The sequence below is a fragment of the Flavobacterium micromati genome (genome assembly GCF_900129585.1).
GTDB classification, from domain to species: Bacteria; Bacteroidota; Bacteroidia; order Flavobacteriales; family Flavobacteriaceae; genus Flavobacterium; species Flavobacterium micromati.
On sequence record NZ_FQWF01000003.1, the window covers coordinates 1 to 57,671 of the forward strand.

The following is a 57,671-nucleotide window of genomic DNA, read 5'->3' on the forward strand; positions in this document are numbered from 1 at the left end:
GACTTATTTTCAGGATAATTTTTTAAAAACAACCTGTATATAGGCAATGCCGACTGATATTTAAGGTTTTCTTAAAACTTTCGGATAGCAATGAATTAATATCTAATCTCCATCAGATTATACATTTTTCTGCATGAAAATCTGGATACTAACATTTTGAGTTAAATATAGAAGGTTTGCAGATTTATAAAATTCAAGAGAATGTGGATCACCCATAACGCTTTATATTACTACATTGCACTTGCTAAGTAAATAATTATTTTCTTTACTTTTAAATAATCTGGCTATCATCAATTTAACAAGATTTTTAAATAATATGATATTACTATCCATTTGTACAAGCTAAACTTGAATAACGCCTAAATTAAATTTTTTTTCAATAGGAGATTGGTTAGCTGCTTCAATTCCCATAGATATCCAAGTTCTTGTGTCTAATGGATCAATAATCGCATCAGTCCACAATCGTGATGCAGCATAATAAGGTGAAACTTGTTCGTCGTATCTAGCTTTTATTTTGTCAAATAATTCTTTTTCCTTCATTTCATCCACGAGTTCACCTTTTGCTTTAAGCGAAGAGGCTTCGATTTGTGCCAAAACTTTTGCCGCTTGTGTTCCGCCCATGACGGCTAATTCTGCGCTTGGCCATGCGAAAATTAATCGTGGATCATAGGCCTTTCCGCACATAGCATAATTTCCTGCGCCATAAGAATTGCCAACAATTACAGTAAATTTTGGAACAACTGAATTTGAAACCGCATTAACCATTTTAGCACCATCTTTTATTATTCCACCATGTTCTGATTTTGATCCTACCATAAAGCCGGTAACATCTTGGACAAAAACTAATGGAATTTTTTTCTGGTTACAATTAGCTATAAAACGAGTCGCTTTATCTGCAGAATCAGAATAAATTACGCCTCCAAATTGCATTTCGCCGCTCTTAGTTTTTACTACTTTTCGCTGGTTAGCAACTATGCCTACTGCCCAACCATCAATTCTAGCATAACCAGTGATTATGGTTTGCCCGTATCCATCTTTGTAAGCTTCAAATTCTGAATTGTCAACCAATCTATTGATGATCTCCATCATGTCGTATTGCTCATTTCTTGCCTTTGGCAAAACACCATAGATTTCTTTCTCATCTAATAGTGGTTTTTCAGCTTTAATTCTGCTGTAACCGGCCTTGGTGAAATCACCAATTTTATCCACTATATTTTTTATTCGATCAAGTGCGTCTTTGTCATCTTTGGCCTTGTAATCTGTTACTCCCGAAATTTCGCAGTGAGTTGTTGCTCCTCCCAATACTTCATTATCGATGCTTTCGCCAATAGCTGCTTTTACTAAATAGCTCCCTGCTAAGAAAATACTTCCAGTTTTATCAACTATCATGGCTTCGTCGCTCATTATTGGTAAATAGGCCCCGCCAGCAACACAACTTCCCATTACCGCAGCAATTTGTGTTATTCCCATGGCACTCATGTGAGCATTATTTCTAAATATCCTTCCAAAATGTTCTTTATCAGGAAAAATTTCATCTTGAAGTGGCAAGTAAACCCCTGCACTATCGACTAAATAAATAATTGGCAGTCGGTTTTCCATCGCTATTTCTTGTGCGCGTAAATTCTTCTTTGCTGTTATTGGAAACCATGCCCCAGCTTTCACAGTGGCATCATTTGCCACGACAATACATTGTTTTCCTCTTATATATCCTATCTTCACAACTACTCCACCTGATGGACAGCCACCGTGTTCTTTGTACATTCCTTCACCGACAAAAGCACCAATTTCTATACTTTTAGCTTTTGGATCGAGCAGATAATCAATTCGCTCCCGCGCTGTCATTTTGCCTTCACCATGTAATTTTGCAATGCGTTTTTCACCTCCACCTAATTTAACGATGCTTAATTTTTGTTTTAAAGCTGAAAGTAATAATTTATTGTGGTCTTCGTTTTTGTTGAAGTTTAGATCCATGGAATAATTGATTATAAAATTTGTGCTAAAATACAAAATCAAACCAAATAAATTTTGATATATCAATATATTAGCAAGAAAATTAAATATTTTTTTGATTTATAAACAAAAAAATAGAAGTTTCCTTCTGCTTTTTTGTGAATTTGATAAATTTGATTAGTTATTTGCTTTTAGATTCGTTTACGAGTCTTTTTAAGATAGCCCACTGCTTGAGCGCATCTCGAGCTTCCACGGCTGGATAACCAAGCATAGTTTTTCCTGCAGGAATATCACCCGTTACACCAGAGCCCGCTCCTACAATAGCGCCATCACCAATGGTAGTGTGATCTTTAATGGAAGCGCTTCCGCCAATAATTACTCCGTTTCCTAAAGTTACTGATCCGGCAAGTCCGCTGTTACCTGCCATAATGCAAAACTTTCCTAATTTACTATTGTGGCCTATTTGAACTAAATTGTCAATCTTACAGCCATCACCTAAAATTGTTGAGCTAAATTTTCCTCTATCTACGCATGAGTTTGCTCCAATCTCGACATTATTACCAATGATAACATTTCCAATTTGTGGGATTTTAACCAAACCTTGTTTTGGATCTGGTCTAAAACCAAAACCATCAGCGCCAATAGTTGCATTTGGATGTATAATACAATCGTTTCCAATATGACATCGTTCTCGAATAACGGTTCCAGACCAAATCACTGTGTTTTTTCCTATTGTACATTCATCAAGAATAGTGACATTGGGATAAATTGAAGTGTTATCACCAATGACAACTTTTGGACCAATATAACAACCGGCACCAATTCTGACTCCATTGCAAATGCTTGCAGTTGTATCTATTGTTGCTGTAGGATGTATATCAACAATAAATAATGGAGTAGGCGGGGCAAAAAGTTCTAATACTTGAGACATGGCTAAATCTGCATTTTTAACTTTAATGAAAGCTCTGTTTTCTCCAGGCTCAATCGATATGTCTTCATTTACAATTGCTACGCTCGCTTTAGATTCAGCCCAAAATTTTTCATATTTTTTGTTTCCAATAAAAGAAATTTCAGTTTCGGTGGCGGATTCAAGTTGTTCAGGAGCAGTAATTTGATGGAACGTACCGCCAACAATATCTCCTTTTAAAATTTCATTTATTTCTTGGATGGAATAGGATTTCATTAAGTTTAGGTTGGATTTAATTAGGTTTTACTGTTCAAATAAAACAAATTAGCAGTAAAATTCCAAATATTTTGAGATTCTTTAACACGTTTGTGTGCATAAGTTCTATAAATCCACCATTAATTTATGCAACGTAATTCAAATGGGACAATTAACTTGGATCACTTATTCACCTAGTACATTTTATAAGATTTAATATACTATTATTATTCTATTTTGTTAGTAAGTGAAATAGGTATTCATTAAGTTTCTAATAGTTACAATAAACCTATGACTAATTATTATAAGTTGCAAACTAAAATCGATATTGGAGTTTCGCTACTAGAATGATTGTCTTCTGACCAAAAAAACTTAACTGTTTATTGTTTTAATATTATCCTCTCAAAAATGAAGATTATTAAGTTGAGAGGATTTATATTTTACCAGCTGTTCTTTCAAAACTTTTAAAGTTAAGATCATACGAATAAAACTCTGTTGTTTTGCTTCGATTTATAAAATTTCTACTCTTCCTCTTTTTGTCCCATCATCATAAGGTAAGCTTTAAGAAATTCGTCAATTTCGCCATTCATAACGCCGTCAACGTTACTTGTTTCATAGCCAGTACGAACGTCTTTGACTAGTTTATAAGGTTGCATTACGTAATTGCGTATTTGTGATCCCCATTCTATTTTCATTTTACCAGCTTCAATATCAGCACGTTGTGCTTGTTTCTTTTTTAACTCAATTTCGTATAATTGAGAACGAAGCATTTGCATAGCGCGTTGCCTGTTGTCTTGTTGGGAGCGGGTTTCTGAACACTGTATTTGAATCCCTGTTGGTTTATGAAATAGTTGAACCTTAGTTTCTACTTTATTCACATTTTGTCCTCCAGCGCCGCTAGATCGAGAAGTTGTAATTTCGATATCGGCAGGATTGATATCTATTTCGATGCTGTCATCAACAAGAGGATACACATACACTGAAGCAAATGAAGTATGACGTTTAGCATTGCTATCAAATGGTGAGATACGCACCAAGCGATGGACGCCATTTTCCCCTTTTAGATATCCAAAAGAATAATCGCCCTCAAACTCAAGTGTTACGGTTTTTATTCCGGCAGCTTCTCCTTTTTGAAAGTTTAGCTCTTTAATTTTATAACCGTATTTTTCGCCCCACATCATGTACATGCGCATCAGCATTTCGGCCCAATCACAACTTTCAGTTCCACCAGCACCTGAGGTTATTTGTACCACCGCACTCAATGTATCTCCCTCATCAGAGAGCATGTTCTTGAATTCGATAGCCTCAATATGAATTTGCGTTTCATTGTAATGAACATCCAATTCCTCTGAAGTTAATTCACCTTCTTTATAAAAATCGTATGCGAGTTGCAGTTCATCCGTCATTTCAACGGCCTTATTGTAATCTTCAATCCACTTTTTTTTATTTCGAAGATTTTTTACAATAGCTTCGGCATCTTTTGCGTTATTCCAAAAGTCCGGTGCAAAAGTTTTTTCTTCTTCGTTAGAAATTTCAATTAATTTGGCATCAACGTCAAAGATACCTCCTCAACGCACCAAGGCGCTCTACAATACCTTTAATTTGTTCGGTAGTTGTCATAAATTATGTAATTTTGTGGCACAAAAGTAGATAATTTTTTACATTGGGACAAACTGATAATTCTCTCGATAAAATAATAATATAAATATGGAAATAAATTTAGTTAGCGATACAATTACGAAGCCGTCACGTGAAATGCTGGTATATATGTTAAACGCTGTGGTAGGAGATGATGTCTACAAACAAGATCCTACGGTTATTGAATTAGAGGCGAAAGTTGCCGAGATATTTGGAATGGAAGCAGGACTTTTTTTTCCATCGGGAACTATGGCAAATCAAACGGCTATAAAATTACATACGCAACCAGGAGAACAGTTAATTGCCGATAAATACGCGCATGTTTATCATTACGAAGGTGGAGGAGTTTCTTTTAATAGTGGAGTTTCTTGTTGCTTATTAGATGGAGATCGCGGAATGATAACCGCTGAACAGGTAGCAGAAGCAGTTAATGATCCTGAATTTTATCATAGTGCAAAGACAAGTTTAGTTTGTGTAGAAAATACAACTAATAAAGGCGGCGGTGCTTGTTACGAACTGGAAGATTTACAAAAAATCAAACAGGTTTGTGATGCCAATAATTTGAAATTTCACTTAGATGGCGCCCGAATCTGGAATGCTTTAGTTGCCAAAAATCAAGATCCTAAGGAATTTGGAAAATTATTTGATACGATTTCTGTTTGTTTGTCAAAAGGATTAGGAGCGCCCATTGGTTCTGTTTTACTAGCAGATAAAGCAACAATTCACAGAGCGTTGCGAATTCGTAAAATTTTGGGCGGCGGGATGCGTCAAGTGGGATATTTGGCTGCAGCCGGAATCTATGCTATTGATAATAATGTTGAACGTCTTTCTGAAGATCATCGAAGAGCCAAGGAAATTGCAGAAGTATTAAAAAAAGTGAGTTGGGTAGCATCAGTAGAACCTGTAGAAACAAATATTCTCATCTTTAAACTTGTCCCAAATTGCATTGAGAAGAACTTGATTGAATTATTAAAACAAAAAAATATTTCAATAAGTTCTATGGGTCATGGAAAACTTAGAATGGTAACGCATCTTGATTACAGAGAAGTCATGCACACTTATGTGTTAGAAACATTGTTGAAATTATAGCTTCTGTTTAAAAAATAGTTATGAATTATGAGTTTAGTGAAGTTAAACTCATAATTCATAATTATTTATTATTTGAATAAATTATCCATTCCTGGAATCATTGGCATGTCCATTTTTGCGACAGCGTCTAGCTCTGCTTCATTAGTCTTTGTAGCTTTTTCAATAGCATTATTCAATACTAAAATCATATAATCTTCGAGTTGCTCTTTATCTTCGAGCAATGTGTCATTTATAGTTATAGATTTAATAGCTCTATTTGCTGTAAGTGTAACTTTTAATAGACCGTCTGCACTTTGCTCATTAATAAGAACCGTATCTAAGCGTTTTTTTGTATCTTCTATCTTTTGTTGGGTCTCTTTTAGTTTGCCCATCATTCCCATTAAATCCATAGTTGTATTTTTTAAATTAAATTCAAATACAAAATTACTATATTGCGTAGTGAAAATCAATAAAATATCATGAAAAATAAGATCGTCTTAAGTTGTCTTTGTATTATTTTTGCAGCTTCGAATACTAAAATTAAAGCTCAAAAAATGTCAAAAAATAGTTCAACTCCAATTGCGAAAATAATTCCTAAGACTTTAGAAAAGCATGGTATTAAAAGAACAGATAATTATTTCTGGTTGAATGATCGAGAAAATCCAGAAGTTATTGATTATCTAAACCAAGAAAATGCGTATTATGAAGCAAAGACTGGCGATACTAAAGGTTTTCAGAAAGAATTATATGAAGAAATGAAATCGCGTATTAAGGAAGACGATCAATCGGTTCCTTACTTGTATAATGGTTATTATTATATCACCCGTTTTGAATTAGGAAAAGGCTACCCTATTTATTCTAGAAAAAAGGGAGGCTTAGACGCAAAGGAAGAAATTTTATTCAATTGCAATGATCTTGCAGAAGGTCAGTCTTATTTTAATTTAGGCGGATTGAGTGTAAGTCCAGACAATAAATTCGTAAGTTTTGGTACTGATACAATGGGACGACGCATTTACACAATACAAATTAAAAATCTTGAAACTGGAGAGATATTAGATGACAAGATTGAAAATGCTACTGGCAGTTCTGTTTGGGCAAATGATAACAAAACCATTTTCTACACTCGGCAAGATGAAGTTACGCTGCGCTCTGATAAAGTTTTTAAACATCAATTAAACACCGATTCTGCGACCGATGTTTTAGTTTTTTATGAAAAAGACGATACTTTTAATGTATCTGTTGGTAAAGAAAAATCAAGAAAGTATATCGTGATTGAGTCTGGAAGTACTTTAACTACTGAATATAGAACTTTAAATTCAGATACTCCAGAAGGTAAATTTGTAATTTTTCAACCAAGAGTCAGAGGATTAGAATACAATATCTCTCATTTTGGAGATTCTTTTTATGTTTTAACCAACAAGGATGATGCGACTAATTTTAAGTTGATGAAAACTCCGGAAAACGCTACGACAAAGGAAAATTGGAAGGATGTTATCCCGCACAGAGAAGATGTTTTATTAGAAGATATTGAAATTTTTAGAGATTATTTAGTTGTTGAAGAGCGCGCAAATGGATTGAATCGTATTCGTATTATGCCATGGAGTGGCAAAGGCGAATATTATTTGCCTTTTGGAAGTGAAACATACAACGCAAATACAACAACAAATGTAGATTTTGACACTGATATTCTTCGATACAGCTATCAGTCATTAGCAACTCCTTCCTCAGTAATTGATTTTAATATGAAAACCAAAGAGAAAGAAGTGAAGAAAGAACAGCAAGTTCTAGGTGGCACATTTGATAAAAATAATTATGTTGAAGAACGTATTTGGGCAACTGCGAAGGATGGCACTAAAGTTCCTATTTCAATTGTTTACAAAAAGGGATTAAAAAAGGATGGAAATAATCCATTATTACTATATGCTTATGGCTCTTATGGAGTTACAATGGAAACTTACTTTTCTTCGACGCGCTTGTCGATATTAGATAGAGGTTTTGTATTTGCAATAGCACACATACGGGGAGGCGAAGATTTAGGCAGACAGTGGTATGAGGATGGCAAATTATTGAAAAAGAAAAATACATTTACTGATTTTATTGACTGTTCTAAGTATTTAATCAGTGAAAAATATACATCACCTAAACATTTATATGCTGAGGGTGGATCAGCAGGTGGTTTACTAATGGGAGCGATAATTAATATGGCGCCAGATTTATACAATGGTGTGATTGCTCAAGTTCCTTTTGTTGATGTCATTACTACAATGCTTGATGATACAATCCCGCTTACCACAGGTGAATATGATGAGTGGGGAAATCCAAATGTTAAAAAATATTTTGATTATATGTTGTCCTATTCCCCTTATGACAATTTAAGAGCACAAAATTATCCTAATATGCTAGTAACAACGGGACTTCACGATTCACAAGTACAATACTGGGAGCCGGCAAAATGGGTTGCTAAGCTGAGAACTCAAAAAACAGATAATAATGTTTTATATCTAAATACTAATATGGATGCTGGTCACGGCGGTGCTTCGGGGAGATTCGAAGCATTGAAGGAACTTGCAAAAGAATATAGTTTTTTACTAGATTTAGAAGAAATTAAAAAGTAATTAGATTTTTTTTGTTAAATTTGTCATATTCGGGGCTGTAATTAAAGCAGTCCGCGATTAACTATTTTTTTATGAAAAAAGAGATAAACGCTTATAACAATGTTTTAGAATTAATAGGCGACACGCCGCTTATTAAGCTAAATAAAGTTACTGAAAATTTAAAAGGTAACTTTTACGCAAAAGTAGAAGCTTTTAATCCGGGACATTCCTCAAAAGATAGAATAGCATTATACATAATCGAAGAAGCTGAAAAAAGAGGTATTTTAAATCCAGGTGATACCATAATAGAAACAACCTCCGGTAATACGGGTTTTAGTTTAGCAATGGTCAGTATCATAAAAGGGTACAACTGCATTCTTGCTGTTAGTTCTAAATCATCTAAAGATAAAATAGATATGCTTCGCAGCTTAGGTGCTAAAGTGTATGTTTGTCCAGCACATGTTTCTGCTGATGATGAACGTTCGTATTATAATGTTGCAAAACGATTGCACGAAGAGACAAAAGGATCTGTGTATATTAATCAATATTTTAATCAACTGAATATTGATGCTCATTACAAATCTACTGGTCCTGAAATTTGGAATCAAACTAATGGTAACATTACTCATCTTGTGGCTTGTAGTGGAACTGGTGGAACTATTTCAGGGACTGCAAAATATTTAAAAGAACAAAATCCAAATATTAGAATTTTGGGAGTCGATGCTTTTGGTTCAGTATTAAAAAAATACCATGAAACTAGAGAATTCGATAATGATGAAATTTATCCATATAGAATTGAAGGTCTGGGAAAAAATTTAATTCCATCCGCAACAGATTTTGATATTATAGATAAGTTTATGAAGGTAACGGATGAGGAAAGTGCTCATGCTGCAAGAGAAATCACTAGAAAAGAAGGCTTATTTGTTGGATATACTTCAGGAGCTGTGATACAAGCGATAAGACAATATGCAGAAGAAGGAGAATTTGACGAAAACAGTAATGTAATTGCAATTTTCCCGGATCACGGTTCCCGTTATATGAGTAAAGTATTTAGCGACGATTGGATGAATGAACAAGGTTTCTTTGACAGTATCAACGAAGAAGAAGTTCAGAAAATTGAAATGATAAAATAAGTTAAAATTATAATTAAAAAAAGTCCCATCTGCTTTTGCAAATTGGGACTTTTTTTTGAACTTTAAATAAGAACCCTTTTTTATTTAATCCAGCAGTTCAGGACTATTCAATATCAATTCAATTTTTTTAATAGTGATTGTGATCTGACTCATTTGTAATTCTATATTTCTAAAAAAGAGACTAATATCCCTATTGACCCAGCTTTCAGAAATAACTCTAGAACCCAAACTAATTCTTAAAATAGCACTTTCAATTTCTGTAGTATACTTTACATTAACTGCCTGACCAATATGACATTTTTGGGCTGCAAGTCGAATGATTTCTAAAGAAGAACCCTCAAACCGATCCGATAAATCAGAATTTAATAAAGTATATAATTTTTTTACTTCATCAACAGACAAGACTTCATTATTTTTAAAAATAAAGAAAGGAAAAATGGTACGGATATTTCTTATGCCAAATTCTTTACTGCTGTAACTCTTCGTTTTTGTTTCATCACTGTAAATAGGCTGTAAAAAAGTAGCCTCTTTTATGGAGTCATCTACAAAATTGCAAAACATCTCAATACCCATATTTCGATATAAAATAGGTGTTTTGTAATACCTGTCCATTTCAACTACAGCAGCATTCCACCTCATGTAAGAACCATAGTTGTAGCCGTCAGATAAAGCATTGGAACAAAACCAGGAATTCGGCCAATCAGAACGATTATAATATTGGTTTAAGCCTTTGGGTAATATATTTTTTACAGAATGAATTAATTTATTGACACTTTTAGGTAAAATTAATGCACCGCAGTAAGGAGGACCGGTGAAGAATTTACTTCCCGTAATGGTAACAATATATCCTTTATTTAAATAATTTTGTATGTCTTTTGGATCTAATCTTAGCTGTGATCCATCCACAATTATTTGAATTGATAAATTTTCAAGGGAGTTTAGTTTTTTAATAAAGTGGTCGCTCGGAGATTGATACCCTAATTTTGATTGGTCCATAGTATGTAATACGATGTGCCTGCCTTGATCTTTGGTCCTAAGAACGGCATCCAATACCTCTTGATCTAATTGAGCAGAAGTTTTTAATACACCATTTTGATCTCTAAAAGGAATTTGTATTAAATCAACATCTCTAAAACCTTCAATTTTAGTATCTTTTTTAATTGGATAATTTAAAGCAGTAGTATTTTCAAAATGACATCCCTTTAAGGCCGCTGCTACACCGCTGCCAGTTTCATCAGAGGCAACCAGAATATGTGTTATTTCTTTATCGGAAATAATTTGTGTTATGGCTGCTATTTGAAGCGAAGAATCAGTACCTGATGGTGAAAAAATTATTTCACATTCCTCATTTAATTTGAATATATGTCGAAGGTTATTTTTTAGCAATTCAGAAAACTCAATGGTAGTATTTTGAAAACCATTTTTCAGGCTATTTCTAATCAATATACTTCTCACTTTATCTGTTTTGTCAAAAGCAAAATTAGAAACACTCGAAGCCGTAGAAGAAGCAAAAGTAAATGCATCTGGTCTTGGAAATGGGCGACATCCGTATTTGTTAAGTAAATGAATCTCATCGATATTTAATCTAAGATCTCCTCCCGACATTAACAAGTATTCTGTGGGTTTTGCAAGATTTTCGACAATAGCTTTCCAAGATTCTTTGAGTTCAGTGTTAGCATTTTTTAAACCATGAAAAGACTGAATTTCTTCGTTTATTAAGGAGGATTCAGCATTTAGATCGATATCATTTTTAATTAAATTAATGAGATAATTATCAAGATTTTCTAATTTTTCTTTATCATCTTTGGGTAGTAAATTATAAAATATTCTGATCACTTCAAGAGCTGCAATATCACATAAAACAACATCTTTTTTTTCGGCGTTCAATGCTTTATACCATAGTTGCCATTCGATTCCATATCTTAAATAGACTAAAGCTAAAATTGGTTTGTCCAAAAAGGAGGAACCAATTATAATTGATTTGTTTGGTACAATTTTGAAAATAGTAGGCTCACTATTAGACGTTATAATATTGATATTATTTATCTTTGGAACGGTATTAAATCTTTTTAAAATGCGAACTAAATAGTTTACATTTTCTTTTTCAAATAAGCTGCTTCTTTTATATTGATTTTCAATTAGAATATTGTTTGTCATATTTGTATTAATTTTTAGCGTTCCTTAGAACGATGTTCGGTATTTGGAAATTTAGCTTGCTAATTGAATTCATTTAATCAGGGACTGTCTTTTGTAAAACATCCTCGCAAAAAATGATTTTTCTCCCAATAGTTTTATATTTCACTTTTATTAGGGCGTTGCATTTCACAAAAGTCGGTAAATATAAGAAACTTGGTAGCAGTAAAAAATAGTAACAAATACTCATTTGCTAAATTTTCTTTTTTTAACTAAAGTCTGTTATTTAAAAGCTTTTGACACCATGATTTTTAAGTAAACACTTATTAAAGACAATATGACGCATTAATAATTACTATTGGAAAATTTCATAAAAGCAAAAAGGCGATCACATAATTCCTAGCAATTATCTGGTTTGTGTTCAAATTGTGTTCAGCCAATTTAAAATTAACTCACAGAATACTTTAAAAAAGGAATTACAGAGGCTGTCTTCAAAGTACGTAAACGATGAAAAAAAAACTCCAGCCAAAGCTAGAGTTTTAAGTTTAATTGAGATGATGTCTAGGCCTCTTCCATGGTATGATAAACGTTCATAACGTCATCATCTTCCTCCAGTTTTTCAATTAATTTTTCAACATCGGCTACTTCAGCTTCATTTAACTTTTTTGTAATTTGAGGGATTCTTTCAAAACCAGATGACAATATTTCAATATTTCTAATTTCTAATTCTTTTTGGATGGTTCCAAAGCTATTGAAAGGGGCATATATCAAAATGCCATCCTCATCTTCAAAAACTTCTTCGGCACCAAAATCAATCAACTCTAATTCTAATTCTTCTGGATCCATTCCATTTGCTGGAATCCTAAAGTTACAAGTGTGGTCAAACATGAATTCAACCGAGCCTTGAGTTCCCATTGTTCCGTTGCATTTATTAAAATAGCTTCTAACATTAGCAACAGTTCTGTTATTATTATCAGTAGCTGTCTCTACTAGAATTGCAATTCCGTGAGGTGCATAACCTTCAAATAAAACTTCTTTATAGTTAGCAGTGTCTTTATCAGTAGCTTTTTTAATCGCGCGTTCTACATTTTCCTTGGGCATGTTAGCAGCCTTAGAATTCTGGATTACAGCTCTCAATCTAGAGTTGGCCTCAGGATTTGGTCCACCTTCCTTCACAGCCATTACAATATCTTTCCCAATTCTGGTAAATGCTTTGGCCATTGCTGACCAGCGTTTCATTTTTCTACCTTTCCTAAACTCAAATGCTCTTCCCATTTCTATTATCTTATATTGATCCGCAAAAATACAATAATTCTGCAGGTTTTAAAATCATTTTATTTCTTGTAAAACGGTAATTTAACCACTTTTGCGGGAACGTCATTTTTTCTTATTCTAATAAAAATATCACTTTCTACGGCGCTATTGGCTACTGTTACATAACCTAATCCAATTCCTTTATTCATAGAAGGAGACATTGTTCCAGAAGTTACAATTCCAATTACAGCTCCCGTTTTATCAACAATTTCATAATCATGTCTCGGTACTGCACGCTCTTGCATTTCAAATGCAACTAATTTTTTAGTAACGCCAACCTCTTTTTGATTTTTTAAATTCTCAGAATTCGTAAATTCTTTATTAAATTTTGTAATCCAACCTAATCCGGCTTCGAGCGGTGAAGTAGTATCATTAATATCATTTCCATATAAACAAAAACCCATTTCCAGACGCAACGTGTCTCGAGCTGCAAGACCTATTGGCTTAATTCCGAAAGTAGCTCCAGCTTCAAAAACACTATTCCAGATGTGTTCTACTTGATCATTTTTGCAGTAAATCTCAAATCCGCCAGAACCAGTATAACCAGTTGCGGAAATAATTACGTGTTCAAAACCAGCAAAATCCGCAACCTCAAAATGATAGTAAGGAATGCTTGCTAGATCAATAGAAGTTAGTGACTGCATTGCTTCAACGGCTTTTGGTCCTTGAATTGCCAGTAAGGAATAATCATCTGAAAGATTTTTCATTTCTACTTCCAAATCATTGTGTGACGAAATCCAGTTCCAATCTTTTTCAATATTAGAAGCGTTAACGACTAATAAATACTGCTCTTCCTTTATTTTATAGATAATCAAATCATCTACAATTCCGCCATTATTATTTGGTAAACACGAGTATTGCGCTTTACCTACTGTCAAAGTAGAAGCATCATTCGAACAAACTTTTTGAATTAAATTTAAAGCATTTGGACCTGTCAAAAAGAATTCTCCCATGTGAGAAACGTCAAAAACACCTACTGCATTGCGCACAGTTTCGTGTTCAGCGTTCACGCCTTCATATAAAATAGGCATATTGTATCCAGCAAAAGGAAGCATTTTAGCTCCTAAACTTTCGTGTAAGTGCGTTAGCGCAGTATTTTTCATTATGATTTGTTATAAAATTAATGGGGCTAATTTATTGCTTTTTTGTGGAGCCGCAAAGCGTAGCTCGAGTAAAATTATATTCTCAATCGATTTAATTGTACTTTAAAGAACTTGATTTGTTTTTGTACTCGATTAATAATTTTATGGATCTAATTTATCGAACAAGATACAATCATAAATTTTTTACAAAAAAAAATCATCGTTAACAATCAGCCATATTAACGGCAATTGCGAGTCCTCCTTCCGAAGTTTCTTTGTATTTATTATTCATATCTTTTGCCGTTTGCCACATTGTATCGATTACTTTGTCAAGCGGAACTTTTGCGTTTTTTGGATCGGTCTCAAGTGCTAATTCAGCAGCGTTTATTGCTTTTATAGCGCCCATAGTGTTGCGTTCTATGCAAGGAATTTGCACTAAACCGCCAATAGGATCGCAAGTCAATCCTAAATGATGCTCCATGGCAATTTCTGCAGCCATTAAAACTTGTTCTGGAGTTCCGCCCATTAATTCGCACAAAGCTGCCGCCGCCATCGATGATGAAACACCTATTTCTGCTTGACAGCCTCCCATAGCAGCCGAAATTGTAGAACCTTTTTTGAAGATGCTTCCTATTTCACCCGCAACCAGTAAAAATTGTTTTATTTCTTTTTCTCCAGCAGCATGATTCTCAATGACTAAGTAATACATTAAAACTGCCGGAATTACTCCAGCACTTCCATTTGTAGGAGCAGTAACCACCCGACCTAAAGCAGCGTTTACTTCATTTACCGCAAGGGCAAAACAGGAGACCCATTTTAGAATTTGGCGAAATTTAACCTCTGTTTTTCTAATTTCCTCCAGCCATGTTTGTGGCGAATTATAATTAGCTAATCCAATCAAGTTTTGGTGCATGTCAAATGCTCGGCGACGCACATTAAGCCCTCCAGGAAGAATTCCCTCAGAATGGCAACCTATATACATGCATTCTAACATCGTACTCCAAATTCGTATCAATTCAAAACTGATAGCGGTCTCGCCGCGCATGGATTTTTCATTTTCGTATACAATTTCAGAAATCGATTTACTTTCTTTTTTGCAATAATCTAATAACTCCGATGCTTTGTCAATAGGGTAAGGAAAAGCGCATTTTATCTGAGTTTTCGCTTTAGCATTAATGCGTTCCTCTTTTACTACAAACCCACCGCCGATAGAATAAAAGGTTGATTTGTAGATACTTTTATCGTTCATCTGAGCTGTAAAAGTGAGTGCATTAGCATGATAATCGAGAAAATTTTTATTAAAAATAATATCTTTTGCAAAATCAAAAGAAATAGTTATTTCGTTTCCTAATTTGATTTCGCTTTTAGACTGAATCGATTTAATAATGACATCGATATTTTCGATGGGAATATACTCTGGATCTTGTCCGCTTAAGCCGAGCATAACTGCTAAATCTGTAGCGTGTCCCTTACCGGTTAAAGAAAGAGAACCGTAGAGATCAACAGAAACTTTATCTATTTGCTGCAGTAAATTCTCGGTCCTCAATTCGCTTAAAAATCTTTCGGCTGCGCGCCAAGGTCCAAGTGTATGCGAACTTGAAGGTCCTACGCCAATTTTCAGCATATCAAAAACTGAGATACATTCTTCCATCTTTAATTTCCATTTTGTATCCGCAAATATAGTAGAATGTTGCAATTATTAGCAGTGATGAATAAATTTTATTATTTAATTAGTAATCATAATTGAATATTTTAAATAATTATGTAATTATCCAATCAATATAATTTAATAAAGGTCACATATTTTTTATCTTCATTAATTCATTAATTTGTCTTGTGCACTATTTCTTAATACGTTATTTTTGAAATCTACTAAACCTTGATAACTATGAAAAAAACCATTTTCGCTTTCTGTATAATTCTTACCTTCTTCTATGACGCTGTTGCACAAGTCCAAAGTCCAACAGAATTCTTACCCACTTATGGCAAACAAATATCACATTATCATCAGGTTGAAAATTATTTTAAACACCTCACTGACAAATCTACTTTTATCAAACAACAGAAATATGGTGCAACTCCAGAGCATAGAGATTTAAATGTATTTTTTATATCTAGCCCCGAAAATTTGGCTAATCTTGAACAAATTCGAAATAATAATTTAGCAGCAATTGGTTTATCGAATACTAAAAACCAAATGATCGGTGATAAGTTAATTGTATGGTTAAGTTTTAATGTGCACGGGAATGAATTTTCAGGCACTGAAAGTGCTATGACTGTGGCTTATGAATTAATAAATCCGTCAAATAGCGAAACTAAAAAATGGTTAGAGAACACCATTGTAATTCTAGATCCATGTATTAATCCCGATGGATATTCAAGATATGGAAACTGGTTAAGAGAAATATCTGGTAAAAAAAATCACCCAGAATTATCTGATCGTGAGCACATGGAGGAGTGGCCAGGCGGTAGGTATAACCATTATCTATTTGATTTAAATAGAGATTGGGCTTGGCAAACTCAACCTGAAAGCAAGCAGCGTATGGCTTTGTATAATCAATGGATGCCACAAGTTCACACTGATGTTCACGAGCAAGGATTTGATTCGCCTTATTTTTTTCCACCATCTGCAGAGCCCATTCACGAATACATTGAGAAATACCAACGAGACTTTCATGCCGTTCTAGGTGAAAATATCTCTAAAAAATTTGATTCTCAAAATTGGCTTTATAATACTAGCGAGCGTTTTGATTTGTTTTATCCAAGTTATGGCGACACTTATCCTGCTTACAATGGTGCTGTAGGAATGACTTTAGAGCAAGGTGGAATAGGCGCAGGTAGGGAAGTTTTGCTAGGTAACGGGAGTACGCTGACAATAAAAGATCGATTTACGCATCATGCAACAGCAGTTTTGACTGTCGTAGAATCGGCTTCAGCTCAAGCAGATGTTTTACTTAAAGGGTTTAGAGGATTTATGAATAATTCTCGAAAAACTGGAAAAGGAGATTATAAAATGTATGTCATGAAAAACAATCCTAAGTTAGTTCAAATGGCAGAATTGTTAAAAAAAAATAATATAGAATTTAGTTATGCAGATGCCAATTTAAAAGCATCTGGATTTAATTACAGCAGTAAAACAGAGAAAGGTTTTACAATAGAACCAAATGATTTAATCGTAAAAATAGATCAACCGAAAGCTGTACTTACACAAGTACTTTTTGAACCAAATCAAAAATTAAACGACAGTTTATCCTATGACATTACTGCTTGGGCATTACCTCTAGCGTATGGTGTTGAAGGTTACGCCTTAAAAAATAGTCTAGCTTTTAAAACAAAAGCAGCAATTGAAATTAAAGAAAAAGTTATTCCACAAACAGTATATGCATTTCATATTCCGTGGAATAATAGAATTTCTGCTCAGGTTTTATCTTTGCTACATCAAAATAATATCAAAGTGCGATCCGCTGTAAAGCAAGCTGTTTTTGGCGAAATAATTATAGAACCTGGCGGCTTGTTAGTTACTAAAGCAGATAATCCTAAAATAGTAGATTTTGAAAATAAAATCTCAGAACTTGTCAAAGCTAAATCTGATTATAATTACATAAAGAGTGGTTTTTCATCAAATGCACGTGATATAGGCGGAGAAAATTTCATTTTGTTAAAAGCACCAAAGATTTTGCTATTATCAGGAAAAGGAATCAGTTCAACCGAATTTGGTGCGGCATGGTTTTACCTTCAGGAAACAGTTGATTATCCTGTAAGCGTAGTGGAAATGAATAATATAAAACGAGTAAATCTTTTTAATTATAACACATTAATTTTAGCTGATGGAGATTATGATTTTTCAGAAGAGCAACAAAACAAGATAGGAGAGTGGATTAAGAATGGCGGGAAAGTTGTTGCAATGAATGGTGCTCTTTCACTTTTTGATGGCAAAGAAGGATATGCATTAAGTCCTTTTGCAACTGATGATGATAAAATAAAATCTGAAAAAGAAGACGATGAGCAGGAATTAAAAGAGCGAATTTTAGATTTCCAGCAAACGGAGCGTAGAGAAATCTCAAAGTCAATTCCTGGGGCAATAATAGAAAACCAATTGAACACAACGCATCCCTTATCATTTGGTTTAGGAGATAAATATTATAGTTTAAAGACAAATGACAACTATTTTGCACTTTTAAAGAAGGCGATTAACGTTGCTTTCATTTCTAAAGATTATAAGAGCTATGGTTTTATTGGGAGCGAAATCAAAAAGAAATTAAATAATACAGTTAGTTTCGCTGTTGATTACAAAGGAAACGGCTGTGTTATTTATATGGTTGATAATCCGTTGTTTAGAGGATTTTGGGAAAATGGTAATTTGTTGTTTAGCAATGCTTTATTTTTAGTAAATTAAAAAAATACTTAATTCTAGTAATAAAGAGCATTTTAACATGCTCTTTATTACTAAAATCGAATTTTACTTGATACCAATTTAGTTACTTTCGGCCAAAAAGCTTGCTAATAATAAAAATTAGAATCGCGATGACAGCGACAACTAAAAAAATTCCAACACCTACTCCAGCTTTAAATATACCTTCTATAACAGAGCAACTTGAGAATGAAAATATTACTACAAAGAGAACTAAAATTCGCGTAATTTGTTTTTGCATGATTATGACATTAATGTGAGATTTCAAAATTAAGCCATTATCAGTAATGAAATGTTATAGAATTAAGCGTTTAAATTACGAAATTTTGTTTTAATCTAATTATTGAGTCATTATTCTGGATCTTAAGAATAGAAGATGATCTTACTTTTTCTCTATTGATTATTATAAAATCATTAATTGGAATTAGTATATTTGCCAAACCATTATAAGCGAACAATTATGAGTCAAAAAGTATTACTCACTGCTAAAGAAGTTACTATCATTTTAAATCGTTTGGCTTGTCAATTGATTGAGAAACATTTTGATTTTTCGAACACTATATTAATTGGAATTCAGCCAAGAGGCGTTTTTCTTGCTGAAAGATTAAAAGAAATATTAGAAAAGGAATACCATACTCCCGAAATACAACTAGGTTATCTTGACATCACTTTTTTTAGAGATGATTTTAGAAGGACCGATAAGCCATTAGAAGCTAATAAAACAAATATTAATTTTATAGTCGAGAATAAAAAAGTCATTTTTATAGATGATGTACTATTCACTGGTAGAAGTATAAGATCAGCACTTACCGCAATACAATCTTTTGGAAGACCCGCAGAAATTGAATTACTAGTTTTAATTGATAGACGTTTCAGCCGGAACTTACCCATTCAACCGGATTATCGAGGTCGACAAGTAGATGCAATTAATGGTGAAAAGGTAAGAGTCAATTGGAAGGAAAATGACGGAGATGATGGCGTTTATTTAGTTACAAGTTAGGCTAAAGATAGGATTCACCATTAAAAATTAAAAATCGTAAAAAAAATGAAAGAATTAAGCGTAGATCATTTATTAGGAATAAAATACCTTAGCAATAATGATATAGACCTAATTTTTGAAACAGCCGATCATTTTAAAGAAGTGATAAACAGACCGATAAAAAAAGTCCCTTCTTTACGAGATATAACTATTGCCAATATATTTTTTGAAAATAGTACTAGAACAAAGCTATCTTTTGAATTAGCTCAAAAAAGATTATCAGCAGATGTGATTAGTTTTTCGGCAGCACAATCCTCGGTAAAAAAAGGCGAGACGCTCATCGATACCGTAAATAATATTTTATCTATGAAGGTGGACATGGTTGTAATGCGACATGCAAATCCTGGAGCGGCTTATTTTTTGTCGCGAAATGTCCAAGCAAGTATAATCAATGCTGGTGATGGAGCTCACGAGCATCCCACACAGGCATTGTTAGATAGCTATTCTATTAGAGAAAAATTAGGTGAAGTTGTGGGAAAAAAAGTCGTAATAGTGGGCGACGTCCTACATTCAAGAGTAGCTTTGTCTAATATTTATGCGCTTAGGATGCAAGGAGCTGAGGTCAAAGTTTGCGGGCCAAAAACGCTAATCCCTAGGCATATTGAGTCACTTGGCGTAACAGTAGAATCTAATTTAAGAAAAGCGTTAGAATGGTGCGACGTTGCAAATATGCTCCGTGTGCAAAATGAACGAATGGATGTGAATTTTTTTCCATCAACGCGAGAATATTCGCAGCAGTATGGCGTTGATAAATCGCTATTAGATTCACTCAATAAGGAAATTATAATTATGCACCCCGGACCCATTAATCGCGGTGTAGAGATTACTAGCGAAGTTGCCGATTCAAATCAATCTGTGATTTTAAATCAAGTTGAAAATGGTGTTGCAATAAGGATGGCCGTTATCTATCTTTTAGCGTCAAAAATTAAATAATTTACGGTATAACTTTGTAACTTAGCGTTTCGAGAAAATTGTGTGTTTATCTATAGACTTTAAATATTATAAAATGAAAGTAGAACAAAAATCGCATACCGTAACGATCAAAGACACCCAAGGTGATTTCACTTCCTTTTTAATGAAGGTTACTCATCAGTACAAAACCTTTGAAAAACATAACATGATAATAGATTTACTTCAATATCAGGAACTATCTATCTCTGAAATAAAATTGTTTATGCCGTTGGCAAAACTGCACAAAAATGCTAAGAAATCTTTTGTTGTTGTAGCCTCGGCTGTTGATTATAATGCTGTGCCTAATGCCATATCGGTTGTGCCATCGTTATTAGAAGCGCGAGATATAATTGAACTAGAGGAAATAGAGAGAGATTTAGGATTTTAATTTATTTTTTTGATAATAATATTTTTTTTGTTGCAATAAATGAATAAATAAAATAGTGAAATTAACTATACTTGGTTGCTATGCAGCTACACCTAGAACGTTTACCAATCCCACTTCACAAGTCTTAGAAATTAAAAACCGTCTTTTTTTAATTGATTGTGGTGAAGGCACTCAAGTGCAACTTCGTAAAAATAAAATTAAGTTCTCGAAGATTAATCACATATTTATTTCGCACTTGCATGGGGATCATTTTTTTGGATTAGTTGGCGTTGTTTCCACATTTGCTTTGTTGGGTAGAACTACCGATTTACATATTTATGGACCAAAAGGAATTAAGGAAATCATCACATTACAATTGCGATTGTCTAATTCTTGGACTAATTATGGTTTATTTTTTCATGAGTTAGAATCGATTGCGAGTGAGACTATTTATGAGGATGATAAGGTTTTAGTGAAAACCATACCATTAAAACATAGAGTTTACACAAATGGTTTTTTATTCCAAGAAAAAGTCGGAGAGCGTAAACTGGATTTAGATGCTGTGCAAAATTATGGTATCGAAACTTGTTATTATCAAATAATTAAAAATGGTAAAGACATCACACTTGATGACGGAACAGTAATAGATAACTATAAATTGACATTTGATCCAATTCCTGCAAAAAGCTATGCATTTTGTTCAGATACTGTGTACGAAGAATCAATTCTACCTATTATAAAAAATGTCGATGTGCTTTATCATGAATCTACTTTCTTAAAATCTGAGGAGGCTTTAGCTAAAAAAACATTACATTCTACTGCAACTGAGGCAGCAACTATTGCTTCAAAAGCTTGTGTGAAGCAATTACTTTTAGGACATTATTCTACGCGATACGAAAGTATAGAACGATTTAGAGAGGAAGCTGAAACTATTTTTGAGAACGTACTTTTGGCTGATGATGGAAAAAGCTTTGATTTTTGAAAAAGCAAACTAATAAAATTGTCATTACAATTTTTTATAGGTTCTAATTAAATATTAATTTTAAGATACAAACATGAACGACTTAAGTAATTATAGGAAATCATACGAGAAAAGTGAATTATTAGAATCCAATATTACTGAGGATCCGATTAATTTATTTAACCGTTGGTTTCACGAAGCGGAAGAATTTGGCAGTGATAGTGAAGTAAATGCTATGTCATTAGCGACAATTGGTTTAGATGGTTTTCCAAAAGCAAGAGTGGTATTGCTAAAAAAGTTTACAGAGGAAGGTTTTATTTTTTATACCAATTATAATTCTGAGAAGGGAAAAGCTATTGCAGAAAATCCACATGTTTGCCTGTCTTTCTTTTGGCAATCTATGGAACGTCAAGTGATCATCAAAGGAATTGCAAAAAAAATAGATCCTAATAGTTCAGATGTTTATTTTGAAAGTAGACCAGACGGGAGTAAAATGGGCGCAATTGTTTCTGAACAAAGTGAAGTGATTCCTTCTCGTGATTTTTTGGAAAAAAAATTAAAAGTACTCGAAAATGACTTTGACGGAAAAGTAATGCTTAGACCCGATAATTGGGGTGGATTTTTGGTTACTCCGCTAGAAGTTGAATTTTGGCAAGGCCGGCCAAATAGATTGCATGATCGAATTCGATATAAAAGTAAATCTGATTTTACATGGGAAATAGATCGACTCTCTCCTTAATGTAAGATTAATATTCTTTAAATACTTTTTTTATGTATTTAGTCGATTATTTTTGGTATTTCATCGATTAAACGGTACGTTTGATTAAGAAATAAAAACAATAAAAATAAAGTTGCTTGCCCCACATTCTACTTTAAATTTAAACTGCCAAAAATATGAAACTAATATCTCAACGTTTAGTCCTGCTGTTTATGATTGTTTATTCGATGAATTCATGTTCTACTGATGCTGATGAAACTGCCAAAGTTGATAATGTTGTCAACGAAAAAGTAATTAGTTACACGTACAATGCGTTGGAATTAGAAACAATGGAAAAAATAAATACATATCGGGTAAGCATCGGACGTAACCGTTTAGAGAAAATAAATTATATATCTGTAAAATCTGAAGAACACAATAACTACATGATTGCAAATAATGTAGTGAACCATAATGATTTTGTTGCTCGATCTGAAAATATTATGAATATTTTAGGCGCAAAGACGGTGAGTGAAAACATTGCTTATAACTTTAATACCTCTCAGTCTGTACTAACTGCCTGGTTAGCTAGTCCAAGCCACAAAAACAATATTGAAGGAAATTTTACTCATTTTGGACTTGCAATAAAAGAAAATCCTGTAAATGGAAGAAAGTATTTTACTAATATTTTCGCAAAGATTTAAGTTAGTTTTTTTTATAAAGAGGCTATCTTCCCCCCAAAAGATAGCCTTTTTATTTTATACAAAAGATAATAAATAGATTTCATCAATTCTATAATAGAATTATTAAGAAGTTTTGTTAATAATCCAAAATGTAAACTAAATTTGGATTTTTATTTCAAAACTAAGTTTAACATTTTTATTGTTCTATTTTTATTGCTTGGCACTACTTATAATGCAGTAATGATAAATTCACTTCGTCTATTTAATTGATGTTCTTCTTCGGTGCAAATAACATTATCAGCACACTTGTTAACCAGTTGAGTTTCGCCATAACCTTTCGCGGTAAGCCTATCTGCTTTGATTCCATTTTTCATTAGCCAGTTAACAGTAGATTTTGCTCTTTTTGTAGATAATACTTCGTTGTATTTGAACGTTTGTCTGCTGTCAGTATGGGATCTAATATCTAATTTCATTGTTGGATTTTGAGTTAATACGTCTAAAATTTTCTCTAAGTCAAGCGCTGCTTCAATCCTTATATTTGATTTGTCTAAATCGAAATAAATCATTTTAATATTAAAACATTTCCCCAAATCATCACCTATAGTTACTTTGCACTTGATATTTTCTAATGATATTGGCAAATACGTTTTGTCATTTACAGCAGCAATAGTAATCTTTTGTTCTTTAGTTGTATATTCTGGTTTTTGAGCCCGAATGTAATATGTTTTTCCACATTTAACTGTAAAAGTGTAGTTACCATTAATATCTGAAACAGTGCTTCTAATATTATTATATAGGTTATCAAACAGTAATATTTTAGTATCAGGAAGAATATCTTTCGTATCTATGTCTGTAATTTCGCCATACAGCTCTTGGTCACAGCCTATTCTTTTATTTTCTAAGAATTTGTAAATATCATCATAGCCCTTTCCACCATCTCTATTAGATGTAAAAAAACCTTTTCTTGATTTTGCATCGATTAAATAGCCAAAATCATCTTGGCGAGAATTGATATCCGATCCAACATTTTGTACTTCACCAAAAGACAGATTAGGATTTATCGTTGATGTAAATATATCCAAACCGCCTAATCCTGGATGTCCATCTGAAGCGAAATACATTTCGTTATCCGAACTTATAAAAGGGAAGGTTTCTCTCCCTTCAGTATTGATATTTTTACCCAAATTTTCAGGAGTGCCATAAGTGCCATTTTCATTAATTTTTACTTTGAATAAATCAGATTGTCCTACTGTTCCTGGCATATCAGATGCAAAGTACAATGTTTTTTCATCTTGGCTTAATGCAGGATGGGCAACATTATAATTGTTACTGTTAAATGGGAGCTCAGTAATAGAGGACCATTTATTTTCCTTTAAAGTAGCTTTGTATATTTTTAACAAAGTGATTTTGTTCTCATTTTTTCCTTTTTTGCCATTAAGGAAATTGTTTCTAGTAAAATACATTGTTTTTCCATCTTTTGAAAAAATTGGAGTAGATTCATTAAATCTTGAATTAATGTTGGTATCAAATTTGCGCGGTTTCCCAAGCATCTCGTCTTTGTCTAAATTAGCTGTGTATAAATTTGTAAAATATTGATTTGTCCATTCATGTTTTCTTTGCCCCAGACTTCCCGTATCTCTGGCAGAGGCAAATACAATTTGATTTAAATAGATTGCCGTTCCATAATCAGAATAGATAGAATTTATTCCAGCGTCTTCAATTTTAAATCTCCCAGAATTAGCTTTAATATCGTCTAGATAATTTACATTCTTCATAAACAATATGCCTCGGCTATCAGTGCTTGACTTTTGATTAAATGACTCCAAAATTTCATTTGCGAGATCATTTCGTCCAATAGATCGCAGTGATTGCGAATAGCGGTAATAATACTCAGGCTCTAAATCGGCAAGTTTCATCGCAAACAACTCTTTGTACCATTCAGAAGCTTTTTCTAATTCAGCATTAAAAAAATACGAATTACCTAACTTTTTAAACAAGTCGGCCGATTTATATCCTTTCTCAGCAATCTTTTCATAGGTTTTTATTGCGTCTATGTAAGCATATGAATCGTATTTTTTATCTGCATTTTTAACTTTTTCTTTTTGGGAGTACCCATTAAATGAAATGACGAATAGTATTGCTAAGCAAAAAAGTTTCTTATTTTTCATAGTAATTTTTTTTAAAAGAATCTTGGAGTTATAATTTTGTCATTATTTTTAAATATTTCATATCGCAAAAATATTTCATGAGAACCAGAATTATAATTCCTCAACTTTGTTGTTTCCCGATCGTAGCCGTATCCAATATACATCCCGTCAGAAACTTGAAAACCTATCATTGCACTTAATGCTGCACTCCAGCGGTATGCTAATCCAACTGTTAATTTTTCACTAAACATAAAATTACCGGATACATCTACTTGAAGTGGTGTTCCAATAATAAGTTTAGATAATAATGCTGGTTTAAACTTTATTTCGGTATTTAAATCAAAGACGTATCCTGCAATAAAATAATAGTTTATTTTTTCTTTAGAAATTTTCACTTCATTGTCATCATAACGCGTTGATTCAATAAAATTGGGAACTGACAGACCAAAATATGCTTTGTCAGAATGTAAATAAATTCCTGATCCTATATTTGGGGTTACCACATTATTAATGTTTTGCATTGATGGATCTAAAGGGAATGAAACTTCGGGATTTAATTTAGTGATGTCTAGATTAAAAATATTTAATGTTCCCTTTACACCAACTGAAAGTTTATAATTTGGTGATGTTTGTATGGAATAGGACAGATCTGCAGAAACTGTATTTTCATTTGTTGGTCCTATCTTATCATTAATGAATGTTACTCCCAGACCTAAATTACTATCATTTAATGGTGTATTTATAGATGCTGTATTTGTTACAGGAGCACCATCTAGTCCGACCCATTGTGTTCTATGGAGCGCAAAAATACTCAGTGCCCCTCTAGAGCCAGCATAAGCTGGATTTATATTTATTGTATTGTACATGTATTGCGTAAATTGAGCATCTTGCTGCGCATAAGTGGCAAAAACAGTTGATAGCAAGATGAATAAAAATATTTTCGTTCTCATAGTAGATTTTTATTTAGATAAACCTCTTTTTTACAGAGATTAGTCTGATAGTTGGAAAAATGATTTGGTTTAATGCTTCTGATGTTTAGTCCTGAAGTCTAATAACTAGACTTCAGGATTTAACAGTAACTAATTTTACTTAGTAAGGTATAGATATCCATCTTTTTGATTAGTTCGGATATCTCCATTACCATCAACAGAGGTGTAATTTAAGATATAGAAATACGTTCCTGCCGGCAAGCCTGAAGACTGAGTTATTGTTGTTCTACCGCGAGAAATTCCTTCAAAATTATTACTTTGATTATTATAGTTTTTAGTTTCAAATACTAAAACTCCCCAGCGATTAAATATCTCAACGCTGTTTTCTGGGTAACAATCAGTATCGCTGATATTTTCGACACTAAACACGTCATTTATTCCATCTCCATTTGGAGAAAAAGCGTTGTGTACTAATATTGTACCGCAGCCTAAAACTAATGATTTGTTAATTACCAGAATATCTGAATCACTTATTACTAGATTTTCAATAGTTCTTCCAGTTGCAAAAGCAGTATTTGTAACGGTATTTGTTTCCAAATCAATTTTTGTTACGATGTAATCTTCATTGTACTCCTGAGATGCACCTGGAGCTAAACTTGCTATTATCGCGTTTAGTCCTGTTAGAGGATCAGTAACTACAATTTGAAAAAGTGTCACATTACCAACATTTTTCACAATAATATTGTAGTTCAGGACATCTCCTACTAAACTATAGCCGCTAGTAGGAGCAGTTTTAATAACTTCTAATCGAGGATTTTTATTAAGAATAGTAATTGTACAATTTCTACAGTCAGGTTTTGGAGTACAAGTTGTACATGGTGTCGGGTCAGTTGAAGTAGCTGTGACTCTTTCGCCAAATGGTAATGTGCCGGTAACGGTTGCAAGATTGTAAACTACACCTGCGTCTATATCAGCTTGAGTTAAAGAATAGGTACCTGCAAATTGTGTTGCATTTGAAGCCCCTTTATTCAATGTTATAGGAGATCCAGTCAACACAAGTCCGGGTAATGGATCAGAAACAATAACATTTGTTATAGTTACATTTCCCGTATTAGTTACAACAAAATTGTACGTTATTTTATCTCCAATATTTGTTGTTCCGTCATTGTTACTATCTACATAAATTCCGTCTTTAGTAATTGAAATATTTCCTTGTTGAACTAGCAGCGTGACAGTTGGTGTATTGTTATTTAATGCTGTACCCGAAGTATCACTGACATCAATTCCATTTAGATCTTTTCCAGAAGCTAAAGCGGTATTAGTTACTTTGCCACCATCTACATCCGCTTGGGTAAGAGTATAAGTTCCAGCGACCGTACTAGAGGATCCCACAGCAAGAGAAGCAATATTATTATTTGTAAATACTAGTCCAATCATAGGATCAGTCACGACGATATTTGAGAGAGAAACGTTTCCAGTGTTTGTTACTATAAAACTATAATTAATTTTTTCACCCACCTGAGCAAATCCATCATTATTAGTATCTGAAAAAGTACCTGTTTTAACAAGCGCTATGCCTGATTCAGTTAATCTGTAAGAATAATTTGCTGTACACCCATTGATATCTTTTATTTCTACACTATAAGTACCTGCGACTAAATTTGCAAGATCTTTTGATGTAGCTCCATTTGACCATAAGTACGTATAAGTCATTGTTCCTCCAGAAACGGTTTGAGTTATGCTACCATTTCTGCATCCCACACAATTATTGTTGTTGACAATAACAGCTGAGGCACTTGGTAAAGCAATTGGCTGAGTAATCCTAATTGAAACAGTTGCCTCACAATCATTCAAATCTTTAACCTTGTAAATATAAGTTCCAGCTGTTAAACCTGAAAGAGCAGGATTAGCAGCATCATAAGTATAAGTTCCTGAACCACCTGTAGTATTTAAAGTTACTGTAGCTGTACCACCAAAACAAGAAATTGGAGTTGCGGTTGCGGTTAATACAACTTGAGTAGGAGCAGCATTTATAGTTCTTGTTATCGTTGTAAAGCAGCCAACAGCATCGGTTGCAGTGTATGAATAAGTTCCAGCCTCTAAATTAGTACTTGGTGTCGAATTGAAAGTAATAGTTCCAGTTCCACCAGTAGGTGTACTTAAAGTTACAAAACCTTTTTCGCCAAAGCATTTTGGTTGAGTAGCGACCGCGGTAAAAATAATAGCCGAATTTATCGTTAAAATAACCGCTGTTCTTGTTAAGCTAGAACAAGTTCCGTTTGAAGATTCTGCATAATAAGTCGCAGAACCCACACCAACTTGCGTAGGTAAAGTCACAACAGTTCCACCAGTTGCAGCAGAATACCAAGTGATAGTTCCACCAGTTGCTGTTGCAGTTAATGTTTGCGTCGTAGTTCCATCAGTACAAACCGTTTGATTTGTTGCCGTTGGCGCAGCAGGCGTTGCTGGTTGAGCGTCAATAGTGACATTAATTGGCAATGATGTACATCCCGCAGCAGATCTTACAGTTACAGCGTAAGTAGCTGCAGCTAAGTTTGTAAATATTCCAGTAGTATTAGTATAATTAGTACCATCGATACTATACGTTATTCCTGTCCCTATTGGCGCAGAAACGGTAATAGTTCCTGTTGCTACAGTACAAGTTGGTTGTAAAGTTGCAGTGGCCGTTGGCGCAGCAGGCGTTGCTGGTTGAGCGTCAACAGTGACACTAGTTGGCAATGAGGTACATCCCGCAGCAGATCTCACAGTTACAGCGTAAGTTGCTGCAGCTACGTTTGTAAATATTCCAGTCGTGTTAGTATAATCAGTACCATTGATACTGTAGGTTATTCCACTTCCCATTGGGGCAGAAATGGTAATAGTTCCTGTTGCTACAGAACAAGTTGGTTGTAAAGTTGCAGTGGCCGTTGGCGCAGCAGGTGTTGCTGGTTGAGCGTCAATAGTGACACTAGTTGGCAATGAGGTACATCCCGCAGCAGATCTCACAGTAACAGCGTAAGTTGCTGCAGTTACGTTTGTAAATATTCCAGTAGTATTAGTATAATCAGTACCATTGATACTGTAGGTTATTCCACTTCCCATTGGGGCAGAAATGGTAATAGTTCCTGTTGCTACAGTACAAGTTGGCTGTAAAGTTGCAGTTGCCGTTGGCGCAGCAGGCGTTGCTGGTTGAGCGTCAATAGTTACATTAGTAGGCAATGAAGTACATCCTGCAGCAGATCTCACAGTTACAGCGTAAGTAGCTGCAGCTAAGTTTGTAAATATTCCAGTCGTGTTAGTATAATTAGTACCATTGATACTATAAGTTATTCCTGTTCCGGTTGGGGCAGAAACGGTAATAGTTCCTGTTGCTACAGTACAGGTTGGCTGTAAAGTTGCGGTTGCCGTTGGCGCAGCAGGCGTTGGGTTAGGAGTTGTAGCAGCGCTGGCTGAATTATTGCTACTATTAGAGTCAGCGGACGCACTAATAATAGCATTGTTTAGATAAACACCAGTGGCATTTACTCTAGCAGTAATTGTTAAAACAGCGTTTTGTCCGTTAACTAAATCACCGATCGCCCAATTTCCCGATGTATTAACGTATGTACCTAAACTTGTAGTCGAAGATACAAAAGTATAACCGCTAGGTAATAAATCAGCTACTGAAACTCCTGTAGCGTTACTTGGTCCGTTATTCAATGCCGTAATGGTAAAAATAACATTGGTTTGTGTACATGGAGTAGCTAAATTAACAGTTTTACTTACTGAAACATCTCCACAAATTGTTACTGATATTGGTAGAGATTGAACAGACGAGCCACAAGAGAGTGTTGAAGAAACCGAGTAATTACCAGTTATGTTAGTTGTATATTCATTTGTATTTGCTCCGCTTATCGCGACCCCATTGAAAAACCATTGGTAAGGACCAAATCCTAGGGATGTACTTAATGTTGCAGTTGAAGTACAACTCCCTCCAATAGAGATAGGGATGACAGTTGGAGGATCGGGTAGTCGCGTATAACTGGAAAATATAGCTGCCATCGAGAAACCTCCTCCTTGCTGTACTATACCAACGGTCATTTTCGATGTACTTTCAATTGAAATGTTCGCAGGACTTCCAATTTCAACATTGGTAAAATCTATTAAATACCAGCCGGTTGATCCTAATTGCGTTCTTATTCCAGATGAAGTTTCAATATTGGCGCCGTTTAGAGTTACTAAAGCAGTGGCGCTTTGAGTTAGTATATACCCAAAATACGGAAGATCTGTTCCTGTGTAATTTCTAAATTTATAGGTCTCTACATAATTAGAGCCACCACAAGCTGAAACTGGTGCTATACTTGTGACATCGACTTCACAACCGTGTGCTGTTCCTGAATAAACAGCTACGTTTTTGTCACTTATTATTCTCGAAGATGAAAAAGAAACTCCAGTTCCATGGCGATACGTATGAAAACTTCCTGCTAGAGCAAGTGTAACTGGAATTGTTGTTGTTAAAGCTCCTGTTGGAGAAAACTGTTGTATCGATAAAACAGTATTGGGTTCAGTAGCTATAATAGTTGTCTGTTCCGCTGTATTATTTCCCGATCCTCTAAAAATTACATATTCTCTCCCTAATACCGAAATTGGAGGAACTTGATCTAAAGTTCCATCTCCGCAGGCTTCAGGAGCATCTATTCTGGCAGAAGTATTTACTACAGCAGGCTGGGAGGTTTCCACCAGCGTTCCCATTATATTTTCAAACAAATAACTTTGTCCAGCATTTAATGTGGTCGTGGTGACACCATTAATTCTCACAGAAGTATTATTGTTTATAGCCATAACGCTATAAGTAGGTGCTAAACTAGTACCTAAGTTACCATTTCTATAATATCCAACTCTAAAACTAACTCCTATTCCAGCATCACCAAAACTAGTTAGCGAAGCGTTTCCTTTAATATGAGTACCATCACCTCCAGTTGCATCTGAGGCAACGTTTCTAATATTGATCGAGACCGGAGCGGTCGCTGTAATATTCAAACCGGCAGCTGAGACGACTGTATTAATAACATAATATCCTAATCCAGAAGCTGTTGGTGAGCCCGCGAATCGATATACTGCTGGCGTTCCTTTAACAACCGATAAGGTTGTAATAACGGTGCCATCACTTCTTTTTACCACAACCGAAACAGCAGTTGTAGATTCAGTAGCCACAACTAATTCATTTGCATCGCTAAAATACCTCCATGGGGCAGGTGCGACATAATGCTGGGAATAATACTGTGCGTAGGAATTAAAAGAAAGTAAAATGGTTAAAATAAGAAATAGCTTTTGGAAATTATTTACGCTGGTTTTTGCGTTAAACTTAATGTAGTTATCTTTCATATAGTAGGTTTTATATTTTTACTTTAGGCTTAGCTAAAATATTAGTTTTTTAATTTCGTTTAATTTTCTTTCTAAATTTTTAACAGTTCTTAGATTTGGACTCTATTAATGTATTTATATCTTCTCTATTAAAGTTTAGGTATTATTATTTGGCTTTATTACACAATCGTAAGAGTTGTTGGTCGTTGCAGAAATCTACAAATTGTATTTATTGTTTTATAAAAAATCTTGCCATGCTGCTATTTTATCGCTGCTTTGACAGCAAAGATAAAAACAAAAAGAGATTTATATTTTTTTTCCCTCAACTAACCAAATTACTCGTTAAATGACATAGATAACTTACCAAATAAATGAAAAGATAATGTTAAAATAATATAATTTATGATTTTCGTAAAAAATTTTGATTTTTACACTAATACGGTAAAATTTATATTTTGCATCACGATGACGGGGTAAGAATGGGTTTTTATATGTAAATGACTGATTTGCAAAAAAAAGATAATTTTTTTTAAAGACTTTTACTGCCGTTGGTTTCTTTTACAATACAGAGTTTCTTTTTATATTTTTTATTTATGTTAACAGTAAATAAAAAGGGATTGATGCACCTTTTTTTTTATAATCATAAAATCAAGCACTAATTGATTATTAATATCATTTATGTTTTGAATTTACTATTAAAAAGAATTGAAATTTATCAGGTTGAGCAAGTCATCATGATTGTAATGAAATACGAAATATTGTTTAGTCGCTCGTAATAAATAAAAAACAAAACTGCTCTTTCGAAATTGTTTTGTAAATTGTAATCTATTTTATTTTATGATTCTTAATTTCATTTACATTATGAAAAATTTAATTTTGATACGACATGCCAAGTCAAGTTGGGAAGTCCCTATGCAAGACAAAGATCGCGGATTAACATCTCAAGGAGTAAATGATGCTCACAATGTGTCCACTCACATTAAAACATTAATTCCAAAAACATTTATTATGATGAGCAGTCCAGCTAAAAGAACCATCGACACAGCGTTAATTTTTGCTCAAAATTTAGCATATCCTGTTGAAAGTATCATTTACAATAACGATCTTTATACGTTTGATGAAAAAAAATTAGAAAAATTGATAAAATCATTAAGCAACATGTTTGAAACTGTTTTTCTTTTTTGCCACAACGGAGCTGTTACTAATTTTGTTAATACATTTGGCGATAAAAAAATAGAAAATCTCCCCACAGCTGGCTTTGTCAATATTACTTTTGACACTGATGATTGGAACAAGATAAATGATGGTAAAATTATAAAGATGGTATTCCCCAAAAATTTAAGATGAATAAAATTATAGATTATAAATATATTGATAGAGAAAAAAGTTGGTTGGCGTTTAATGCCAGAGTGCTTCAGGAAGCCGCTGACGATTCTGTTCCTTTATTAGAAAGACTTCGTTTTTTAGGTATTTTTTCTAATAATTTAGATGAGTTTTTTAGAGTTAGGTTTGCAGTAATTAGAAGATTAAGTCTTAGCGGTTTTAGCGGTCAAAAATATTTAGGAGGAATATCCGCCCAGCAATTAGTAAAAGACATCACTGATATTGTTATTCAGCAGCAATCTGAAAGCTTGCGAATATTAAATAATATCGAAAATGAACTTGAGGCTAAAAATATTTTTATTATCACCGAAGCTGATATTACAATAGAACAGGAAATTTTTTTAAAAGATTTTTTTATCCAAAAAGTAAGTCCAGAACTTGTTACTATCATCTTAAATGATCTGGCAGAGTTTCCATTACTTCGCGATACTTCGGGATATCTAGCTGTTAAATTAGTAATGAATGCCAAAGCTGAAATTCGGTATGCGGTTGTAGAAATTCCTAAAACAATTAATCGTTTTGTCGTTCTTCCATCTGTGGATGAAAAGCAGTTTGTCATATTACTAGATGATGTTATAAGACATAACTTGAGTAATATTTTCAATATTTTTGATTATCGTAGCATTTCGGCACACATGATAAAAATTACAAGAGATGCACAACTTGATATTGATAGCGATTTAAGTAAAAGCATGATCGAAAAAATTTCGTTGAGTGTAAAGGACCGTCGAATAGGTGAACCAGTGCGTTTTATTTATGATCAATTGATAGAGGAAGATACCTTACTTTTTTTTCTTGACAAAATGGGCATTGTATCCACTGATAGTATTATTCCTGGTGGAAGATACCATAACAGGAGGGATTACATGAACTTCCCCAACTTAGGCAGAAACGATCTTTTATATAAAACTAATGATCCGTTGCCCATTCCAGGTTTAAGTCTTGAAGGTAGTATTCTGGAGCGCATTAGTGAAAAAGACTATTTGCTTAATGCTCCATACCAAACTTTTTCATATCTCACAAAATTTCTGCGGGAAGCAGCTTTAGATCCAAAGGTAATTTCGATAAAAATTACACTTTATAGGTTGGCAAAAAACTCCCAAATTGTTAGTTCTTTAATTAATGCAGCAAAAAACGGTAAGAAAGTAACGGTCCAAATTGAGTTGCAAGCAAGTTTTGATGAAGCGTCTAACATATCTTATGCTGAACAAATGCAATTAGAAGGTATTGAACTAATCTTTGGAATAAAAGGCTTAAAAGTTCACAGCAAAATTTGCGTTATTGAAAGAACTGAAAATGATAAAATAAAACGCTACGGATTTATTTCGACTGGTAATTTCAACGAATCTACTGCAAAGATTTACACCGATGTTACTCTTTTTACGAGTCATCAACAAATTCTAAAAGATATTGTAAAGATATTTGATTTTTTTAATGTCAATTACAGGGTTCATCGATACAAGCATCTCATTGTTTCTCCACATTACTTTAGAACGCGATTTACAAAATTGATTGATAGAGAAATTACGCATGCGCTAGCCGGCAGAAAAACGTACATAAATCTTAAAATGAATAGCTTATCTGATTTTGAAATGATTGATAAATTGTACGAAGCAAGTAAAGCTGGTGTAAAAATTAAATTGCAAGTTAGAGGAATTTGTTCGCTTATACCGGGTATTCCAGACATGAGTGAAAATATAGAAGCGATAAGTATTGTTGACAATTATTTAGAACATTCAAGAATTTACATCTTTGGAAACGCAGGGCAAACTGAGGTTTATATTTCGTCAGCTGATTTTATGACTCGTAATATTGATGGGCGTGTTGAAGTAACGTGCCCTATTTATGATCAAGCTATTAAAAAAGAATTGATTGACAATTTCGATATTGGTTGGCGTGGAAATGTAAAAGTGCGCTTGCACTCTTATAAATTGGATAATAAATATAAGCCTCGAAATCACAACGCAATTTTTAGAGCACAATTTGAAACTTATAAGTATTATCAAAATAAACTTACTTCTTCTTTGGAAAGAAATGAATAATGGATGTCAAGTGTTGATGAAAATTTCTACTGAAAATTTTAACTTAATTATCAGTAATTACAATTAAATAAAGGAAAATGATTAAAATAAAAAGATATGCTGCTATAGATATAGGTTCTAATGCAATGCGATTATTAATTGTTAATATTGTCGAGCAAGAAGGTAAAGAACCACAATTCAATAAAAGTTCATTGGTTCGAGTTCCTATCAGGCTTGGTCAAGATGCTTTTACGGTAGGCGAAATTTCAGAAGAGAATATAGAGCGAATGACTGACGCAATGAAAGCATTTAATTTACTGATGAAAGTTCATAAAATAGAACGGTATATGGCATTTGCAACTTCGGCTATGCGCGAAGCTTACAATGGCAAAGAAGTGGTGGATTTAATTCAGGAGAAAGCAGATATAAAAATAGAAATAATAGATGGCAAGAAAGAAGCTGCAATAATTGCCTCTACAGATTTACACCATTTACTAAAAACAGATCAAACCTATCTCTTTGTAGATGTGGGTGGTGGAAGTACCGAATTCACGCTTTTTTCGAATGGAAAAATGATAAATTCAAGATCTTTTAAGGCAGGAACCGTACGTTTACTTAATAATATGGTGTGTGATGTAGTGTGGGACGAAATCGAAAAATGGATAAAAAACAATACTAGTCAATATGATGAAGTTACACTTATAGGATCTGGCGGTAATATTAACAAGCTATTTAAAATGTCTGGGAAAACTCAAGAAAAGCCTCTTTCCTATATTTATGTCAATTCGCAGTATGTATTCTTGAACTCATTATCATACGAGCAAAGAGTAGCCGAATTAGGTCTGAATCCTGACAGAGCCGATGTTATTATTCCCGCAACACGTATTTATCTTAATGCAATGAAATGGAGTGGCGCACGAAATATCTATGTGCCAAAAATTGGACTTTCTGACGGGATTGTTAAGGCAATGTATTTTGGAAAAATATAAAAATCAATTTGAATTACCTTTTAAAAGTACTTTCAATTATTGTTTGATTTTAAAAAAAAGAGGATCTTGTAAAATAGCTAAAAGTAATCAATTGAAGTCTTGCTTATGTGCGAAATCGCTCGTTGTTTTCTATAAAATCCTTTCTCAAAACCTAACGATTTTCAGCCGACTAGTAAAATAATTAAATTTTTACTTTATTAAATTTTGACGAATTTGTTTTTGAATAGAAGATTTATTTAAATAGTATTCTAATAACTTTCTTGCCATATCTTGAAAAAAAACAGGTTTACTGTTTCGGTTCTCATATAGCTACTATTATCAATTTCAATTACCATAGTTTTTTTTAATTCAAGTTTTAAGACAATAGAGATAAGGGCACAAGACGGATTATTTCACTATTGAATTTTCTTTTAATGTCGTTCGGGTCCTTTAATGTTTTTCAAAAAGGAAATATATTTATTTCACGAAAAAACAACAGATCTATAAAACAATAATAAATAATAATTTTTTAGAAGCTATCGCAAGGTGAAGGCCTTTGTAAAGTAGAAGCGATGGTAAGGAAATTTTAAATTATAATGTTAATCAAACTAACATCGGCATAGATTTCAGTATTTTTATAAAAACGGCAACAACATTAAGCCTTTCTAACTCAATTCCATGCGAACTCAGTATTCAAATATACAAATTAGACAAGAACTCGTTAACAGCATCGTTCATGGTTTTGGAATTATTTTTGGTATTGTAAGTATTCCTATCCTGATAGCATTTGCCATTAAAAGTGATAATACTAATGGTATTATTGGTGCTGCGATTTATGGGTTTTGTTTTTTACAACTTTTTACTTTTTCTACATTGTACCACGGAATTCAGCATGCTCAGGCAAAACGCACACTCGAAATTCTTGATCACATCAGTATTTTTTTTCTAATAGCAGGTACTTACACGCCGTTTTTACTTATGTATATGCCAATTTCTTTTGGTATTACGTTGCTAGCGGTTTTGTGGAGTCTAACGGCAGTGGGAATCATTTTTAAGATTTTTTTCACTGGAAAATGGAAGATCTTTTCTACTCTAATTTATATAGCAATGGGTTTTATTATGATTGTGGGCGGACGTACTTTCTTTGAAAGTATTCCCTCTAATATCCTGACTATGATTCTAATTGGCTGCGGACTTTACTTAGTGGGTGTTGTTTTTTACTTATGGAAGAAATACCGGTACAACCATGCTGTCTGGCATTTTTTTGTACTCGCGGCTGCTGTTTGTCATTACGTAGCGATTTTATTGGCAGTCGCATTGAATTGATTATAAAAAGAATTATATTAATTAGAAAATAATAGACACAAAGTTTTTGGCGGCAATTAAGAAGTTGATTATAAAAAAGAGTGAATTAATATTTGAATAAAAGGAAATATAAATTCAGGAATATGATTAAACAAAGACCAGTAAGTTTCCTTCTAAGCAATAACTACTTAATAATTAATACATTTTTTTAACTTGAGGTAATTTAATGTTCAAAAAATTTTCTATTTGGATTTTCTTTGATGGAAAGAAGTATAGTTTGGTGTCCAACAGAGGTAAAAATTTCCTATCTAAATGCGAGTTTAAAATCGTGATATTTGAGAGCGAATTCTAAATAAGTTATTGGATGGTTAGTTTTTACAGCATATTTCGATTTAAATGTTCGTACAACCGCATTTGTTGAACCTAATCAGCTGTTCCAATATATGATTCATGAGTTAATGGAAATCCCTGAATATGTAGTTTTTCTTTACGCCATTTATTATACCCTATTTTTTTCATTTACTTTCTGTTTTTTGGGTAAATTTAATTTGATAAAAATAAATTTAGTTTTTATTATCAAACAAGGGGTAAAATCAATTTTAACGCCAAGATATTTTGTTATTTGCTTTTGGGGTAAAATTGGTTTTGAAAAGGTAAAATTAATTTAGAAACTAATTATAGAGGTAATTTTGATTTATTTAGATCTTGAAGATAAAATAATTGGGGAAGATTGTACAACTAGAAATAAATGATAAACGGCTGTTTTACACTCGTTTGTAACATTGTTAGGGTCTGTCTGAGCTTAAATAGAGAATATTAATACCTTGGTTACTATTTGTAAAATCTTTTTCACTAATGATACGGAGGTTTTTAATTTAAAACTTACTAAATTTTCGTACGATATAGAAAAAAAAATGACGCCAATTGTCTTGCAATGGCGTCATTTGGCATTTTGTGGAGTCGCCGAGAATCGAACTCGGGTCCAAACAAGCAACTAAAAAGCTTTCTACACGTTTATTTCCTGATTAGATTTTCGATAGTGTGCTAGGCCAGAAACAGCCACACGCTACTTATCTTCTTAATTTCGAAATCCACCCGAAGCTCATGGAAATCTAGGTTTATTTTTACGGTTCCCCTAAATTGACTGCCACAAACCAAGGCTTTCAAGGAGAATCCAGCTTTCCTATCTGATAGGAACGTGGCTTAATCTTACTATAATTCGGATTATGCAGCTAAAGCGTAGTTATTTTCGCCGTGTAAAATGATAAGATCTTATATTTACGAGCAAGGTCTCAATGCTCGACGTGCTTACTGATCAATTCGACTTGCTGTCAAAACCAGTCGACCCCTTTTAATTTCAAAATTTAAACTTGAATTTTGAGTTTGCAAATATACTGATAAAACTTTAATTTCTGTTGTAAAATTTCTAGTAGTTACACTTCTATTTTTTTCTAATTGTCTTTAATTCGAAATGGATAATTTCCAAATAATGATGCCAATTTTCGTACATCATATGTTTTTCGGGAAAACTTGTTAGAAAGGGCAATAATTGTGACCCCTTCTTTCTGAAGTGTAATGTACGATGAGGTATTTCCATGCCACCAACCGTTGTGAAAATAAAAATTTTGTCCATCTTCAAAGTTTATCATGCGTATTCCTAGTCCGTAATTTTTTGTTCCTTTACGCTCATTGCTATAAGGTTTGTAAATAAGCGCGTTCAGTTTTGGACTTAAAAAATTAGGGCTATTTCTGGCGCGGTCAAATTTCAAAAAATCTCGCGGCGTCGAATAAATGTTCTTATCGCCATAAACCGCATCTAAATAATCTTTGCCTATTTCTACTTTATTCCCTTTATATGATGTTACAGCCGAATCTTTATCTCTTTCATAATTAAAAACATAAGTATTTTTCATGCCAAGTGGCTTAAAAATCATTTGATCCATCGCCTTTTCATACGGCAGCTTGGTTACTTTTTCAATGATTAGCGCCAGCATTGCATAATTTGTGTTACAGTAACTAAAATGAGTATCGGTTTTGTACTCTAATCTAATATTTTTAGTAGCCATAATTGTCAAAATATCCTGATTGGAAAGTATATTATGCCTGTCCCAAACCGATTTATCTCGATCAGTAAAGTAGGCATAATTTCTCATGCCGCTTCTATGATTTAATAAAGTTTGAACCGTAATATCTGGATATGGGAAATCCTTTAATATTGTATTCACTTTTTGATCTAATGCTATTCTTTTTGCATTTATTAATTTTAAAATCGCAGTTGCTGTTAAAACCTTACTAACTGATGCAAGATGGATAGGAGTGGATTTTGTAATTAAAGTTTTGTCTCTAAAATTAGCATAGCCTTCATACTTTTCATAAATGATTTGACCGTGTTGAGCGACTAAAAAACTACCATTTAAACTATTATTAGACCAATTTTTATTATAAAAGGATTCAATTTCTTGTTTTTTTAAATTGATGTACGAGGTAGTAAGTTTAGTTTCCAATTTACCTAAAGGCTTCATTTTGGGTAAAATACTCTTTGGAAGTTCACTGTCTGATAATTCAACTTTTTTTTTCTCCTTGGCGCAGGAACTCAAAATGATAAGGACGAGAAATATATGTAGTATCTTTGCTTTTTTTATAAATATCATTACTGTAGTGCTAGAAAGGCAAATATATAGAATCAAAGCCTTTTCAATAGCCGTTTTTTAAACCTTAACACTATTTTATTATTGTGCTGTAATGTAAATTTTTTTAATGTATTGGACTTCACTGTACAGTAGATTAATATAAATGGAATAATTTTAGAAAAAATCAATTAAGTGAAAACTGTTGTAAGTGTAACAAATCACTATCATAGAGTCACTATTTAATAATTTAAAGTCCGTTATACTTATGAAATTTGGAATCTTAAAAGAACGCAAAAATCCACCTGATAGAAGAGTTGTTTTTTCACCTAATGAATTAACAATATTGAAACAAAAATACAAAAATGTCTCTGTCAAAGTAGAGCATTCTGAGATTAGGATTTTTGAAGATTCCCAATATCAAAATCTTGGAATTGAAGTCACAAATGATATTAGCGACTCTGATTTTTTCTTTGGCGTAAAAGAAGTGCCTGTCGAAAATTTAATTCCTAACAAGTCCTATTTCTTTTTTTCGCATACAATAAAGAAACAACCTTACAACAGAAAATTATTGCAGGCAATCCTAGAAAAGAATATCGATTTATACGATTACGAAACACTTGTAGACACTGAAAACCGCAGGTTGATAGGTTTTGGGAGATATGCTGGAATCGTAGGAGCATACAACGGAATTCGGGCTTTTGGGATAAAATTTGAAATGTTTAAATTACCAAAAGCAGATACGCTTTCTGGAAAAGATGCATTAATTAGTCACCTGAAACGATTAGTTTTACCACCTTTAAAATTTGTCATTACAGGAACAGGAAAAGTGGGTAATGGTGCTAAAGAAGTTTTAGATGCAATAAAAATAAAAGAAGTTTCTGCTGAGAATTATTTGACAAAAAATTACGCTCAGGCTGTTTATACTCAAATTGATGTTTTAGAATACAATAAACGTAAAGACGGACAGACATTAGATTTTACAGATTTCTATCAAAATCCAAAAGAATACGTTTCTGATTTTGAAAAATTTACTAAGGTAACTGACATTTATATCACCGGCCATTTTTATGGCAATGACGCGCCAGCAATTTTGACTCAAGAAATGCTAAAAGCTAATGATTGCAAAATAAAAGTGGTGGCTGATATTTCCTGCGATGTCAATGGTCCTATCGCTAGTACGTTGCGATCATCAACTATTGCAGAGCCTTTATACGGCTACCTTCCGGACGAAAATAGGGAAGTGGATGTTTTTCATCCGGCCGCAATTGTCGTGATGGCAGTTGATAATTTACCCTGTGAATTACCAAAAGATGCCAGTGATGGTTTTGGAGAAATGTTTTTAGAACATGTAGTTCCGGCATTTTTTAATAATGACAAAGACGGAATTTTGCACCGAGCTAAAATTACTGAAAAAGGAAAACTGACGCCGCGATTTAGTTATTTACAAGATTTTGTTGATGGGAAATAGTTCTTTTTCATATACAAGTTTAAGCCTGCACGTTTAGTTGCAGGTTTTTTTTTGATGTGCACAGTACGTTTCTGTACTTTTTTGCTTCTCAAACATTACAAATCTCTTAACATCACATAATTCTACCACCGACTCAAAAAACGTAATTTTGTGTAAACTATGACAATGATTATGATCAAAAAAAATATTCCCATTTCGATATTAGAGTTAGCGGTGATTTCCCAAGATAGCAATGCACAAGAAACTTTTCAAAAAACAAAAGAATTAGCGCAACTTGCTGATAGTTTAGGCTACAAGAGATTTTGGCTGGCTGAACATCACAATATGGCTCACGTGGCTAGTACTGCAACGGTGATTCTAATTGGTTATATTGCAAGCCAAACTTCATCTATTCGAGTAGGTTCTGGTGGAATCATGCTGCCCAATCATGCTCCGTTAATCGTTGCGGAGCAGTTTGGAACTCTCGAAATTTTGTACCCCAATCGCATTGATTTAGGTCTCGGTAGAGCGCCAGGAACCGATGGATTAACCGCTCAAGCGATTCGTAAAGATTTTTACGAGCAGTCTCAGCGTTTCCCGCAAAACGTCGCGGCACTTCAGAAGTTTTTCTCCATCGATAACGCTGCTTCAAGTGTACGAGCTTTTCCTGCCGAAGGGACGAATGTTCCTATTTGGATTCTTGGTTCAAGTATGGATAGTGCGGCTTTGGCTGCAGCCAATGGATTAGCATACGCTTTCGCGGGACATTTTGCACCAAAGCAAATGTACCAAGCTTTTGAATATTACAGAGATAATTTTGAACCATCAAAATATTTAGATAAACCTAAAACGATGGCTTGCGTAAATGCCATTCTCGCTAATACTGATGAAGAAGCCGAGAAATTGGCAACAAGTCTAACTCAAATGTTTTTAAATTTAATTAGGAATGATCGAAAAGCGTTACAACCACCACTTGACTCGCTAGACGGAATAATGAACGAACAAGAGCATTTTCATGTAAACCAAATGACTGCTTGTTCATTTGTAGGGAGTAAAAGTAAGGTGGAAGCAGAGCTGGAACAATTTATCGATTATACCCAAGTTGACGAATTAATGGTTACAAGTCCTATTTTTAATCATAAGGACAAATTGAAAAGCATACAGTTATTGAAAGAAGTAATTGATTCGGTAAATATTGATCGCGAGGATTTCGTTTTGCATCAAAACTAGTCTGCAAGAATTAATTTAATTATTTGCAAAATAAATAGCGTTAATTAGTGAAATCAATTTTTGAAGGTTTGTTTTTTATTGTAATTTTGAATTTTAAATACAAACACTTTTTTGAGAACTTCTATTTACAAGTTGGTTGATAACCCTAAACTGTTTAAAAAACAGCTTTTATATTGGTCACAACAGTTTCGCGAAATCATATATTTAGACAGTAATGACTATCCACAGGTTTATTCCAGTTACGACTGCGTTGTTGCCGTAGATGCATTCACTTCTATAAAAACCGATTTTCACAATGCCTTTGAAGATTTAAAACAGTATCAGCAAACCAGTAAAGATTGGCTTTTTGGTTATTTATCTTATGATCTAAAAAACAATACTGAGTCATTATTTTCTAAAAATTTTGACGGACTTGATTTTCCCGATTTATTCTTTTTTCAGCCTAAAAAATTATTTTTATTCAAGGGAAATCAACTTGAAATTAAGTATCTCAATTTCTGTGACGATGAGGTAGAAGCTGATTTTGAAGAAATAGAGCAAATTTCTGATTTAGCAAATAGCAAGGAAGAAAAACTGATCATTCAGCAGCGCATTTCTAAGAAAGATTATATCAGTAAAGTGTCAAAAGCACTAGAACACATTCATCGAGGCGATATTTATGAACTTAATTTTTGTCTGGAATTTTTTGCAGAAAATGCAACTATAAATCCTTTCGGAAAATTCAGTTTACTAAACGAGATTTCGCAACCGCCATTTGCTACTTTTTTTAAGAATAATAAACACTTTTTACTGTCAGCAACTCCTGAGCGGTATTTAAGAAAAGACGGAGAGCGTATAATTTCGCAACCAATTAAGGGTACCGCTAAACGATTTGCAGATCCGCTTGAGGATCAAAACTCTAAAAATCAATTGGCTTCAGATCCAAAAGAACGCTCTGAAAACATCATGATCACAGATCTAGTGCGCAATGATTTATCAAAAACAGCACAAAAAGGAAGCGTTGAAGTAACTGAATTATGCGGCGTTTATTCGTTTTTACAAGTGCACCAAATGATCACGACAATTACATCAAAACAAGATAGTCAATATGCTGCTGTTGATGTTATCAAAACTACTTTTCCAATGGGAAGTATGACTGGCGCACCAAAAATCGCGGCGATGAAAATAATTGAAGAACTAGAGGAAACAAAACGGGGGTTGTATAGTGGAGCGGTTGGTTATTTCACACCTGATGGCGACTTTGATTTCAACGTTGTTATTCGTAGCATTTTGTATAATCAGGAGCAAAAATACGTTTCGTTTTCAGTGGGAAGTGCAATTACTTCGCTTTCGATTCCAGAGAAAGAGTATGAAGAGTGCTTACTAAAAGCGAAAGCAATGCGAGAAGTATTGGGAGATTTAGCGTAGCTATTTGATAAAAAAATAAAGGCAAATTATTACATATTTTAATTTGATGTGCTATTATTAATGACCGTTTATTTTAATTAACAGAAATCTTAATTAACTTAATGAGCTTAATGGTTTAAAAAATGTAATGTGTATGTAATAGACTTTTTCATAATTATCATCGGTATTACTTCAAACCTGCGAGATATGATTGAAGATAATTGTTGAGTTTCATATCGCAAGTCGTGGCTTAAATCAAAATGAATTAATTAAATTTGGCAATGCTAGAAAAATTTCAAAATCATTTACTTCATAATTTCCCGTTTTTAAATGGAAAGAAGTTACTTCTTGCTACCAGCGGAGGAATTGATAGCATGGTTATGGTTCATTTATTTCTGCAATTAAACTATAAAATAGCGATTGCACATTGTAATTTTCAATTGCGTGGACTCGAAAGTTTTGATGATCAAAATTTTGTTCAGGATTATGCTGCAGCAAAAGATGTTCCCGTATTTATCACACAATTTGATGCAAAAGCTTTTGCTGAGGATTATAAACTTTCTACTCAAGTTGCTGCTCGAGAGTTGCGCTACAACTGGTTTTATGAATTACTCGAAACAGAAAAATACGACTACATCTTAACGGCTCATCACGCGGATGATAATCTAGAAACTTTTCTTATTAACCTGTCACGTGGTACTGGTTTAGATGGGTTGACTGGAATTCCAGCACAAAACGAGAGGGTAATGCGTCCGCTTTTGGCTTTAAGCCAACAAGAAATAGAAAAGTATGCTGAATTAAACGCTGTTCACTGGCGTGAAGATAGCAGCAATGCTTCTGATAAATACTTGCGAAATCAAATTAGGCATCATTTATTACCAATGTTTAAAGAACTTAATCCAAATTTTCAAACTTCGTTTCAAAAAACACAGCGATATTTGCAAGAAGCGGCTTCAATGGTAGAGGATGCTACAATAATGATTTACCAACAAGTGGCTAGTCAAGAGGAGGAAAGCATTAAATTTGACATAAAACAGTTAAAAAAATTACCAAATTACAAATCGTATTTATACCAGTGGCTGAATGAATTTGGGTTTACGGCCTGGGACGATATTTATGATTTGGTTCAAAGTCAATCCGGAAAACAGGTTTTCTCAGCGGAATATCGATTACTTAAAGATCGAGATTTTTTAATAGTAGTTCCTTTGGATCTTGAAAAAGAAAAACAAGAATATTTTATAGAAAAAGATCAAAAAGAAGTTAAGATTCCCTTAAAACTAGCATTTCATAAAGCAGCTACGCTAAGTTCGGTATCAAATAAAACTATCTTTGTCGATTCAAATAAATTGCAATATCCATTGGTTTTACGTCATTGGGAAGAGGGAGATCAATTTCAACCTTTTGGCATGAATGGAAAATCAAAAAAGATTAGTAAGCTTTTTAAAGATGAAAAATTATCTTTGTTAGACAAAGAAAATACGTGGCTTTTGTGTTCTAATAAATCCATTGTTTGGGTAATTGGTATTCGGCAAGATGAACGATTTAAAATTGAAAACACAACTCAAAATATACTTAAAATAGAATTAGAAGAATGAAGAAATTATTATTTATACTGATCGCTTTTTTGGCTTTTGCCAATGTAAATTCCCAAATTTTAGATCCCGCAAAATGGACAAGCAAAATCGAAAAAAAATCAGAAACGAATTACGTTTTAGTATTTGATGCAGTTATTGAAAACGACTGGCATTTATATTCACAATTCACTCCAGACGGCGGTCCGTTACCTTTAGAAATTGCTTTCAAAAATCAAAAAGGGAACTTTAACTTAGTTGGAAAAGCCAAAGAAAGTAAAACCAGAACCGCCTTTAATGATGTATTTGAGGTCAATGAAACATTTTTTGAGAAGAAAGCCCAAATCCGACAAGAAATTGTAATAACAAATCCTAAGCTTACGGAAATTAAAGTCGATTTCAATTATCAAGTTTGTAAAGAGGTTTGTATCAATGTTGAGAAAAATTTTACTTTCAAAGTACCAGCAATCACGGCCACTAGTGCAGTTACTAGCCCAACAATTGCTGATGTGATTCCCGTTGATGCGGCTTTGGTAGATACTGCTGTCGCAAATGTAAACGAAACTAAAGAAACAAAACCCACTCAAAAAGAAGTTGCTGTTGCTGATTCTAAACCTACAGAGCAAAGAGGGTTGTGGTCGATTTTCTTTATTGCATTCCTTTCTGGATTTGCAGCATTGCTAACGCCTTGCGTATTTCCAATGATTCCTATGACCGTTAGTTTTTTTACAAAACAAAGTAAAACAAAAGCTAAAGGAATTAGCAATGCTATTATTTATGGCGTTTCGATCATATTTATTTATGTTGTTTTAGGACTTTTGGTGACTTGGATTTTTGGTGCTGATGCGCTGAATGCGTTGTCTACTAATGTTTGGTTCAATATTATTTTCTTTATTATTTTAGTGACTTTTGCAGCTTCGTTTTTAGGTGCTTTTGAAATCATGTTACCAAATTCGTGGGCCAATAAAGTAGATAGCCAAGCCGATAGAGGCGGAATAATTGGTATTTTATTTATGGCTTTAGCGTTGGCAATCGTATCATTTTCATGTACTGGACCTATCGTTGGAACACTTTTAGTAGAAGCCGCTTCTAAAGGAGGAATCGCGCCAGTTGTAGGTATGTTCGGATTTTCATTGGCATTAGCCTTACCTTTTATGTTGTTTGCCATGTTCCCAGGTTGGCTAAATTCATTGCCTAAATCAGGTGGATGGTTGAATACCGTTAAAGTAGTTTTAGGATTTTTAGAATTGGCTTTGGCATTCAAATTTTTATCAAATGCTGATCTGGTTTTACAATTGCATTTCTTAGAAAGAGAAGTTTTCTTGGCCATTTGGATTGCAATTTTTGGAACATTAGCATTATACTTATTTGGAAAAATCACGCTACCACATGATAGTCCTATAACTCATATTTCTGTTGGTCGATTATTATTTGGATTAGTTGTTTTAGCGTTTACTATATATTTAATTCCGGGACTTTGGGGAGCGCCATTAAAAGTAATTTCTGGTTTTCCGCCACCAATGACCTATAGCGAAAGTCCGTATGGAGTTGGGAATTCAAAAGGAGGTTCGAATGCAACAGCTCAAGTTTTACCAGCGGGTGCGCACTTAGGACCACATGATTTGATCGCTTTTAAAGATTATGATAAAGGTGTGGCTTATGCCAAATCTATAAATAAACCTATATTACTAGACTTCACAGGATATGCGTGTGTGAATTGTCGGAAAATGGAAGACTATGTTTGGTCAGATCCTGCTGTTTTAAAAATATTACAAGACGAAATTGTTTTAATTTCGTTGTATGTAGATGATAAAAAGGATTTGCCTAAAAATGAACAGTACATTTCTAAAGAAACAGGTAAGGAAATAATTAGCATCGGAAATAAATGGAGCGATTTCCAGATAACCAAATTCAAAGCTAATGCGCAACCGTATTACATTGTTTTAGATACTGACGGCACAATGTTGTCAAACAAACCTGAAAGTTACAACTCAAACATTAACGAATACAAAGCGTGGTTAAGAGAAGGAATTGATCGATTCAAAAAAGGAGAATAGCGATATCTACGTACGTTTTATGTTTTACAAAAATTGCACTAATTTCCACAAATTTATTTGTGAAATTTAGTGCAATTTTCTTTTGAGGTTGAAGTTATTAGCTATCGTGAAACTCTAATTAGATTAAAATAAAAGTTACAATAACTAAGTTATTCAACTGTGTAAAACCATTAAGTCCATTAAGTTTTGGCAATGCTTAATTTTGCTTCATTTCTTAATGGTTTAAAAAAATGGTTTGGATTTTAAATTGATATATTACAAAAGCAATTACCTTTTCAAAAACTCCTGTTTACTCGATAGTCTTCTCAATATAATCTGAATTTAGAAGATACAAAGCACCCATATATCTTATTTTAAAAGCCACTAAATCTCCAATTTTATACGTTTTCTTCGAGTTCGAGATATCAATGACAAGCATGTCAGAACTGGCGTCAACAATGGTAATATCCGCGTCATCCGACTCGAGATATTGCGGTTGCATGTCTAGTAAACCAATGTCCAGTATAGCTCGTAGTGATGTAATTCCTAGATCGGTTACATCATTCATTGAAAACGAATTTCCAGCTACATTCTCGCCTAATTCGCCCGTTGGTGTATTTGGTTTTTCAGTAATTTCAATGATTTCAGCATATAATTTAAAAACATCATTATGCATTCCCTCAATTGTATCTCCAGTAAATAAATCTTTACCAAAAAAGAGTGCTTCACCTATTCTAAAATGATTTACAGCCATAGGGCGTGCGTTTTTCAGAATTAACGGAACCGCAACTGATGTACCACCGGAAACGAACGGAATACTAATATTAAATTTCGCTTCAATTAATTGCTTGTACAAACTCAACTGAATCAGTTTGTCTTGCGTTGGCATAACACCACTCAGGCAGTTTAAATTAGTACCAATACCTGAAATTTCTATGTTAGGCATTTTTAAAATAGTACCGTAAAAAGCAATTAATTCTTCGCCCATTACACCTTCACGAAGATCGCCCATTTCAATCATAATGATGACTTTATGAATCTTGTTTTGTTTAACTGCCTCGTCTGATAATAACTGTATCGTATAAATTTCAGTATTAAAACTGATGTCTGCATATTTCACAATACTTTCAATACTACGTTTTGCAGGAGGTTTTATGTAAACGGTTTGAATATCTGGATCCAGCGCTTTTACTTTTTTAAGATTACTCACTCTAGAATCGTGAATTTCCCGCACGCCTAAAGCAATAATTTCTTTGATATATATTTTATTGCCACAAAGCAATTTAGAAACTACTCCCCATTGAATGTTTCTGGACTTAAATATGTTGTCTAGAAAAGCATAATTTTCTTCAAGTTTTTTTCTGTATAATTTTATAAAGGCCATTATTCTATAATTTTTCGTGGAATTGCCGTAGAAATTCGCGTTAATAATTCGTAATTGAGTTGGTTACTAAAATCACTAAAAGAGGCAACAGTAACTGAGAGCTGATCTTGAGTTCCTATTAAAACAACTTCATCATGTTTCTTTGCCAAGTTAATATCAGTAACATCAACGGTCATCATATTCATATTTACGGATCCTATTACAACGCAACGTTGTCCGTGAATAAGAACCCGACCTTGATTGCTTAAAGACCTGCTATAGCCATGGCTGTAGCCAATGGGAACCGTTGCAATTGTCATCTTTCGCTTAGCCATAAAACTAGTTCCGTAACCTATAAAATCTCCTGTGTTTACATTTTTGATACTCATTATGCTACTTTTCCAACTAATAACACGTTGCAAAGGATCAATTTTGTTTTTTTTCGAATGTAAATAAGTTACAAAAACCGCTGGACTTGGCCATAAACCATATTGCATAATTCCGATACGAACTAAATCCATTCTGGTTTGTGAATACATTATTGATGCTGCAGAACAAGCGGAATGCCTTATTTCAGGCTTTAAATTATTTTTACAGAATTGCTGATAAATTTCCTCAAAATTGTGAATCTGTTTATCGACTCGATAATGATTTGATATGCTTTCCGCGCCAGCGTAATGCGTGCAAAGTCCTTTAAAATTTATATAATTAGTCTCCTTTTTTATGGTAGAAATGACTCTGTTTATTTCATTTCTGTCAAAGCCTGTCCTATTCATTCCAGTCTCAACTTCAATATGTATGATGGCTTTCAAAGCTAATTTTTTAGCTGTTTTTACAGCTTCCTTTAAACGACTTTTATCGAAAACAAAAAATTCTACATTGTTTTTAATAACCCATTCCATATCCTCATCTTGCACCAATCCCATCACTAATATTGTCGCTTGATCTTGCAGTGTTTTCTTAATTTCTTTTGCTTCTTGCACGTCAAAAACGGAGAAATGATTCACACCGCAATCAAAGGCCATACTAACAAATTCCACTACGCCATGTCCATAAGCATTTCCTTTTACAACCGACGAAAAAGTTACTTTCTTACCAAAGATTTTCTTGATAAAATCAATATTATTTTGATACGCTGAGCGATTTAGCTCAATAATTGAATTAGTATGCATTTGTAATTTCTTTACTGATTTGGTAAAACATAGCGACGCCTGTTGCAATAATATCATCAGGAAAATCATAATCAGGATTATGCAATGCGGGAGTATCTAATCCAGAACCCAATCCAAACATAGCACCAGGATAATTCTGTGTGAACAAGCCAAAATCTTCTCCCCAAGTAAATGGTTTTTCCTTCTCAAGCAGCTCGAAATGATTCATTTTTGCTACTTTTCTAACGATTTCTACTGCTTTGTCATTATTAGAATTGGCTTTAAAATTTTGAATCCAACTCGTTTCACATTTCAAATTATGCTTACTAGCTGTTGACTGTGCTAAATTTTCTAAAGCAATTTCAATAGCTTGCATTTGTAAATTGCTATCACTTCGAACTGTGTAATGAATTTCGCCCGCGCCTGCAGATACTCCGTAAGCTTTCGTGCCCATTTTGATATAAATAGGAGTGATCAAACAAAAGTTTTCTTGTGAAATATCAGCTTGAATAAGAGTATTGAATTCCGTTATGATTTCTGCTATCGCTAATGTGGGATTTTTTCCCTTTTCAGGTTCTCCCGCATGAGCCGTTTTACCTTCTAAATGTATAATTAGGCTATTAACAGCACATGTAAAAGTGTCATTTTTTACTACAATTTGATTTATCAAATATCCAGGTAAGTTATGAAGTGCAAAAACATAATCAGATTGTAAAACTTTAAAATTGGGGTCTGAGAAAACTTTTTCAGCGCCGGATCCATCTTCTTCTGCAGGTTGAAATAGCAAAATTACACTTCCTGTCTCAGGCTTATTTTTATACAATTCAGTTGCCAAACCGCATAATATAGTGGTATGTCCATCATGACCGCATTTATGAGAAACACCCTTATTTATAGATCTATGCTCAAATATATTGATTTCTTCGATAGGTAAAGCGTCAAGCTCACAACGAAACAATACCGTTTTTCCTGGATTTTTCCCTTTATAAATAGCGGCAAAACCGGTCGATCCTAAATCAGAAATCAGTTTATCTGGAGGATAATTTTTGAGAAAAGATTTTATGCGTTTTCCCGTTTCAATTTCGTTACCAGAAACTTCGGGATATTTATGTAGTTCTTTCCGCAATTCAATTAGCTTATTTAATTTTTCCATGGAGGTCTATTTTATCAGACGCATTTCTAAGTATTTATTGGTAAAACCTAGTTTTTCATATAATTTCTTTGCCGGATTATCAGGTTCTACATGTAAAGCAATATTCCCCTCAGCAATAGAAATCGCTTTTTCCATCAATTGTTTTCCGTACCCTTTTCCACGATGGCTGCTATCCACGGCTATGTAAACTAAGATATTTTCAGGAATGAAGTCTTTCATACCAGTATTGTTTAGAATTACGACACCTACAATTTTTTGCTCGTCAATTCCGACTATAATATTTCCGCCTTTGGCCGGATTCATTACGTAATCCATACATTTTGTAATGTCGGCAACTGTATCACCGTATTGTTCTAAATGGGCATATAGAAAAAGAGCGAGAATTTGATTGGTGTATATTTTATCTTCTCCAGTGGTATCATTAATTTGTTTGAATTCCATTTTGATTTTCTTTTTTGTTGTTGTAATAAAGAGATATTGTTACAAATAAAATTAGTGAAATGCTAATTCCATAAATGTTTGCATCCAGATTTTCAGGTAGTTCTATACCTAAAGGTAGCTTATTATCAGCAATAATGAGGATTATGGTGGTTGTGCCTCCGCAAAGCATACTCCAAAAGGCAGCAATGGGATGACTTTTTTTCCAAAATAAAGCTCCTATAACTGGAATAAATAATCCTGATACCATAAAAGCATAGGAGTAAAGCATCAATTCGAGTACGTTTTGCATTTGCGAAGCAAGTAGGATTGCAAAAAAACCAACTAATAGCGTCACGATTTGTGAAAGTTGAAGTTCCTTTTTATGACTTAGTTCTTTTTTAGAAAATTTGGATATGATATCAGTTACAATATTTCCAGATGCCGCCATTAGGCAACTATCGGCAGTGGAGAGAATTGCTGAGAAATAGGAGGAAAGCATTAATCCCATCAATCCAATAGGAAGAATAGTAGCTAATAAAATAGGTAATCCCATCTCGCTGTCCATTGTAGCAGCATCAGTAATGCCATCAAACATTCCTTTAGTTGCGGCAACTTTTGCAAGCATTCCTAGAATTACACCCATAAACGCCATTATAGGCCATTCGAAAACACCAGCAATTAGCCATGCTTTTTTGGCTTCTTTTTCGCCTTTACTGGCATAGATTCTTTGGTATAATGTCATCCCAACAAACCATATAGGTATAATGGTTACTGACCAGTTTAATAATTGATACCATTTTACATTGGTTAACGATAAATACTCAGGCGCTAGAGTAGCTTTAATCGCATCGTAACCTCCCACTGCAGTGTATGCAATAGGAATTCCTATAAAAACTAGCCCGCAAATAAGTATTAGCCACTGTATTGTATCGGTGTAAATCACCGCTTTTAATCCGCCAATTGAGGTGTAAATTACCGCAATAAGTCCCATGACAATAAGAGCGGTTTGTAAGTCAAGTCCATCTATTGTTGCCGACGCTAATTTGGCTCCAGCCAAAACTTGAGAGCTAGTAAAACCTACATATCCAATAGCCGAAATGATCCCCGCAAGCAAAGCCACTTTAGCATTATAAAAGTGACCAAAGATCTGAGGAAAAGTAAAAAACTTGTATTTATGCCCAAGCGAGCTTACCTTAGGAATTAGAAAAACTGCACTTAACCACGCGCCCAGCAGCCCGGTAAATAACATCCAAGAACCAGAAATTCCCATCGTAAAACCAAGTCCGCCAAGTCCAATTGAAAATCCGCCTCCAACATCAGTAGCCACAACGGATAGACCAATGTGCCAGCTACTCATATTTCTACCACTAACGTAAAAATCTTCAGCAGTTTTATTTTTGTTAAAAAAATATATGCCAACTCCAAGCATGGCTAACATATATACAACAAAGATTACATAATCTATTATGTGCATTTTATTAATTTTCGATTATTTATTAGCCTGTAAATGGAATTTTTCCGAAGGCGAAGATGCAGAATGCTGCAAAAAAAGGGAGCTGTATTTAGAAAATTAATCTAAAATAAGAACTCTAAATTGTGGATTAAATGCTTGAAAAAAAAGCATAGATTAATCGTTGAATACAAAATGGTATTTTACAAAGGTAGGTTATAAATACACAAAAATGGTAGTAAAAACGATTTTTAGAATTGTTCCGCTAATAGTTGAAGGTATTTCTATCTTATAAATTTTAAAAATTATCAAGACTAATTATTTTTATTTAATTGATAATCAAGTATTATAGAATTTTATTTAGATGCTTTCTTATGTCGCGCGGTAGATTAGAGCTCTTTAATAATTGATGTGTTTTTGAATAAAGTAAAAACAAAAATACTTGTCATTTTTACAAATAACTTGAACATAATATTAATTATTTCTAAGCCTACGCGATCAGATTAAAATAATGATTAGTAGACAAACTAATTCTTGAAACGCTTTATTTGCTACTGAAATAAACTTTTAAAACGATCATTTAATTCTTAAAAAAAATAAGAATTGTGGATATGATATTAAAGTAGATTTTTTACCTTTCAAATTATTTTTAACTCAAAAAATTTATGAAAAAACTACTAAGTATCTATCTTTTATTTGTGGCAGCTGTTCTTTTTGCACAAGATAAAGTAACAAATTATGTGGCAGATAATTATACTAAAAAAGAAGTCCATATCAAGATGCGTGATGGCGCAGAGTTATTCACTGCAATATATAGTCCCAAGGACGTTTCAAAAAAATATCCAATCATTATACAAAGAACACCTTATAATTCAGGTCCTTACGGAGAAGATAAATTGAAACGTAGTATTTCGCCAAGTGAAACCATGATGAAAGAAGGGTATATCGTGGTTTATCAAGATGTACGTGGCAGGTATATGAGTGATGGCTTGTATGATAATATGCGCGCTTTTATTCCCAATAAAAAGGGGAAAACTGCTGTTGATGAAGCTTCTGATACTTATGACACGATAGATTGGCTAGTTAAAAATGTCGCTAACAATAATGGAAATGTTGGAACTTGGGGTATTTCTTATCCTGGATTTTACGCGACTTATTCATTATTAAGCAACCATCCCGCCTTGAAGGCAGTTTCGCCTCAAGCTTGTATTGCTGATTTCTTTTTTGATGATTTTCATCATAATGGTGCCTATTTATTGAGTTATTGGAAAGTTACGCCACTATTTGGACCGCAAAAAACAAAACGTACAACGGAATCTTGGTTCAAATTTTCAGATGTAGGTACAAATGACGATTATCAATTTTTTCTGGATGCAGGTCCTTTATCTAACTTGGATAAATACTATGGGAAAGACAATGAGTTTTGGCAACAGCTAAAAGAGCATTCTAGTTATGATGATTTTTGGCAAAAGCGTGACCTTCTTCAACATTTAAAGGATATAAAACCGGCGGTAATGACTGTCGGCGGTTGGTTTGATGCCGAAGATTTGTATGGACCTCTAAATACTTATTCGACAATCGAAAAAACGAGTAAAAATTATAATACGATTGTTATGGGGCCTTGGAGTCATGGAGATTGGGCTCGAAATTCAGCGAAGCAAGTTATTGGTAATATTAATTTTGGGGACAGTATTTCTAGTTTCTATCAAAAAAATATCGAAGCCAATTTCTTCCGTCATTTTTTGAAAAATAATGGCAAAGGCGAAAATAAACTTCCTGAAGCTTATGTTTTTGATTCGGGTTCTAAAGAGTGGAAAACCTATGACGCATGGCCTCCAAAAAATACCGTAAAACAAGATTTCTTTTTACAAGAAAATCAATTGACTAAGATGGCTAAAAAAAATATCGCTTTTGAAGAATTTGTTAGTGATCCTAAAAAACCAGTTCCGTATTCAGAGGACATAAAACAACAGGGAAGTACGCCAAGAAAATACATGACCGATGATCAGCGTTTTGCCGCAAGACGCCCAGATGTAATTGTATTTGAAACTGAAATTTTAGATAACGACACTACGCTTGCTGGAGAGATTCTTGCTAAACTTCAAGTATCTACAACAGGAACAGATGCCGATTGGATTGTAAAAGTGATCGATGTTTTCCCAAAAGATGAACCAGAAACTAAAGAAGTAGTGCCTTATTTAAAAATGAGTAATTATCACATGATGGTAAGAAGTGAAGTAATGAGAGGCCGTTTTAGAAATAGTTTTTCTAAACCAGAGCCTTTTGTAGCGAATGAAAAAACCGAAGTCAATGTAAAGCTTCAAGATGTTTTCCATACTTTTAAGAAAGGACATAAAATCCAAATTCAAGTTCAAAGCACTTGTTTTCCATTGATAGATTTGAATCCGCAAACATTTGTAGATAATATATTTTATGCAAAACCGGAAGATTTCAAAAAGCAAACACATCGAATTTACAATGATTCAAAAATCGAGTTTACTGTTTTGAAGTAAATCTAAAAGGTGATTAAAACAAAAAAGGATTCTGAACTTAAATTCAGAATCCTTTTTTGTTGCATTAATACCATTTATGTTTTGAACTTACTGTTACAAAGAATTGAAGTTTGTCAGGTTGTTTATGTCATCATGATCGTAATGAAACACGAAACCTTCTCCATAAGTCGATCATAATCTCGACTGCTCTCGATTTGATAAAAGCATGACGTTATTTTCAAAGACTTTTTGGTTTGATTTATAAATATTCGCCGTGTTGCGAAATGTCTAATCCTAGTTCTTCTTTTTCTTCGCTTACACGAAGTGGAGTGATTTTATTTACAATAAAAAACAAAACATAAGAAGCACAAAACGCAAAAATTGAAACTCCAACAAGCGCAGTTAGCTGGTTTATAAACAAAGTAGTTTCCCCAAAGATCAGACCTTGGTTATCGCCAACAGCTGAATTAACGGTATTTGACGCAAATACACCAGTAAGTAGCATTCCTACCATTCCACCTACACCATGACACGCAAATACATCTAGTGCATCATCAATTTTTCCTTTATGGAAAGCTCTAACAACTAAATTACTAACTAGACTCGCAAAAACTCCAATAAAGATAGAATGAGGAATACTTACAAATCCTGCAGCAGGTGTAATTGCAACTAGTCCCACAACAACACCAATACAGGCACCCATTGCCGATAATTTGTCTCCCAGTATTTTATCAAGAAATACCCAAGCCATACCAGCTACCGCAGCAGCGACAGTTGTTGTTCCAAGCGCTTGAACAGCAATTCCATTGGATCCTAAAGCAGATCCGGCATTGAATCCAAACCAACCAAACCACAACAATCCAGTTCCTAACAATACATAAGTTATACGAGCGGGATTTGGTTTTTGGGCTTTTCTTTTTCCTAAAAATATAGCTCCTGCTAATGCTGCCCATCCTGCGCTCATGTGCACTACAGTTCCACCAGCAAAATCTAGTACTCCCATTTTAAAGAATACACCATCGGGATGCCAGGTCATGTGTGCTAAGGGAGTATAAATAAATAAGATAAATAAAACCATAAATAATAAGTAAGCCCAAAAACGGATTCTTTCAGCAAATGCGCCTGTGATTAAAGCTGGCGTAATAATGGCAAATTTTGCTTGAAAGAGCGCAAAAAGCATGAATGGTATTGTTGGAGCGAGACTCCAAGCGGTTTTGATGCCAACACCTTGGAAAAATAAATTTGGTATAGGATTCCCTATTATTCCTCCTATTGTAGGTCCGAATGTTAATCCAAAGGCTATTACAACCCATAACACAGTAACAATAATCATTGCCATAAAACTTTGAAGCATAGTGCTAATGACATTTTTCTTGCCCACCATTCCACCGTAGAAAAAGCCTAATCCCGGCGTCATAATTAGGACAAGTGCTGTGGCAACAATCATCCAAGCTGTATCCCCAGTATCAAATTTTACTGGTTGTTCTGGAACAGGATGACTGGTCAATAAATAAGTTGAAAACAAGGTAATCCCTAAGATTGATATTAAAATTACACTCAAAATAATTTTTCGCATTTGTTTCTGATTTAAATTTTCAATAAAAATATAAAATTGATAGTTAAACCCTTAAAAAATTTACCCTAAATTACAATTTTTATTGTTTTTACAATCATACCCCTATTATTTTACCGGTTAAGCATAATTTATTATAAAATTTTTGAATATGTTAACAAGAAGTTAAGGGCGTGTATTTTTAATGGTCGAAAAATTTAAAAAAAAAGCACCCATTGTTCGTTTAAGAATGGATGCTTTTTGCAAAAGTGTGATAACTTGTTTTACTATTTTAACGTATGTTGGCTTAAAATTTTATAAACTTCATTGATGTTATTGCCTCCTTTTCCAAATTGTTTTACGATTGGATTAGTATCATGGTTTAGCCAAATTTTTAATTCGGCATCCATGTCTAGAATTCCCGCGCTTTCCTTTGAGAATTTTTTAATACTGGAGTAGGGAATGGACATATATTCTACTTTTGTCCCCACCAATTGTTTTTCAGCTAGAA

39 protein-coding genes and 1 other RNA gene (1 of these 40 running past the window's edge) are annotated in these 57,671 nt (G+C 33.6%); 20 read left to right on the forward strand and 20 right to left on the reverse strand.

Going from position 1 to position 57,671, the window contains the following annotated elements; all coding sequences use genetic code 11:
- Positions 1–342: 342 nt before the first annotated feature.
- The 3 genes from BUB42_RS03845 to prfB form a co-directional block, all read right to left on the reverse strand.
- Entirely contained in the window at positions 343–1,971 is a 1,629-nt protein-coding gene (locus BUB42_RS03845; protein WP_073017398.1) for an acyl-CoA carboxylase subunit beta, read from the reverse strand.
- A gap of 160 nt (positions 1,972–2,131) precedes the next feature.
- On the reverse strand, positions 2,132–3,133 hold the full coding sequence (lpxD, locus tag BUB42_RS03850; protein WP_073017399.1) for a UDP-3-O-(3-hydroxymyristoyl)glucosamine N-acyltransferase: 1,002 nt from the start codon (positions 3,131–3,133) through the stop codon (positions 2,132–2,134).
- Positions 3,134–3,633: 500 nt separating this feature from the next.
- Positions 3,634–4,732, reverse strand: a protein-coding gene (gene prfB, locus BUB42_RS03855) for a peptide chain release factor 2 (RefSeq protein WP_139257279.1) whose coding sequence is annotated in 2 segments (ribosomal slippage) — positions 3,634–4,668 and positions 4,670–4,732 — 1,098 coding nt in all. Because the reading frame shifts where the segments join, the coding sequence is not laid out codon by codon here.
- A gap of 87 nt (positions 4,733–4,819) precedes the next feature.
- Between prfB and BUB42_RS03860 the strand changes: the two genes are divergently transcribed.
- Positions 4,820–5,839 (forward strand): threonine aldolase family protein, encoded by a 1,020-nt coding sequence (locus tag BUB42_RS03860; RefSeq protein ID WP_073017401.1) that lies wholly within the window; start codon positions 4,820–4,822, stop codon positions 5,837–5,839.
- Between the two features lie 68 nt (positions 5,840–5,907).
- Here BUB42_RS03860 and BUB42_RS03865 read toward each other — a convergent pair whose 3' ends face one another.
- Positions 5,908–6,228: a YbaB/EbfC family nucleoid-associated protein gene (locus tag BUB42_RS03865; RefSeq protein WP_073017403.1), complete on the reverse strand. Its 321-nt coding sequence runs from the start codon at positions 6,226–6,228 to the stop codon at positions 5,908–5,910.
- Positions 6,229–6,297: 69 nt separating this feature from the next.
- Between BUB42_RS03865 and BUB42_RS03870 the strand changes: the two genes are divergently transcribed.
- Both BUB42_RS03870 and BUB42_RS03875 read left to right on the forward strand, forming a co-directional pair.
- Positions 6,298–8,433 (forward strand): S9 family peptidase, encoded by a 2,136-nt coding sequence (locus BUB42_RS03870; protein WP_073017405.1) that lies wholly within the window; start codon positions 6,298–6,300, stop codon positions 8,431–8,433.
- A gap of 71 nt (positions 8,434–8,504) precedes the next feature.
- Entirely contained in the window at positions 8,505–9,545 is a 1,041-nt protein-coding gene (locus tag BUB42_RS03875) for a cysteate synthase (protein WP_073017407.1), read from the forward strand.
- An 84-nt stretch (positions 9,546–9,629) separates the two neighbouring features.
- Here the strand turns inward: BUB42_RS03875 and BUB42_RS03880 are convergent, their stop codons facing one another.
- From BUB42_RS03880 to BUB42_RS03895, 4 genes are all read right to left on the reverse strand, one after another.
- A complete protein-coding gene (locus BUB42_RS03880) occupies positions 9,630–11,702 on the reverse strand; it encodes a hypothetical protein (RefSeq protein WP_073017409.1) in 2,073 nt (690 codons plus the stop codon).
- A 537-nt stretch (positions 11,703–12,239) separates the two neighbouring features.
- Positions 12,240–12,953, reverse strand: a complete 714-nt coding sequence (locus BUB42_RS03885) for a YebC/PmpR family DNA-binding transcriptional regulator (protein ID WP_073017410.1) — start codon at positions 12,951–12,953, stop codon at positions 12,240–12,242.
- A gap of 59 nt (positions 12,954–13,012) precedes the next feature.
- Positions 13,013–14,095, reverse strand: coding sequence for a glycine cleavage system aminomethyltransferase GcvT (gene gcvT, locus BUB42_RS03890; protein ID WP_073017412.1), 1,083 nt, complete (start codon positions 14,093–14,095; stop codon positions 13,013–13,015).
- Between the two features lie 202 nt (positions 14,096–14,297).
- Positions 14,298–15,725, reverse strand: a complete 1,428-nt coding sequence (locus BUB42_RS03895) for an L-serine ammonia-lyase (RefSeq protein WP_073017414.1) — start codon at positions 15,723–15,725, stop codon at positions 14,298–14,300.
- Between the two features lie 237 nt (positions 15,726–15,962).
- Here BUB42_RS03895 and BUB42_RS03900 point away from each other — a divergent pair, with 237 nt between their 5' ends.
- The 7 genes from BUB42_RS03900 to BUB42_RS03930 all read left to right on the forward strand — a co-directional run bounded on the left by BUB42_RS03900 (position 15,963) and on the right by BUB42_RS03930 (position 23,204).
- Positions 15,963–18,470 (forward strand): M14 family zinc carboxypeptidase, encoded by a 2,508-nt coding sequence (locus BUB42_RS03900; protein WP_073017416.1) that lies wholly within the window; start codon positions 15,963–15,965, stop codon positions 18,468–18,470.
- Between the two features lie 475 nt (positions 18,471–18,945).
- Positions 18,946–19,485 (forward strand): bifunctional pyr operon transcriptional regulator/uracil phosphoribosyltransferase PyrR, encoded by a 540-nt coding sequence (pyrR, locus tag BUB42_RS03905; RefSeq protein WP_073017418.1) that lies wholly within the window; start codon positions 18,946–18,948, stop codon positions 19,483–19,485.
- Positions 19,486–19,530: 45 nt separating this feature from the next.
- Positions 19,531–20,457, forward strand: coding sequence for an aspartate carbamoyltransferase catalytic subunit (locus tag BUB42_RS03910; protein WP_073017419.1), 927 nt, complete (start codon positions 19,531–19,533; stop codon positions 20,455–20,457).
- Between the two features lie 73 nt (positions 20,458–20,530).
- Positions 20,531–20,863, forward strand: a complete 333-nt coding sequence (locus BUB42_RS03915) for a ribonuclease Z (protein ID WP_073017421.1) — start codon at positions 20,531–20,533, stop codon at positions 20,861–20,863.
- A 55-nt stretch (positions 20,864–20,918) separates the two neighbouring features.
- Positions 20,919–21,824, forward strand: a complete 906-nt coding sequence (locus tag BUB42_RS03920) for a ribonuclease Z (protein WP_073017423.1) — start codon at positions 20,919–20,921, stop codon at positions 21,822–21,824.
- A gap of 73 nt (positions 21,825–21,897) precedes the next feature.
- Positions 21,898–22,542 (forward strand): pyridoxamine 5'-phosphate oxidase, encoded by a 645-nt coding sequence (gene pdxH, locus BUB42_RS03925; protein WP_073017424.1) that lies wholly within the window; start codon positions 21,898–21,900, stop codon positions 22,540–22,542.
- 155 nt (positions 22,543–22,697) lie between these two features.
- Positions 22,698–23,204, forward strand: coding sequence for a CAP domain-containing protein (locus tag BUB42_RS03930; protein ID WP_073017426.1), 507 nt, complete (start codon positions 22,698–22,700; stop codon positions 23,202–23,204).
- A gap of 206 nt (positions 23,205–23,410) precedes the next feature.
- On the opposite strand, the gene BUB42_RS03935 is transcribed toward BUB42_RS03930, so the two are convergent.
- From BUB42_RS03935 to BUB42_RS03945, 3 genes are all read right to left on the reverse strand, one after another.
- Positions 23,411–25,351 carry an OmpA family protein gene (locus BUB42_RS03935; protein WP_073017428.1) on the reverse strand — a complete coding sequence of 647 codons (1,941 nt, stop codon included), beginning with the start codon at positions 25,349–25,351 and terminating at the stop codon, positions 23,411–23,413.
- A gap of 11 nt (positions 25,352–25,362) precedes the next feature.
- Positions 25,363–26,280: a PorP/SprF family type IX secretion system membrane protein gene (locus BUB42_RS03940; RefSeq protein ID WP_073017430.1), complete on the reverse strand. Its 918-nt coding sequence runs from the start codon at positions 26,278–26,280 to the stop codon at positions 25,363–25,365.
- Positions 26,281–26,415: 135 nt separating this feature from the next.
- Positions 26,416–31,623: a DUF7507 domain-containing protein gene (locus BUB42_RS03945; protein WP_073017432.1), complete on the reverse strand. Its 5,208-nt coding sequence runs from the start codon at positions 31,621–31,623 to the stop codon at positions 26,416–26,418.
- 840 nt (positions 31,624–32,463) lie between these two features.
- Between BUB42_RS03945 and BUB42_RS03950 the strand changes: the two genes are divergently transcribed.
- From BUB42_RS03950 to trhA, 4 genes are all read left to right on the forward strand, one after another.
- Positions 32,464–32,949 carry a SixA phosphatase family protein gene (locus BUB42_RS03950; protein WP_073017841.1) on the forward strand — a complete coding sequence of 162 codons (486 nt, stop codon included), beginning with the start codon at positions 32,464–32,466 and terminating at the stop codon, positions 32,947–32,949.
- Complete coding sequence (ppk1, locus tag BUB42_RS03955) at positions 32,946–35,027, forward strand: polyphosphate kinase 1 (protein ID WP_139257283.1); 2,082 nt, start codon at positions 32,946–32,948, stop codon at positions 35,025–35,027. Before BUB42_RS03950 ends, ppk1 begins: the two co-directional genes overlap by 4 nt.
- A gap of 77 nt (positions 35,028–35,104) precedes the next feature.
- Positions 35,105–35,995 (forward strand): Ppx/GppA phosphatase family protein, encoded by an 891-nt coding sequence (locus tag BUB42_RS03960; protein WP_073017434.1) that lies wholly within the window; start codon positions 35,105–35,107, stop codon positions 35,993–35,995.
- Positions 35,996–36,652: 657 nt separating this feature from the next.
- Positions 36,653–37,300 (forward strand): PAQR family membrane homeostasis protein TrhA, encoded by a 648-nt coding sequence (trhA, locus tag BUB42_RS03965; RefSeq protein ID WP_073017436.1) that lies wholly within the window; start codon positions 36,653–36,655, stop codon positions 37,298–37,300.
- Between the two features lie 931 nt (positions 37,301–38,231).
- Here trhA and ssrA read toward each other — a convergent pair.
- Both ssrA and BUB42_RS03980 read right to left on the reverse strand, forming a co-directional pair.
- Positions 38,232–38,628, reverse strand: a transfer-messenger RNA (tmRNA) gene (gene ssrA / locus BUB42_RS03975).
- 102 nt (positions 38,629–38,730) lie between these two features.
- On the reverse strand, positions 38,731–39,930 hold the full coding sequence (locus BUB42_RS03980) for a serine hydrolase domain-containing protein (protein ID WP_073017450.1): 1,200 nt from the start codon (positions 39,928–39,930) through the stop codon (positions 38,731–38,733).
- Between the two features lie 244 nt (positions 39,931–40,174).
- Here BUB42_RS03980 and BUB42_RS03985 point away from each other — a divergent pair, with 244 nt between their 5' ends.
- The 5 genes from BUB42_RS03985 (at position 40,175) to BUB42_RS04005 (ending at position 47,600) form a co-directional block, all read left to right on the forward strand.
- Positions 40,175–41,377, forward strand: a complete 1,203-nt coding sequence (locus BUB42_RS03985; protein WP_073017452.1) for an NAD(P)-dependent oxidoreductase — start codon at positions 40,175–40,177, stop codon at positions 41,375–41,377.
- Positions 41,378–41,551: 174 nt separating this feature from the next.
- Positions 41,552–42,586: an LLM class flavin-dependent oxidoreductase gene (locus BUB42_RS03990; RefSeq protein ID WP_073017843.1), complete on the forward strand. Its 1,035-nt coding sequence runs from the start codon at positions 41,552–41,554 to the stop codon at positions 42,584–42,586.
- Positions 42,587–42,697: 111 nt separating this feature from the next.
- Positions 42,698–43,993 (forward strand): anthranilate synthase component I family protein, encoded by a 1,296-nt coding sequence (locus BUB42_RS03995; RefSeq protein ID WP_073017454.1) that lies wholly within the window; start codon positions 42,698–42,700, stop codon positions 43,991–43,993.
- Positions 43,994–44,253: 260 nt separating this feature from the next.
- Entirely contained in the window at positions 44,254–45,567 is a 1,314-nt protein-coding gene (tilS, locus tag BUB42_RS04000) for a tRNA lysidine(34) synthetase TilS (protein ID WP_073017456.1), read from the forward strand.
- Complete coding sequence (locus tag BUB42_RS04005; RefSeq protein ID WP_073017458.1) at positions 45,564–47,600, forward strand: protein-disulfide reductase DsbD family protein; 2,037 nt, start codon at positions 45,564–45,566, stop codon at positions 47,598–47,600. Before tilS ends, BUB42_RS04005 begins: the two co-directional genes overlap by 4 nt.
- A gap of 289 nt (positions 47,601–47,889) precedes the next feature.
- Here BUB42_RS04005 and BUB42_RS04010 read toward each other — a convergent pair whose 3' ends face one another.
- Genes BUB42_RS04010 through BUB42_RS04030 form a run of 5 tightly spaced genes read right to left on the reverse strand, consistent with a single transcriptional unit; the run spans position 47,890 to position 53,140 of the window.
- On the reverse strand, positions 47,890–48,963 hold the full coding sequence (locus BUB42_RS04010; RefSeq protein ID WP_073017460.1) for an alanine/ornithine racemase family PLP-dependent enzyme: 1,074 nt from the start codon (positions 48,961–48,963) through the stop codon (positions 47,890–47,892).
- The gene (gene alr, locus BUB42_RS04015) at positions 48,963–50,114 is read right to left on the reverse strand and encodes an alanine racemase (protein WP_073017462.1); all 1,152 of its coding nucleotides are present in this window, start codon (positions 50,112–50,114) and stop codon (positions 48,963–48,965) included. The genes BUB42_RS04010 and alr overlap by 1 nt, the downstream gene beginning before the upstream one ends.
- Complete coding sequence (locus BUB42_RS04020) at positions 50,104–51,246, reverse strand: amidohydrolase (protein ID WP_073017464.1); 1,143 nt, start codon at positions 51,244–51,246, stop codon at positions 50,104–50,106. The genes alr and BUB42_RS04020 overlap by 11 nt, the downstream gene beginning before the upstream one ends.
- A 6-nt stretch (positions 51,247–51,252) precedes the next feature.
- Positions 51,253–51,687: a GNAT family N-acetyltransferase gene (locus BUB42_RS04025; protein ID WP_073017466.1), complete on the reverse strand. Its 435-nt coding sequence runs from the start codon at positions 51,685–51,687 to the stop codon at positions 51,253–51,255.
- The gene (locus BUB42_RS04030; RefSeq protein WP_073017468.1) at positions 51,668–53,140 is read right to left on the reverse strand and encodes a sodium:solute symporter family protein; all 1,473 of its coding nucleotides are present in this window, start codon (positions 53,138–53,140) and stop codon (positions 51,668–51,670) included. Before BUB42_RS04030 ends, BUB42_RS04025 begins: the two co-directional genes overlap by 20 nt.
- A 641-nt stretch (positions 53,141–53,781) precedes the next feature.
- On the opposite strand from BUB42_RS04030, the gene BUB42_RS04035 reads away from it, so the two are divergent.
- On the forward strand, positions 53,782–55,629 hold the full coding sequence (locus BUB42_RS04035) for a CocE/NonD family hydrolase (RefSeq protein ID WP_073017469.1): 1,848 nt from the start codon (positions 53,782–53,784) through the stop codon (positions 55,627–55,629).
- A 238-nt stretch (positions 55,630–55,867) separates the two neighbouring features.
- Here the strand turns inward: BUB42_RS04035 and BUB42_RS04040 are convergent, their stop codons facing one another.
- Positions 55,868–57,184 (reverse strand): ammonium transporter, encoded by a 1,317-nt coding sequence (locus BUB42_RS04040; protein WP_073017471.1) that lies wholly within the window; start codon positions 57,182–57,184, stop codon positions 55,868–55,870.
- A gap of 263 nt (positions 57,185–57,447) precedes the next feature.
- A protein-coding gene (locus BUB42_RS04045; protein WP_073017473.1) for a PH domain-containing protein crosses the window boundary here: on the reverse strand, positions 57,448–57,671 show its 3' portion. The gene runs 154 nt beyond the window's last position; the window shows 224 of its 378 coding nt (coding positions 155–378); its start codon lies off the right edge, out of view; it ends in the stop codon at positions 57,448–57,450.

Bases quoted from the DNA above. Each gene is read 5' to 3' on its own strand.
- BUB42_RS03845 (WP_073017398.1), bottom strand. From the start codon at position 1,971: ATGGATCTAAACTTCAACAAAAACGAAGACCACAATAAATTATTACTT.
- lpxD (WP_073017399.1), bottom strand. From the start codon at position 3,133: ATGAAATCCTATTCCATCCAAGAAATAAATGAAATTTTAAAAGGAGAT.
- BUB42_RS03860 (WP_073017401.1), top strand. From the start codon at position 4,820: ATGGAAATAAATTTAGTTAGCGATACAATTACGAAGCCGTCACGTGAA.
- BUB42_RS03865 (WP_073017403.1), bottom strand. From the start codon at position 6,228: ATGGATTTAATGGGAATGATGGGCAAACTAAAAGAGACCCAACAAAAG.
- BUB42_RS03870 (WP_073017405.1), top strand. From the start codon at position 6,298: ATGAAAAATAAGATCGTCTTAAGTTGTCTTTGTATTATTTTTGCAGCT.
- BUB42_RS03875 (WP_073017407.1), top strand. From the start codon at position 8,505: ATGAAAAAAGAGATAAACGCTTATAACAATGTTTTAGAATTAATAGGC.
- BUB42_RS03880 (WP_073017409.1), bottom strand. From the start codon at position 11,702: ATGACAAACAATATTCTAATTGAAAATCAATATAAAAGAAGCAGCTTA.
- BUB42_RS03885 (WP_073017410.1), bottom strand. From the start codon at position 12,953: ATGGGAAGAGCATTTGAGTTTAGGAAAGGTAGAAAAATGAAACGCTGG.
- gcvT (WP_073017412.1), bottom strand. From the start codon at position 14,095: ATGAAAAATACTGCGCTAACGCACTTACACGAAAGTTTAGGAGCTAAA.
- BUB42_RS03895 (WP_073017414.1), bottom strand. From the start codon at position 15,725: ATGGAAGAATGTATCTCAGTTTTTGATATGCTGAAAATTGGCGTAGGA.
- BUB42_RS03900 (WP_073017416.1), top strand. From the start codon at position 15,963: ATGAAAAAAACCATTTTCGCTTTCTGTATAATTCTTACCTTCTTCTAT.
- pyrR (WP_073017418.1), top strand. From the start codon at position 18,946: ATGAGTCAAAAAGTATTACTCACTGCTAAAGAAGTTACTATCATTTTA.
- BUB42_RS03910 (WP_073017419.1), top strand. From the start codon at position 19,531: ATGAAAGAATTAAGCGTAGATCATTTATTAGGAATAAAATACCTTAGC.
- BUB42_RS03915 (WP_073017421.1), top strand. From the start codon at position 20,531: ATGAAAGTAGAACAAAAATCGCATACCGTAACGATCAAAGACACCCAA.
- pdxH (WP_073017424.1), top strand. From the start codon at position 21,898: ATGAACGACTTAAGTAATTATAGGAAATCATACGAGAAAAGTGAATTA.
- BUB42_RS03930 (WP_073017426.1), top strand. From the start codon at position 22,698: ATGAAACTAATATCTCAACGTTTAGTCCTGCTGTTTATGATTGTTTAT.
- BUB42_RS03935 (WP_073017428.1), bottom strand. From the start codon at position 25,351: ATGAAAAATAAGAAACTTTTTTGCTTAGCAATACTATTCGTCATTTCA.
- BUB42_RS03940 (WP_073017430.1), bottom strand. From the start codon at position 26,280: ATGAGAACGAAAATATTTTTATTCATCTTGCTATCAACTGTTTTTGCC.
- BUB42_RS03945 (WP_073017432.1), bottom strand. From the start codon at position 31,623: ATGAAAGATAACTACATTAAGTTTAACGCAAAAACCAGCGTAAATAAT.
- BUB42_RS03950 (WP_073017841.1), top strand. From the start codon at position 32,464: ATGAAAAATTTAATTTTGATACGACATGCCAAGTCAAGTTGGGAAGTC.
- ppk1 (WP_139257283.1), top strand. From the start codon at position 32,946: ATGAATAAAATTATAGATTATAAATATATTGATAGAGAAAAAAGTTGG.
- BUB42_RS03960 (WP_073017434.1), top strand. From the start codon at position 35,105: ATGATTAAAATAAAAAGATATGCTGCTATAGATATAGGTTCTAATGCA.
- trhA (WP_073017436.1), top strand. From the start codon at position 36,653: ATGCGAACTCAGTATTCAAATATACAAATTAGACAAGAACTCGTTAAC.
- BUB42_RS03980 (WP_073017450.1), bottom strand. From the start codon at position 39,930: ATGATATTTATAAAAAAAGCAAAGATACTACATATATTTCTCGTCCTT.
- BUB42_RS03985 (WP_073017452.1), top strand. From the start codon at position 40,175: ATGAAATTTGGAATCTTAAAAGAACGCAAAAATCCACCTGATAGAAGA.
- tilS (WP_073017456.1), top strand. From the start codon at position 44,254: ATGCTAGAAAAATTTCAAAATCATTTACTTCATAATTTCCCGTTTTTA.
- BUB42_RS04005 (WP_073017458.1), top strand. From the start codon at position 45,564: ATGAAGAAATTATTATTTATACTGATCGCTTTTTTGGCTTTTGCCAAT.
- BUB42_RS04010 (WP_073017460.1), bottom strand. From the start codon at position 48,963: ATGGCCTTTATAAAATTATACAGAAAAAAACTTGAAGAAAATTATGCT.
- alr (WP_073017462.1), bottom strand. From the start codon at position 50,114: ATGCATACTAATTCAATTATTGAGCTAAATCGCTCAGCGTATCAAAAT.
- BUB42_RS04020 (WP_073017464.1), bottom strand. From the start codon at position 51,246: ATGGAAAAATTAAATAAGCTAATTGAATTGCGGAAAGAACTACATAAA.
- BUB42_RS04025 (WP_073017466.1), bottom strand. From the start codon at position 51,687: ATGGAATTCAAACAAATTAATGATACCACTGGAGAAGATAAAATATAC.
- BUB42_RS04030 (WP_073017468.1), bottom strand. From the start codon at position 53,140: ATGCACATAATAGATTATGTAATCTTTGTTGTATATATGTTAGCCATG.
- BUB42_RS04035 (WP_073017469.1), top strand. From the start codon at position 53,782: ATGAAAAAACTACTAAGTATCTATCTTTTATTTGTGGCAGCTGTTCTT.
- BUB42_RS04040 (WP_073017471.1), bottom strand. From the start codon at position 57,184: ATGCGAAAAATTATTTTGAGTGTAATTTTAATATCAATCTTAGGGATT.